This window comes from Victivallis vadensis (assembly GCF_003096415.1).
Lineage (GTDB): Bacteria > Verrucomicrobiota > Lentisphaeria > Victivallales > Victivallaceae > Victivallis > Victivallis vadensis.
The window spans coordinates 1-43,991 of record NZ_QEKH01000037.1 but is presented as its reverse complement, the minus strand read 5'-3'; the positions used below and the strand labels follow the sequence as shown (position 1 = coordinate 43,991).

Sequence of the window (43,991 nt, the reverse complement as noted above, 5' to 3'; positions counted from 1 at the left end):
GGAGGACTACTGGCAAAAACGTATGCAAATTATCGGCAACGTCGTTATCGGCGTTGGAAACTACAAGTGTGTTTCACAAAATTTGGGACAATAACAACAAGAAAGCTCCCTTTCGATTTCTTCTAATATACCAGCAAGAGAGCCGAAGTCAAACCGATTATTAGCACAGACTAACCATTTTTCCGAAAAACTTTCACGTCATGAAGAAACGCCGAATTGTTCCGGGCGCGTGGCCCGCGCGTACCGGACATCCGGGGCGCCGAAGAGCAGCACCGCTCCGATTCGATAACCGGGCGGCAGATTCAGGCGCTTGCGCAGCCGCCGGTTCCAGCGGAACGCGTGAACCGCGAAGCCGCACCAGCAGGTGCCGACGCCGAGCGTCTGCGCAAACAGGTCGAAGTAACTCAGCGCGATCCACGGATCGGCTTCTTTGCACGGCGCGCTGCGCGGCGTCGCCGCGACGATCATATGCGGGGCATTGCGAAACACCATATCCTTCCCGCCGGCGATCTCCTCCAGATACCGCTTGTAACCGGGATAGACCAGCCGCATGATGCCGGTACGGATCAACAGATTCAGCTGCCGGCTCATTTCGGCGCGAAAAAAGGCCATCTCCCGCTGTTCCCGGATCACCGTGAAAAACAGCCGGTGGTCGTTGCAGCCGGTCGGAATCCACGCCAGCGACTCCACCAGCCGGTCGATGATCTCCGGCTCAAGGTTTTCCGGCCGGTACTGCCGGATGCTGCGCCGCTGGCGGAGCAGGTTGAACAGCTCCGCCGCGCCGGGCAGCGGTCCGATTCCGGCGCACTCCTCCGGCGTCACGCCGTTGCAGACGACCGCCCCCTGCGGACACACCGCCAGACAGTGCTGGCAGTTCAGGCAGAACCGTTCCTCGCCGGAAGCGACACACGGCACGCCGTCCGCGCCGGGCTTCAACACTTCGACAATGCAGTCCCGCACACAGGCGCCGCACCGCACACACTTTTCGGCATCGACCGCAATCATCAATTGAATCTCCTTTTCTCAAGCGACGGCGCCTGTTTCCCGGCTTCCAAATAGAAATCATTTGTGATGCAGCCGTAGTACACCTTTCCTTCCAGTTCATCCGTCAGCGGGATCGCCGGTATCGCACAGCCATAATTGTATCGGAACATCATCGTGCCATCCTCCATCTCCCAGCTCCAGCTTCTCAACCTTTCATGCGGAAACGGAACCGCATACTTCCTGCCGTCGGTTTCATGCAGATACCATACCTCCGGCAGATTCGGGTCGACGATATAATCGCCGTCCTTGTCGGAGAAAAGCAGCCGCCCATCCTTCAACCGGTAGAGATTGAAATGGGTGCGTCCGCCGGTATTGGTCCGCAAGTTGCGAAACACCGTTGTTCCATTCCGCCGGAAAGCGAGCCGGTAATCATACTCCGCCAGAAACGGGTGGATCGGGCGTTGCTCGAACGTGATTTTCACCCCGTTTTCATCCGACAATCTGAAAGACTGCCACTCACCATGAAATTCCTCCATATTGCTCGAGTATTGCACAATCGGTATTGCCCACGAAATGGATACGGTACTGAAAGCGAAAAACAGAAAGATGACATCGAAGGGAAGAATCGAGCGTTTTCCCTCTGCATGCCAGCGCCGCCAGCTCCACCGCGCCAGCTTCATGATCAGGAAAATCCCGACGGCAAAGCCAACTGCCAGACATCCCAACTCCAGCAAGGCATTACGTAAAGCAGGCCTGTGCAGCCAGTATATCATGCAGCAAAAAACAGTCGGCAGCAGCCAGATCGTCAGGCAACCCAGCGGTACGGTTTTCAACGCGGTAATCCACGAACCGGTCATCCGGCGGGTTTTCGGGATCGCCCATAAGATCGCCGGAAGAACCGCAAGCCAGAGAAGGACGATGATTTCATGAAACACGCCCAACCTCCTCACTGTTCGACCGCAAAGCAGCAGAGAAACGCCACGCTCGGAGCGATCCCGCCGCAATTATTTCGGGAAGCCGACCGGCTGGATGAACATCGGCACCTGGTTCTTTTCGAGTTTCAGCAGCTTTTTCAGGTTGTCGGCGTTGAAGCTGCCCTTGAACACGGTCGCCAGATTGTTCGCCGCGCAGTAGAGGTAGATATTCTGGCCGACGAAGCCGCAATCAACGGCGGCCCACTTTTCGCCGGGCTGCTTATCCCGGTCGGCGACCAGCACGATCACCACGGAGGCGTTGTTATCGAGCCTGGACTTTTCCGCCGCGACTTCGACCAGCCGGTGCGTGGTCGGTTCATAACGGTAAGCACCATCCGGCAGGACCGCGTAGAGGGAGATTTCCTGCTTGTTCATCGCGGTCGGTGCGGTACGCTTGCCGTCGGGGCGGTTGATGCCGTTGGCCGCCCACAGCAGGTCGGAAAGCTGCTGCTTGGAAAGCGCCTTGCCGTCCATATTGCGGTTGGTGCTCCGCCTGGCCAATGTGGTCAGCAGCGGCGCGCCCCCCGAAATCTGCGGCTTCGGCAACTGAATATCGGCCGCCGTCAGCATCGCTCCGGCAGCCAGCGCCGCCACGGTCAGAACACTTTGCATCTTCATAAAACCCTCCTTCTCTTTTGTGATTCAATGGGAAAATAACTCCCAGATAAAGCCCGGCGTTCCCATCTCAATCCTTTTCGCTTATTTCACCCGGCAGCGCACCGAAATCCCGGCGGGCAGCTCGCGACCGGTGCTTTCGGGGACGGTCATCTCAAACGACTCGAACTCCCCTCCCCGGCCGAACGCCGCCTCCGCCAGCCGCTCCAGCACCAGAATCGAAAAGCCCGGCGAATGGCAGCTCAGCACCACCGTGAACGGCCTTGAACGGTCGCGCAGCTCATTGCAGCGCGCCAGCAGCTTCGGCAGGTCGTCCTCGATCTTCCAGACCTGCCCGTTGGAGCCGCGCCCGAATGTCGGCGGATCGAGTGCGATCAGGTTGTATTTGTTGCCGCGCCGCACCTCGCGCATCGTGAACTTATTCACATCGTCGGCGATCCAGCGGATCGCGTCAGGCACCTGCGGATTGCGGGCCATATTCTCCTGTCCCCACTCGATCATTCCGCGCGATGCGTCGAGGTGGCAGACGGAAGCCCCCGCCTGCGCCATCGCCATCGAGCCGACGCCGGAGTAGGCGAACAGATTCAGCGCCTTCGTCCCCTCCCCCAGCCCGGATTCCGGCGAGCGGAAGAAATCCCAGTTGCGGTACTGTTCGGCGAAAAAACCGAGATGGCCGAAACCGGTCGGTTTCATCTTCAGCTCGAAACCGCCCCATTCGGCGAACCACGCTTCCGGCAGGCGGTTCCGGAAGCTCCACTTGCCGCCGCCGGAGCTGTCGCGCGTGAACACCGCGTCCGCCGCCTCCCATTCGGATGCCGGGAGCGACGGTCCCCAGAATGCATTCAAAGCGGGACGGATCAGGCGGTAAGGCCCCACCTGTTCGAGTTTCCGCAGATGCCCGCTGTCCAAAAGCTGATAGTTCATTGATTCTCCGCGCGGTAAACGATTTTGCCGTTGCAGACGGTCAGCAGCGGCCGGTTGGTCTTCTGTTCGAAAATGGCGAGGTCCGCCCGGCGGTTCGGCAGCAGGATGCCCCGGTCGCCGAGGCCGAACGCCGCCGCCGGATTGCAGGTCACCGCCATCGCCGCCTGGGTTTCGGCCAGGTGGCCGCAGCTCATCAGGCTGTGCCAGCCGGTATCCAGCATCGTGGTGGTTCCGGCCAGAATGCTCTGTTCGGTCTGCGAAAAACCGTCCTTCACTTTGATCGGCGAAGGGCCGATCCGGTACTCCCCGTTCGGCATGCCCGCAGCCATCGTGCAGTCGCTGATGCCGACCAGTTGGTGCGCCTGCTTGCAGCGGCAGGCGAGATCGACCATGCGCGGATGGATGTGCCGCCCGTCGATGATCAGCTCCACCGTGACCCGGTTGTCGGTCAATGCGATGCTCGAAAGCCCCATTTCACGCTGGTGCAGCGGCGGCATCCCGTTGAACAGGTGCGTGCAGTAGCTCGCCCCGGCGTCGATCGCGCGCATGGTCTGCTCCTCATTCGCGATGCTGTGCCCCATCGACGGCTTCACGCCGCAGCCGATCAGGAACTCGACCAGTTGTGCCGCCTTTTCCAGTTCGGGCGCAAAAGTCATCACTTTGACCAGCCCGCCGCCCGCGTCGATCAGGTCGCGGGCAAATTCGAGGTCGATCGGCAGGATCGACTCCTCCTGCTGCGCGCCGCGCTTGAAAGGATTGATGAACGGGCCTTCGAGATTGATTCCGGCGGCGACCGCGCCGGGAAGCTCGCGCTGCATCTCTTTGGCCAGCTTCGCCAGATTGTCCAGCATCTCCTGCTTCGGAGATGCCACCACGGTCGGGAAAAAGCTGGTCACGCCCCGTTCGCCCAGAATCCGGCTCATCGCGTCGATCGGCCGCGGCGAGATATCCACCGACGAGCAGTCGAAGCCGCCTGCCCCGTGGATGTGCGTGTCGATGAAGCCCGGCGTCATATAGGCGTTGTTGAAGGTCAGCACCTCCAACCCCGGATCGCGGCTGAATGCGGAAAGCCCGCCGACGGCCAGAATCCGTTCATCCTCGCAAAGCACCGCACCGTTCTCGATCCGGTGATCCGGCGTAATCAGGTAGTCGGCGATATATAACCTGCGCACCCGTTTTATCATAAAATCCTCACAGTTTGGAGATACGTACCCAGATACATCCAATAGTAATATAAGTCGGCAAGCGCCGTTTTTCTAATGACCGCGCTGTTTTTTTCCGCCATTATCCGCGCTCCGGCGGTTTTCTCATTCGGTATTCACATGTTCGCCGTCGCGTTCGACACGATAACGGGCCGGGGAGAGACCGCATTCCCGGAAGAAACGGCGCCGGAAATAAGCGAGGTCGTTGAACCCGGCCTCAAACGCAATTTCCTTCACCGACTTGCCGGTCTCCCGCAACGCCCGGCAGGCGGCGGCGACCCGGACGCGATTGATTTCATCGGTCACCGATATCCCGAAATTCTTCCGGTAAAGCCGCCCCAGATAGTCCGGGTGACAGCGCAGTTCACCGGCAAGGGAAGCCGTCGAAATCGACTCCTCGTAATGGAGCTTGATGTAACGGCGCGCCCGTTCGGCCAGCGGATCAGGTTCATTGCCCGGCCGCGCGGCGCAGCTTTCCGCCGCCTCCGACAGCAACAGTTCACCGAGCAGGTCCAGCCGCCGCTGCGAACCGGCAGAACCGGACTCCCGGTCGCGCTGCTCCGCGAGCAGCATCCCGAAACAATCGCTGAACCGCTCCGGCCGGGCCGATTTCCCCATTCCCGCCAACGCGTCCAGCCGCTCCCGGGAAACTTCGCCGCGCGGCCGGTAATGGCACCAGTAAAAGGAAAGCCCCGGTTCATACGCCGCCGCGCCGCCGTGCCGCAGACCAGGACGCAGCAGCAGCCGGTCGCCCGGCTGCAATGCGAACTCGCTCTCCTCTTCGAACATCCGCAACGTTCCGGCGATCACCAGAATCAGCTCATAGGAGTCGATCACCCGCGTCGCGTGCCGTCCCTTGCCGCGCGAAATAAAGCGGCCCGCATTCAACAGCCGGCAGAGTTCTTCCATCGCCCCCTCACTTGTCCGCCGGAATCCGCTTCAGCAGTTCCGGAACCGGCATCACCCCGGCGAAACAGGGACGCCAGATCAGATTCTCGTAAAATTCACACAACTGCCTGCCGGTCAGGAACGGGTTGTCGAAGGTCGAAGTCGCCGCCTCCGGCACCACGACCCGGTAACCGCGTTCAAACGCCGCCTTGCAGGTTGCATCGATGCAGTACTCCGTCTGCATGCCGGTCAGAATCAACTGCCGGGCCTCTTTTTCCTTCAGGTATTTCTCCAGTCCGGTCTCCTGAAAGGAGCTGCAGAAACGCTTGTCGAAAATCCGCTCGCCGGGAAGCGGGGCGATTGCGGAAACGATCTCCCACTCCGTCGTCCCCGGAACCAGCATGCCGCGCGCACTGCCGTCATGGCGGACATAGACAACTTCGATGCCACTCTCCCGGCAGGCGCCGGTCAGGACGCCGATGTTTTCGAGCAGCTCCTGCCCGCGATACGGCTGTTTCGCAATCAGCGCATTCTGCACATCGACCACCAGCAATACAGTATTTTTCATCTCCCATTCTCCTTTATTTTCCGCCGCCGGCGCGCTCGCCGAATCCTCTCGACCAACCGGAAAAAGGCCGCGTTCAGCCGTCCCGCCGCCGCTTTTCCGGCAATGATCAGCGAAACCGAAATAATGATCATCACGATTCCGATCGCCAGCCGGAACGTCAGCTGCTCCCCGAAGACCATCACGCCGAAAAACACCGCGGTAACCGGTTCAAGCGCCCCCAGAATCGCGGCCGGCGTCGCCCCGATATAACGGATGGCCAGCGTTGTGCACAGCAGAGAAACCACCGTGGGCAAAAAAGCGAGCGCCACCACATTTCCCCACCCTTTCCACGATGGGATCACCTGCAGCTCCAACCCGAACTTCAACCGGATCACATAGACCGCCAATCCGAAAAGCAGTATATAAAAGGTCAGCCGCATTCCGGGCAGATTCTTCAATGCGGACTGCTTCACCCCAACCATATAAATCGCGTAGGAGAGCGCCGACAGCATAACCAGAATGATCCCGGTCATGCTCAGCGGCCCGCCGTCGCCGCCTTTGTAAAGCAGCCCGATGCCCGTCAACGCCAGAACGATGCTGCCCACCGTCACCGGAGTGAGCTTCTCCCGGAAAAACATCGCCATGATCACCGCCACCATCACCGGATAGACGAACAGGATGGTCGAAGCGATTCCGGCATCCATATACCGGTAGGCAAGAAACAAAGTGAGTGAGGAACCCGCGAAGAGCAAGCCGCCGATGATCAGCGGCAACACCTCGTTCTTTTTCAAACGGAAGGATTGACGCTGAAATTTCATCAGCATTCCCAGCATCGCCACCGCCATCGAATACCGGTAGAACAGAACCGAATCCGCCTCCAGTCCCTCCTGGTACAGCGGCAGCGCGAAAAGCGGATTCATGCCGTAGGTGGCCGCCGCGACCGCGCCGAGCAAAAAACCTTTGAATTTGTCGTTCATCATGATTCCAACCGGATAAAAAAAGGGATCGTCCGTAAAATACATCTGCGAACCGTTTTCTGCAAGCACGAAAAACGCCTGTCCCGGAAACATTCCCGGAACAGGCGTCCGCTTCGGCGGAAAAGCGCGTTATTTCTTTTCCTCTTTTTCTTCCACCTTTTCCAGCGCGGCCAGATCCGCCACCGAGACCTGACCGGAGACGCGGCCGTCGTCCAGCGGGTTGTCGACCCGCGCTTCCAGGTCGCGGAAGAGCCGGATCGCATCCCGGAGCCCGCCCCAGCAGAACCAGACCGTGGTCACGATGCCGGCCAGCGACGGAATCACCAGCGTGGTAATCCAGAAATAATATTTCCACCAGATCACCGGCCACGGCGAAATCACGTTCCAGATCACCACCAGAACGAACGAAATCAGCAACTGGTAGACGAAGGAGTAGAAAAATACGCTCCATGCGATGATCCGGTCGCCGCGGGTGTACTCCGGCGTGATGCCGATCAGCTTATTCCAGACATTGCCCCAGGTCCAGGCGGATTTGATCTGTTTTTCGCCGTCGATGCTGTAAATGCCCCGGTGCAGCAGCCGGTCCAGGTTGTAGGGGCCTTTGTAGGTGACCAGCGAGCCGATGATGTAAGCGGCGATGCCGCTGACCATCGCGATGAAGTAGATTTCATAGGAGTTGATCGGGAATTTTTCCGGCGTCATCTCCCAGACGATGAAAGGCTCGAACGGCGAACTCAACAGCGACAGGAAACTCGCCAGCGGCGCATCCCATCCCTGTTCGACCAGAAACGGGTAAATATGTTTCGCCCAGTGGCTCTGCAGAAAGATGCCGCTGATCGAAATGCCGGAACCGGCGAAGATCGCCGCGAATGCGCCGGTCGTATTGCCGAACCGGCTGTACAGGCCGCCGATCATCACCGGGCCGGCCCCGCCGAGCCAGATCGAACACATGATCGTAACGAACATATTGATATAGTCCAACTGCACGAACAACATGCTGAACGTCACAAAAAACAGCGCCACGCCGAGCGAACACAGCCGCAGCCACAGCAAATGCTGTTTGGGCGTCAGCGGCGTCTTGCGGAACGGCATGATCACGTCCTGCAGGATCGTGCTGGACGCGTTGAAGATGCGCGAGTCGTCGGTCGAAAGCACCAGCATGATCATCAGCAGACCGAAAAGACCGAGCAATCCGACCGGGAAGCTCTGACGCAGCGTGATGCTCATCATCATCTGCTGATAGATAGTGCGGAAGCGCTGGAAAGTCAGGTTGCCGTCCCCGTCCCTGCCGACCACGTCATGAACAGCCTCGAAGATCGGAGTCTCGAGATTGTTCGTCCGCGAGAGCGGCGCATCGACGCCGATCTGATGCTTCCTCTCCGGGATCGCCGTTCCGGCCGCTACTGCGGCGGCGCGTTCAACCGGATCGGCGATCGTTTCCTCCGCAGCCTTGGTCACAAGGGTGTCGCGGATATTCTTGGCCCGATCGGAGAAGTTCTGGTGGTTCATGATGGTGATCACCATCACCGCGATCACCATCAACATCACATAAGAAAATCCGCTGCGCCACGCGCCGAGGATGCCCGCCATCTTCTGTTCATGAGGAGTCCGGGCGGAGTTGGAGGAGTCGTTGCCGAACCAGCTTGCCCGGTTCAGGATATTCGCGAACAGCGTCACGACCAGCGAGAAGATGTTGAAGTCGCGCAGTTTGCTGACATCGTAGGGATTGATGAAGTTTTCGCCGGGGACACGGTCCATCATGGTCGGGGCGATTTCGCCGTCCCACGAGATGTTCAGCAGAATATAGCCGACGATAATCACGAACACAGGATAGCAGAGCAGCCCCTGAAAGGTGTCGGTGATGATCAGCGACACCCGGCCGCCCGGCCAGATGCAGACCATCGCCATTGCCATCAGCAATATCAGAATAATCGTGAAGCACGGGATCGAAAGCCCGAAAATGGAAACCGAATGCGGCAGGCCGAGGAAGTAGATGAAAAAGTTCACCGCAATCGCCGGCCCGAGCGCGTTGGTGATCATTTCCGAAATCGTCCGCAGCGCCGAAGCGAAAATACGGAACGCCCGGTTGTAGCGCATTTCAAGGAACTGGCCGAAAGAGAGCGCCTTGGTTTCGCGCCAGCGATAGACGCAGTACCCGGTCAGCGCGAAGACCACTCCCAGCGGCGCGGTCAGCTTGCCCCAGAACTCCACTCCGTAGCCGGTCTGGTACTTGGCTTCCACCAATGCCACCAGAGTGATGACGCTGAGTCCTGAAGTCAGGTCTCCAACTGAGATCACGTAACGCCCGGCCACACGTCCCGCGGCGAGGAAGTCAACCACGCCCCGGACATATTTGCCTGAATAGATCGCCGCCCCCAGGATGATGATCAGTGGAATGATCATGATACACCAATCGATCCAATGCATTTTTTTCTTCCGCTTCCTTTCAAGGTTGATTATGGTTTCGACACCGAGACTCTTCGGTAATATAACAGCGGCATTTCGTGAAGTCAATCGAATTTTTATGAATTTGAAACCTTTTCTACATGAAAAATCAAAAACCATTTTTCATAATAAGGAATTTAAACGGTTTAAGTACGGCAATATTCGACAGAAGAGCCGCAAAAAATCCGGTTATTTCTGAAGCCCTGCACTTGACAGGGACGGAACGGAGCATTATTCTCTATAACGATGCAGTTGTGCACCCTTAAATGTTGAAGGAGCCTCGAATGAAACTGTTTGCCTTTCTGCTGGCGGCGGTCGCCATGCTGACCGCCGGAGCCGCCGACGACCCGAACCGGTTCGAACCCCGGGCTTCGGAACCTTACGCAATCCGCGGCGGCCTGCCGAACTTCTACCGGAAGCTCCACGACGGCAAAGACGTGCGGATCGCCTATTTCGGCGGCAGCATCACCGCCCAGAACGGCTGGCGAGTGCAGAGCCTGGACTATTTCAGGAAACTGTTTCAAAATGCCAAAATCAGTGAGATCAACGCCGCGATCGGCGGAACAGGCTCCGACCTCGGCGTATTCCGGCTTGACGCGGATGTGCTTGTCCATAAACCGGATCTGGTGTTCGTGGAATTTGCGGTCAACGATGCGGGCGCCAGGCCGCTCAACATCCGCCGCTCGATGGAGGGAATCGTCCGCCAGATACGGAAACGTTTTCCGGAAACCGATATCTGCTTCGTCTACACCGTCACCGCCGCCAGCGTGAACGATTTCAAAAACGGCAAACTGCCGCGTTCCGCCTCGGTAATGGAGGAGATCGCGGACCACTACGCGATTCCGACCGTCAACATGAGTTATGAGGTCGCCCGGCTGGAAAAGGAGGGCAAATTGACGATGAAGGACGCCAGACAGGTGATGACCCGCGTTTCCGGCGATGAGCTGAACGTGGAGTCGAAGATTCCGACCGGAGAGGACGGCAAGATTCCGTTCGCCGGCGACGGCGTCCACCCCTACACCAATACCGGCCATGTGATCTACACCCAGTCGCTGATGCGCGCGCTGCCCGTGATCGGCAAAGCCGGAACTCCAGGCCCCCATCCGCTCCCGGCTCCGCTGCGGGCGGACTGCTGGGACAACACCTCCGCCGTGCCCCTGAACGCTTCCGGCATCACCCTCAACGGCCCTTATACTGAACTGCCCGCGACCGATCCGGCCGCCAGACAGTTCGCCAACCGCCTCCCCGCGCTCTGGCGCTTCGAGCCGGGCGCTTCGATCGAATTCAAATTCAAGGGAACCAAGGCGATGCTTTACGACCTCTACGGCCCCGACAGCGCGATGATCGAAGTCACCGTCGACGGCAAATCCCGCCGGTTGCGCCGGATGGACGGCTACTGCACCTACCGCCGCCTCGCACTCTGCCCGCTGGCCGACAACCTGCCCGATGAAGTGCATACCGTAAAGATCACGGTGCTGCCGGAAAAGTTCGACAAACGCGAAGTGCTTTTCGAGCGCAACCGCGGCGATTTCGACAAGAATCCGGGAAAGTATGCTCCGTATTATTACTATGCCGGCAAACTCTTCCTCGTCGGAGAACTGGTGAAGTAATATGTATTTGCACCATCAGGAATCGGTTGAAAAACTGCTGGAATATTTCCGGCCCGATCCCGACGTGACGGCAATTATCCTCGGCGGCTCCGTCGCCAAGGGATTGGAACGGTCCGATTCGGATATCGACGCCATCATCGTGGTCACGCCGGAAAAGCTGCAGCAGCTGCAGGCCGAAGGACGCCGGACCGAGTGCATCTTCGGATACTGCACCTACCCGGAGGGATATTTCGACATCAAATACTGCGACCGGGAATTTCTGGAAGCTGCGGCACAAAGGGGCAGCGAACCGGCCCGGAATGCCTTCCTGATGGCGCGCTGCCTGTACACCCGCGATCCGGAAATACCGGAGCTGGTCGCCCGGATTCCGGTATTCCAGAAGCACGAGCAATCGGAAAAACTGCTCTCATTTTACGCCGGCTACATGCTGAACAGCGGTTATTTCTGGCGCATGTCCGGTTCCGACCGCTACCTGCGCTGCCGGGCGGCGGCCGATCTGGTGTTTTTCGCCTACCGGATGCTGCTGCAGGAACATGAAACCCTGTTCCCCTGCCACAAAAGCCTCGTCGCCACCCTGAAGCGGTTGCCGGATATGGAGCCGCTGGTTACGCAGGGCGAGCTTCTGCTCGAACGTATGGACGACGAGAGCAAAGAGGAGTTCTGCCGGCTGTTCACAATGCGTACCCGTTACCAGCCGCCGCAGGACCATTCCGCCGTGTTGAGCCGCTATGTCACCGACCATGAAGTATGGTGGTATCAGGCGCGTCCCCTGATTTCGGAATGGTGATCTTCCATTCGGCAGGAGGCGTGGATACTGCAAGCTGTACGGAATGCCGGAGAGCGGGGTGGGAACCAGCAGGGTTGCCAGTGCCCCACCGGGCCCCCCGAAAAGTATCATCCGCCGCGCAAGCGCTATGGATGACAAGCCCGACTTGTCCTCCGAAGCCTCGGCGAAGGAGGAAGGGAGGCAACTTTTCAAGCAGAATGAAACAGTCCTCACTCGCAGGCATGAGTACGGCGAAGCCGCACGGAATGCCGGAGAGCGGGGCCCCCGAAAAGTACCCGAAGCTTTTGCGCAGCAAAAGTCCCGAGGCCCGTGGCCGAAGGGAGGCAACTTTTCGGGGAAAGGCGACCGGAATCCGCCAAAGCCCAAAAACGCCTTGCCGTCTCCGGTCTATAGAGAGCAGTCCGTTCGAGTAAAACGGGCTGTAGGGGCCGGAATTGCTTCCGGCAATACTTAATATAGTTGTGTTGAATGCCTTTTACAACTGCATTCCTCCGGCGACGGGAATTTCGGCGCCGGTCAGATAGGCGGCGGCGTTGCCGCAGAGCAGCAGCGCGGTTCCGGCGATCTCTTCCGGCGTTGCGAACCGTCCGGCCGGAATCCGGGCGAGAATCGCCTCTTTCAGGGTTTGATCCCGCAGGGCCGTGGCGTTGCGGTCGGTCAGGATCACGCCGGGAGCGATGTTGTTGACGGTAATGCCGTATGGCGCCAGTTCGCGGGCGCAGTTTCTGGTCAGGTTCAACAGCGCCGCCTTAGTCGCGGAATAGATGGAAAGCCGTGCGGCCGGACGCATCTGGTTGATGCTGCCGATCGTCACGATCCGTCCCCAGCGATTGCGCCGCATTGCCGGAGAGAACTGCCGGATCAACTCGAAAGCGCTGCCGACATTGGCCTGAAACTCCCGCTGAAATTCGGCATTGTCATACTCTTCGAGCTTCACGTACTCCTGCACGGAGGCGTTCAGGACGAGAATATCCGGTTCCAGGCCGGCCTTTCGACATGCTCCGGCGAGCCGGCCCGCGCCGTCCGCCCGGCACAGGTCGGCGGCGACGGACTCCACCCGTGCGCCGGAGCCGCGCACCTCGGCGGCGGCCCTTTCCAACGCCTCCGACGGACGCGAACCGTGCAGAATCACCGCCGCCCCGGCCTGCGCCAGCGTCAACGCGATCTCCCGCCCGATGCCCCGGCTCGAACCGGTCACCAGAGCGGTATGCCCGACGAGTGAAAACCGTTCTTCGATGGATTTTCCAAGCATCAGAAGTAACCGCCTTTCCCGATGATTTCCGCAATGGAATCGCCCTGGCGGACCCATGAGAAGATATCGACCTCGTTGCGTTCGATCCCCTCGGCGCGCAGCAGCACGTCATAGGCGATTTCGCGCGGAATGCAAAGCACGCCGTCGATGTCGCCGAAGATGATGTCGCCAGGCCGGACCGTGACCTTGCCGATCTTCACCGGCACCTGATAATGAGTAATCATGCACCGCCCCAACGAACCGTTGCTGGTGCGGTATTTGTAGAAAAGCGGGAACTTCTGTTCGAGAATCTGTTTCGTGTCGCGGATGCCGCCCGCGATCACCGCTCCCCGGATTCCTTTGGAGATCGCGGTGGCGGTCATCACGCCGCCCCACAGCGAAGCCTCGGTGTCGCCGGAGGTATCCCAGACCACCAGACCGCCCGGCTTCATCTCGTCGAGCATCTGGGCGCGGAAGGTCATCTCGCCTTCGATCATCACATTCGGCGCGCTTTTCACGGTGAACGCCTCGCCGCAGACGGTCATTTCGTCGCGCAGCGGCATGATCTCCGACGGCAGGTTCTGGTTCAGAAGACAAAGCTCGCGCATCACGTCGTTGATGCAGCCGGTGTAGAGTTTCTCGTAACGTGCGCACAGCTCAGCGAGCGGAATCGGGAATTCGTTCGACGGAATGTGCTGGCGGGAAGCGATCAGCCGGTCGAGCTTCATCAGCCCGGCCTCCTTCGCTCGCTGTTTCATATCCTGAAGTGACGGCATATTCGATAACTCCTAGCTCAAATGACAGTTGAACGACTCCGTACCGCCGTCCGCGGCAGTCCAGCTCAGCCGGTAACGCCCGCGGAAACCGCGGAAACCGGCCACCGCCGACTTGTCCGCCCGGCACACCAGACCGGTGCGCCACTCGCGGTTGATCAGGCCGTCGAGCGCGAAATAGGAGAGCTTCGGCTCCATGTCGCGAGTGAACAGCCCGGAAACCGCCGGTTCGCCCGGCGCGCCGCAGCCGTCCACCACGTTCCACCAGGTGATCCCCATCATCGGCGCAAGGCTGAACCAGAGCCGATAGAGGTTGCGCGCAATTCCGGCCTGAATGATCTCGCCGCGCCGGTCGCCGCCGGGGGCGGTGATCGTGATCTCCGAGAGATGGATCGGCAGACCGGCGCGCCCGATCAGCTCCATCGTCCGGCGGACCTCCTCCGGCGACTGTCGAAGGCTTTTGCCGTCGGCGATATCCCGGCAGATCTGCGGATCGAACAGGTGCATCTGCGCGCCCATGATGTCGATTTTGCAGCCCCGGCGGCGCAGATCGCGCACCTGATTGAGATAATCCTCATTGAGGTTGTAGTCGTTGATGTTGAGCTTTGCTTCCGGCGGAAACACGCCTTCGGCGATTTTGAAGCCGCGATAGGTGTAGTCGCCCGGCATCGGCCCGTACCAGCTCTTGCAGAGCTTCGAACCGGGGACCATATTGCCCTTGCCGAAATCGCCGGCACTCTCGTTGACCACATCCCAACTGTCGATTTTGTCGCCGTAGCGCATCGCGATTTCGACGATGCGCTTTGCGGTCAGGGTGTTGATCAATGTGGTATACTCGGGCAACGCCTTTTCCATCTCGCCGGCGCTCATGTCCCTGAAGGCGGCGGCAGTCATCACATCGCTGATCAGGGTATTGTCCCTGGAATTGCGTTCGAGATCGGCATTTTTCAGGTAATCGAATGGAATTCTGCTGATCAGCCAATCCGGAATCTGCCAGCGGTTGTTGCCCCAGACCAGCGTATGCCCATGCAGCCGGATCCCCTTCGAGCGGCAGAATTCGACCACCGGATCGGTGGCGGGGCGGCGCCAGTGGGGCTGGCGGTTCGGTTCCGGGCAGTTGTTCCAGAAATCGGCGGAGTCGCGGTATTCGGCGCGAAAGCGCGGATGCCCCTCCTCCAGCTCCAACTGCTTCCAGTAGAAAGCAATCGTCGCGGAATTGAACAGCGTGCCGTACAGTTCTTTGTAACGGCGGTTGCGCTCGTCGCTGCCCAGCTGGTTGAAGTTGAAGATGTGTGCGCCGAAAACAAAATCGTGCGAAAGCTGCTCGACTTTGATTTCGCGTCCGGCGGCGGAGGCCGGAAGCTGGAATTCGCCGTCCGCCTTGCGGTTCCTTTCGATGTCGGCGTCGATTTTGCGCTGCACGTCATCGTTCCACAACGCCCGGTAGGCGTCGGAAAAGGCGGCATCGATTTCTGACTGGGAGACTTCCGGTTTTCTGTATTCGGTCATCATCGCTTTCCTTATGTTGCAATTCCGTCAGGACCACTGACGGTCGTTCGCCCACTCTTTGTCCCACTCGCCGGTCGCGGCCCACGCCGCCGGAAAATCGGGGTGGAGCTTTTCTTCGATCAGCTTTTCATTCAGAGCCTCGATACCCAGCCCCGGAGCATCGGGCACCGCGATATACCCGTCCTTGATTTCAAGACGCGGCGCGATCAGGTCGGGCCACCACGGCACATCCACCGAATGCACCTCCAGCGCCATGAAATTCCGCGTCGCCGCCGCGACATGGACCGCCGCCAGACACGCGACCGGGCTTTCCGCCATGTGAATCGCCATCTGCACGCCGTACTCTTCGGCCATGTCGCCGATCTTGTGGGTTTCAAGGATGCCGCCGGCGGTCAGCACATCGGGATGGACCACCGCCAGCGCACCGGATTCCAGCAGCGGCCGGAAATTCTCCTTGAGGTAGATGTCCTCGCCGGTGCCGAGCGGAACCGTGGTCGCCGCCGCCAGACGTTTGTACTGATCGTGCCACTGCCACGGAACGGGGTCCTCCATCCACGCGAGATTGTACTTCTCCAGCCGTTTCGCAAGCCTGACGCAATCCTCGACCGGGATGTGTCCGAGGTGGTCGATCGCGATCGGAATTTCATAGCCGGTCACTTTGCGCACATCGGCCATATACTGTTCCAGATAATCCAGCCCTTTTTCCGTCAGGTGGATGCCGGTGAAGCCGTGTGCGGTGTTGAAGAGGTCGTAGGCCTCGCCCCGCATCGCGCGCGGATCGATTGAACCGTGCGGCGTGGCGAACACCGTCTTTTTGTATTCGCGCATCTTCTCCAGAAATCCGAGCGGCGCGGAAAGGCATCCTTCCTGTTCCATCAGCAGTTCGATGCCGAGATCCATTTTCAGGAAGGTGTATCCCTGCTTCATCCGGTCGGCCAGCGCCCTGCCCATATCGCGCCCGCCTCCTGCGGAATCGGTGTCGCAATAGATCCGCACCCGGTCGCGGAACTTCCCGCCCAGCAACTGCCAGACCGGCACGCCCCACGCCTTGCCGGCGAGGTCCCACAGCGCGACTTCAATGCCGCACACGCCGCCGGCCTGCCGCGAATGGCCGCCGAACTGCTTGATCCGGCGGAAAATCCGGTCGACATTGCACGGATTCTCCCCCAGAATACGGCTCTTCAGCATCGCCGCATAGGTGCGGCTCGAAGCGTCGCGCACTTCGCCGTAACCGACCAGCCCCTGATTGGTGTAGAGCTTGATCAAGGTGCAACGCTTCGGGGCGCCGTCGATGTCGGCGAACCGCATATCGGTGATCTTCAAAGTGGAAGGATCGATTTCCTGATTCATGATACTCCTTTCATTCTATTTGAACTGATTCACAGCCAAATCATTCACTCCACCAGCCGGGCGCACTCTTTCGCGGCTTTGCGCAACGCCGCCCCCAGCCCCGGCAGCGCCCGCTCCCGGAAATCCTCCTCCGAGCCCAGCAAAGTCAAGGCCGCCGCCACCTGCTTTTCGCCGTCCAGCACCGGAACCGACATCGCGTCGATCTTCCACCGGTTCACGCCCGCGTTGAAACAGAAGCCGCGCAGCCGCAGCGCATCGATCCGGGCGGTCACGATTTCGGGATGATTCTTCTCCATCACCGGTTCCGAGCACTCCGCCGCCAATGCCGCGATCTCTGCATCCGGCGTTTTGAACAGCAGCGCCGCCCCCACCGAGCCTTCGATCACCGGGAAACGCACGCCGAGGCGGCTCGAAACCGCCACGCTGCGCGGCGACTCCGCCCGCAGGATCGGCACCTGGTCTCTGCCCTGCCGCACCGACAGCTTGGCGCACAGGCCGGTTTCCGCCGCCAACCGTTCCAGAATCGGCTGCGCCGCGCGGAGCCGTGCGGGGCGGTCCACCAGTTTCATCGCCGCCGCCAGCATTCCTCCGGCCAGATCGAACCGCTTGCCGGAACGTTTCCTGATCCATCCCGCCTCCAGCAGAGTCTGCAAAATCCGATAGCAGGTGGAGGGCGTGATCCGCAGCAGTTCGACCAGCTCGGCCTGCGTCGCCCCGTTTTCGCGCGCGCCGAGAATATCCAGCACCGCCACCGCCTTTTCCACCGCCGGAATCGTATTTGCCATAGAAAGCTCCGTTCAAATATGAAAACAACATTTTATCATCTGAACAATAGTATAGCAAACTTCGGCAGCCGCGTCAACTCGCGTTCCCGGAATTTCGCCGGTAATCTGCCGTTTTATTCAATATTGAACAAAGCGCAGGCGATCCCGCTTCAGGATACGGAGGAACAATGCGGAAAAATTGTTCCGATCCATACGGAAAAATGTTGATATTTCAGGTACAGCGTGATATTTTATGCCCGTATATTTATATTTTGAAGAAACAGGGCCGTGCCCGGACAGGAACCATAATGAACCTTCTGCAACAGAAACTGGCCGAATCGCTGACGATTTTCGACGGCGCGATCGGCACGGAAATCTACCGCCGCAACTTCTTCGTGAATGCGTCGTTTGAACAATTGAACCTGACCGCTCCCGATGTGATTCTCGACATTCATCACCAGTACCTCAAGGCCGGAGCGGAAGTCCTGACCACCAACACCTACAACGCGAACTCCCGCCGGCTGGCCAAATTCGGACTGTCCGAACAGACCGAGGCGATCAACCGGGCCGGAGTGAAGCTCGCCCGTGAAGCCGCCGCCGGCAAGGCGCTGGTCGCCGCATCGGTCGGCCCGGTCGGGGAACCGGATTCCGATCAGGACCGCCGGACCCGCGCCGAATTGCTGGCCGAACAGATACGGGCGCTCTCCGACGCGGACTTCATCATCTTCGAATCGCTGCGCCGGGCCGCCGACCTGAAAGCCGTCCTCGAAGCGGTGGCGGAATTTCCGGAACTGGTCTATGTGCCGAGTTTCGCGATTGAACCGCATCCGCACATCAACGACAGCGCCACCATTGCCGAATTCATGGAGCAGCTGAATGCATCCCGCCCCTGCCCTGCCCCGACCGCAATCGGGCTTAACTGCGGCGGCGGCCCGGAAAGCACGCTCGGTGTCCTTGAAGAACTGACCGCGCTCACGCAACTGCCGGTCATCGTGCAGCCCAACGCCGGCCAGCCCAAAGGCGTGGACGGCCGCATGATCTATATGACCAGCGCCGAATATTTCAGCACCTACGCCAAACGTTACGCGATGCTGGGCGCAGCCGCGATCGGCGGCTGCTGCGGAATCACGCCGGACCACATCGAGGAGCTTGCCCGCACGATCAAGCCGCTGATGCAGGCCGAGAAGCGTGCCCTGCCGGCGCTCGAAGTAAAAGAGTGCGACCTGAAGCCGGAGGTTCCGCTGGCCGAACGCTCCCGGATCGGCTGCAAGCTGGCGGACGGGGCGTTCATCAAGCTGGTTGAGATCACGCCGCCTCGCGGCTTTGACCTGACCGGAACCATTGCGGGAGCGGCCAAGTGCAAGGCCGCCGGAATCGACGCGGTGAACCTGCCGGACGGACCGCGCGCCAGCGCCCGGATTTCCCCGTTGGTGACCGCTCTTGAAATCCAGCGCAATGCCGGAATCGAAACGATCCTGCACTGCTGCTGCCGCGACAAGAGCCTGATCGGTTTGCAGGCGGATCTGCTCGGCTGCGCCGGAGTCGGGATCAACAACATTCTTTTCATCACCGGCGACCCGCCGAAACTGGGGGATTATCCATTCAGTTCCGGGGTGTTCGACGTGGATTCAGTCGGGCTGGTGAAGATCCAGAAACGGATGAATCAGGGAGTGGACCTCGGCGGCAAACCGTTGAATGCGGTCACGAAAATGGTGATCGGCGTCGGAGCCGACCCGAATGCGATCGACCTGGAACGGGAATACCGCCGCACCTGCGAAAAGGTGGAAGCCGGAGCTGAATTCATCATTACGCAGCCGGTGTTTGCGCCGGAGGCGCTGTTCGTTTTTCTGGACAGGGTCGCCCATTTGAACGTGCCGGTGATCGCCGGTATCTGGCCTCTGACGAGCCTGCGGAATGCGGAATTCATGCGTACGGAGGTGCCGGGCGTGGTGGTGCCGGATGCGGTGATGGAGCGAATGGCCGCGGATGAAAGCAAGGAGGCGCAGCGGGAAGCCGGCATTGCGATTGCGCGCGAAAGCGTAGCGGCGATCCGGTCACGTGTGCGCGGGATTCAAGTCAGCGCCCCCTTTGGAAACGTGGATACGGCATTGCGCGTTCTTGCATAAAAAAAGTGGAATTTCCCCTCAATCCGGCTTGCGTAAAAGCGGGAGCCGGATTATAGTATTGAATATCAAGTGGAGCCGTAGCTCAGTCGGTTAGAGCAGGTGACTCATAATCTCCGGGTCCTCGGTTCAAGTCCGGGCGGCTCCACCATTTCGCCTTAAAGTGCCTGGGTAGCTCAGTGGATAGAGCGAGGGTTTCCTAAACCCTGCGTCGGAGGTTCGATTCCTCTCCCGGGTACCATTTTCCCCTCAGAATATAAGTTTTTGTGCCGTTTTGTGCCACTTCAGCCTTTCAATCCTCGAAATCAGTGTTATTTTAGCTCACGAGGATAGTTATGAGGACGCAGGGCAATGGCGAGGAAAAACATGAAGCAGGAAGTCGGCACCATCTACCAGAAACCGAACGGGACCTATCATTACCGTTACCAGATCAACGGTGAACGCAAGTCGATCAGCCTGAAGACCAAGAATCTGGAAGAGGCAAAGCGGAAAGTCAAAGAGCTGCTTCCGGTTCTGAAAGCGACCAACATGGAAGTCGTCTCGGCACATGTCGCTCACGCGCGCAATCTGATCAAACCGGCAAACGTGTTGCCGCTTACCGAGGTGTGGAACACTTATTCCAGGCATCCGAACCGCGCCACCCCTGCGACCATAAACGAACAGCTCAATTATGAAGCCGACTTGCGAGACTTCCTGGCATCTCGTCCGAACTGTGCTGCCCGTTACAAACAAACCGACGCCTCCGGTAAAAACGTCGGCGGCAATAAAGTCGGTTTGGATATTCTCCGGGTCATTCGCTGGATCGGTTTGGAGCCGTCCGTAGCCGTACCGGGACGCAAAAGAAAGTGACCGTCTATGGCTTCCATTCGCTGCGCCACAGTTTTGCCAGTCACTGTGCCGAGGCGGGCGTCCCGAAAGCTGTATTGCTTTCAATCCTCGGCACCGATTCCGACATAGCCGATAAATATTACACGCACATCGGCGACGAAGCACAAGAGAAAGCCATTGCCGCCGTTGCCGGAACCGCCCCCACTGCTACCGACCGCCAGCGGATCGAAAAGGCGCTTGCGCTGATCGAATCATCCTCCGCTCCCGCCGAAGAAGTTCTGAAACAGGTCTCCGATATTCTCAAATCGTAGGCCATTCGTGGCGGTCCCGAAAAAACGGGACCGCCACGGATTCCATACCATTTGCGTGCAAGCCAAACAAAACCATCTTTTTTGCAATAAAAACCGTCTTTTGATTGTAAATAATCTATCATAAACCAACTTTTGAATGTATAGTAGTATAGATATTTAAGCTCATTTGTTCATCAACGATATATAAAACATGTAGAAAAAATAAGTAAAATAATTTCTATTGTAATAAGGAAGCGCCCGGTAAGATGTGAAGACACAATCTCACCGGTATTTCCAGAATCTTTGCAAGGGCAAAATAACAAGGTTCACTTGGCGGGTTTACGAGTGTATTTTGCTGAAAATATACGGTTTTGAATCAACCGGCTTCAAAAAAGCCGTACTTGTAACATAACCTCCTTTCGTTCGGTTGTCAAGGTTACAGCATCAAATGGTTGCAGAAAAAAGACCGCGCGGAGGTTGTCCGCGCGGCTTGCCGCCTTTGCCTTGCAGCCCCGGACGACACGGGTTTCAGGCAGGTCCGAAAAAGCGGAAGCTTTTCCGTTGGCGGGGCCTGAAAATCAAGACAACCGGAACTCTTTCCGGCACTTCGGGCACCGATAATGCCGGATGGCGTGCTCATCAATCAGTTTACCGACCCGCGAGCCGGTAAGCCCTCCGAAGGAGGCCGCACCCAATACGCCCAGAATAACGGCAGCGGCACGTTCCACCGGGCCATAGCCTGAGGTTTCCCGTACTGTTCCCAGCAGGGCCAAAATTCCGCCCGAAGTGATTCCGAGGACAGAGCCGATGGTTTGACCTCGTGTAATCGGCCTGGAGGCGGTACCACAGAGCGGACATGAGATCTTCATTTTCACTCATCTCCACAAGGTCGGCGGCTGGCCGTCGAGACCGAAGAGGCGCGTCAGTCCGCGATAGCATTGATCGGCGCGGGCGGGGCTGTACTTCTTGGCGTTCTCGGTGAACGCATTCAGAAGCGCCCAGCGCGTCGGCTCGGCGAACTCTTCATACCGGGGCTCTTTGAACTCTCGGAAGATCGGCACGATATCGCAGGAGTTGACCGCTCCGGCTTCCGCCGCTTTTACGATGGCGGCACGGGCAGTGTCATCCCTGACAAACTGAATCTTCAGGTCTTCGGCCACGGTTTCGAGCGTCAGGAAATCATCTTCGAGTGCGTCGATGGCTTCCACGACCAAACCGTTCAGCTCAATCCGTGAGGTATGCCGTCGCTTCAGAACCGTACTGCCGCCGAACATGAGATTCGCGCAGACCTGCACGTTCAATCCGGCAGCCAGGCCAACCGCAATCGTGCGGTCATGACTGTTGCAGATGCCGATGCAACGTGACCACTCCGAGCTTGAAGTCCGATTGATCCGGATTACGCCGAACATCCGCTGGCCGTTGCGGGCCAGGCCGTACTGCTCGTCGAGAATCTGCCAGTTGTGCGCCCTGACCACATCAGTTACGGCGTCGATCACCTCGCTATGAGGAACCGGCTTCCAGCTCGCGGTAGCCGCAGGTGTCGGAACCATTGCGATTTCGTCGCGTCCGACGAACTTGCCTTCACTCATCATCAGCCCCATGATTTTACCTCCATCTTTTTAAATGCCACTGCCTGCAACGATCCCGATACGGACACTCGTTGCAGGCGAACGATGTTTCATTTGGCAGGAACACGCCTTTGTTGATCGCGTACTGCGCCCGATTCGTTATATTCGACCGCGAAATCCTCCATGTCCCCGGCATCGCCAGCCACTTCGACCGTGACGGATTCCACGCCGTCAGTCGCCATCAACCAGACCTGTGCCCCGACGCCGAAGAACCGTACCGACCGCTGTACCTCCACCGGCGAAGTCTGCGACACCACCTTGCCGAGCACCTTCAACGCATCCACCAACACACTCTTCCTGATCTTCATTTTTATTACCTCCGTGAGTTTAAAAGACAACAGCCCCGGTGATCTTGGCGACCACCGAGGCTGTATTCCGACGATTATCCGTTTATATCACTGAGGTAATATATATATCAAATTCTTTAAACAGCATCACACCGTCTTTCTTTTATAGGGGTAAATTTTTACTTTGCCAATCCGCATGATTTCATCCGTTTCAAGTTGATCATTGTCGCATAAAGATACATGGCGACGGTCATATGGATTCCTGCTTTGACCTCGCTATCCTTAATCTCCGGGGCCATGTGGCTTTGCTCGTTGCGCTGGTCGTGAAGAAATTCGTAATACACCTTGAAATTGTGTAGAACTTCGTCTTCACTGAAATGAAGCTGGTTGACCCATGTCGCTTTCGCCGCCCCAAGGAACTGAACCTTTTTGCCATTCAGTTCCGCGATTTCCGAACCTTCGCGGAGATAATAGACTTTTTTCAGGAATGCCTCAAACTTCATAATGAGCGTTTGGAGCCAATCCTGGTAATCTTCGTTTCGACCACTGGTACGATAACACAGATTCAGTGTCCGTTTGAGTTGTTTCAACCCATCCAGAGATGGGAGCGTTTCCGCATTCAGCACTTTGAACAGGGCCTCCGTTACCTCATCCAGCGTTGTTTGGTTGATCGGACAGATATCCTTGAAATCCTGATTCATGGCTTCTACGATCTTTTCCCGCAGAAGAGTCTCGTTGTAGGGCGGATTGATATTGTCCTGCAAAAGCATCAGCATGGCGTTTTCGAGCTGAGCCTGTTTTTCCGGGTGACGCAGATAGAAATTCTGAAGTTCCGTCGACTTCCGGGTGACGTCCAGAATCGCGGACTTGGTTTTGTCGTGAACGACTTGTGCTTGCGTGACCTCATCATTGTTCAGCAAAGCGTCCCGGACATAATCATTCTCCAACATCGCTTTGCCGACAGTTCGCGCCTGGACTTCCAAAATCTCAGGATCAACGCCTTCGATATTTCCGAAAACAGCATTGAATGCTTCCACGATCTTGTCCAGCGTTTCCATCTCCGGATCGGGGTTGTGTCCACCCTGCGGATCGCTGATGGGCAGCGGCTGGATGGTCGCGGTCTTGTTTTCCAACTGGATGGAACGCTCTTCTTTCTTGAATACGCGGTATTTTTCAAAATCCACCAATTCCAGCAATCCGGCGGTCGGATCTTCATCACCGGCCAGTTTCGGCAACTTCATCCGCAGAAAGTGCAGAAAGGTGTTTTTCTTTTCCCAGTCGATCCGGCTGTCTTCCATGATGGCGGCGAGAAACTCATAGGTCCGGCAGAAAAGCCGCATGGCGCTTTTGACCTTGATCTGTTCCTCAAGGTTTGGAAGCGCTTTGAACCGTTCCACGCATTTATCGATAAGCGGATCAAGGGTCTTGCGTTCGTCGCCGCGCCAGTAGCGCAGGTTAAAATCGGTGACTTCATCTTCCTCGTAGACCATGGACTCATCGCAAATCCGGAGCAAATCGTTGAGTTTGTTGATGTCGGTTACGCCGCTCAGAATCGTAGAGGTGTAGTATTTCTGGAACGCTTGTTTTATCACTTCCTCGCTGTTGGCGAAATCGAGAACGAAGGTGTCCTTTTTATTCGGAGCGCTCCGGTTGAGACGGCTGAGCGTTTGAACCGCTTTGATGTCCGCCAACGGCTTATCCACATACATCGTGTGCAAAAGCGGTTCATCATACCCGGTCTGAAACTTATCCGCGACAATCAGAATGCGGTAATTCCCGGAACGGAAGATTTTCTCAATTCTGGAAGAAGGAAATCCGTTCAACTGTGCTTCATCGACGGTCCTTCCGTGATAATCTTTTGTTCCGCTGAACGCGACGACGGCCTTGTACGGACTGTGACGCTCCTCCAGCAACTTGCGAATGGCAAAGAAATAATCAATGGCGCGTTCAATGCCGGGTGTAACCACCATGGCGCGCGCCTGACCTTTGATGCGGTGGGCGACGTTGTTCAGAAAATGCTCGACAATGACCTTGGATTTCGCTTCAACCGTTTCCGGACGGCTTTCCACCCATGCCCGCAGTTTTCGTTCCGCAGGGGCTTTTTCGAATTCCGGGTTAGCTTCGCTGGCTTTCAGAATCCTGTAAAAACTGCCGTATGGCGTGTAGTGTTCCAGCACGTCCAGAATGAATTTTTCCTCAATTGCCTGTTTCATGCTGTAATAATGGAACGGACGATGCTTTTCTTCGCCGTCCTCGCCTAGATACGGAATTCCGAAAAGTTCCAGCGTCTTATTCTTGGGAGTGGCGGTAAATGCATAAAAATTGGAATTTGCGGCCATCGTGCGACCGGCAATGACATAGGCAAGCAGTTCATTCAGTTCGTCCTCGGTATCCTCCGGTTTTTTACCTTTCATGCCGAAGCCGCCGATCACACTGTTCAGCGCAGATGCCATGCCGCCAGCCTGACTGCTGTGCGCCTCGTCAATGATGACGCAGAATTTTTTGCTTTTAAGTTCGTGACCGATGGTTTGAAGGATAAACGGGAACTTGCAAACAGTGGAAACGATGATGGTCTTCCCGCCTTGCAAAGCGGTTTTCAATGCTTCGGAATCCTCCGCCCACTGGACGATGCTTTTGTTGTTGCAAAAAGCGCGGATATTGTCGCGAATCTGAGTATCGAGATTGCGGCGGTCGGTGATGACCAGAACACTGGCGAAACGCGGCGTAATTCCATCCGCCTCTTTCATGCCAGCCAGCTGGTAGGCAAGCCAGGTAATGGAGTTCGACTTGCCGGAACCGGCGGAATGCTGAATCAGATACCGCTGACCGCAGGCGGGATTTTCAGCGGTCGCAGCCAGCAGGGCGCGGACAGCCTCCAGCTGATGGCAGCGCGGCCAGATCACCTTTTCCTCGATTTTGCCGGTGTCCTCGTTTTTCTTGCGGATAACCTGAGCATAATTTTCAATAATGTTGCTCAATCGGTCAATTTGCAGAATTTCTTCCCACAAATACGAGGTGCGCGGGCCGCTTTCGCATGGCGGGTTACCGGCGCCGTCGTTATAGCCTTTGTTGAACGGCAGAAACCAGGAATTCGCGCCGGACAGCGCGGTACACATATAGACCTCGTTGTCGTCCACGGCAAAATGAACGGCGCATCGCTTCGGGCGGAAGAGCAATTCCTGCGGCGAGCGATCATTCTGGTATTGGGAGATCGCGTTGCCGAAATTCTGGCCGGTAAAGTTGTTTTTAAGTTCCATGGTGATGATGGGCAGGCCGTTCAGCATCAGCACCATGTCAATGGAATTGTCGTTGGCGAAAGAATAATGTACCTGCCGGGCAACCGTCCAGCGGTTCTGCGCAAACTGCGTTTTTGCCTTTTCGTTACCCATGGTAGGCGTCGGATAGTACAGCATGAAATTGTAACTCTTGTGCGCCAAGCCGTGCCGCAATACGTCGATGACGCCGCGGGTGGTAATCTCGTTCTGCAAACGGGTGAGGAAACGCTTGTGTTCCAACTCGTCCGAGAAGATTTTGCTTCGGGCGACCACATCTTTCTGAGTGGCGTTTAAAAACGCTTTCAGCATTTCCTCGTCAATTGCGTATTCCTTGCCGTAATCGGCAGAGGTGCGCTTGAGCCAGCCGTGCGTCAGCAGCGACGCCTCGATCAGTTCTTCCAATCCCTTCTCTCTCGTATCGCTTGGCATATCAGATAACCTCCTCGGCTAAAGTGTCTTTGCAAACCTTGATCTTCCCGGTGACCACGTCCGAAATCAGCCGCTGTTTGTAGAGCTTCAACTTTTCAATCTGCTCCCGTACAGCGGAAATGAAGCCGTCGATTTCCTTGACTTTCCTGTCGATGAATTCCACAATCGCCCGCTGCTCGTCGGCAGGAGGAATGGGTAACAGCAACTTACCGAATGTTTCGTAACGAAAATCAGAAGATCGTTCCCGAATTCCTCTGTATAGGGACTTAATATAACCGGTTCGTGCCATTTCCCGCAGAAGATATGCGTAATAAAAATTGGATTGCTCACCTTTAGGCTGTAAGCAAATATATACCGGAGTTCCCTTGCCTTTTGAGTCTGAAACACCGATTGCTCCTGCAAAAGCATCCATTTGATGTATTACCAAATCCCCCGGTCTTATTCCCTGATATCCGATTTCCTTGAACGACTCTGTAAAACCATCTGTACGGCGATTTTTTCGCAAAGTAACTTGCCCATCACGAAAACAAGTGATTACCTCATCGTCCGCTTCAACTACTCGTGCCATTCGGGTAAAAATATTTTTCCCACGAAGTTGAAGCCAATGTTCTGGGACTTCGCCGATCCATGGGATACCGCTGTCTTTCATTTTGGCGTTCGGGTTGATACCCTTAGTGACGGCATGGGCGATAACCGACTGCTTCAGCAATCCCAGTTTTTCGATCTCCGCCTCTTTCTCCGCAATATAGCCGTCAATCTTCGCCACCACCGAATCCAGATATTCCACAATCTCCCGCTGCTCGTCAAGCGGAGGAAACACCATCTTATAACGCTTTAATTCATCCCAGTAGATATTGCGTTGAATAGAGCCAACGCCTCGAGATGACAGAAAATATGCATATACACAAGCAGGAGATCTTACCAAATAATTGGCAAACGAAGAATTTATTTGCTTGCTTGTTTTCATAACCAAGTATGCCGGACTTACGATTCCTTTATATTGAGAAATTCCAACAGAACCACGCCATGCTTGCTGATTATTTAGAACAAAATCTCCAATATCTACATACTGATATTTTGACATATCGGCACTTGTTGCATTGGCTCTCTTTTCTCTTTTTTCACTAAAACGAACAACTCCAACATCAAGGTAAACAGACAATAATTCCTCAACTGATTTTCCAGTAATTGAGATTGGAGTAAATATGGCAAAGAAAGGACAAATTTTCCACCCCTCCGGTACCTCGCCGATCCACGGGATGCCGCTGTCCTTGTATTTCACATAGCGTTTCATTGCGCGTCTCCCATCGAATGCGAATCGTCGCCGGTATCTGTTTCCGGCAAACGTCCGGAGTACGCGGCAAGTTTCTTTTCCTCGGATTTGACACGACGTTCCAATTTTCGGATATCCTCGGCGGGCGGCAACTCTTCCGGCCTGATGCCTCGCTGTCCAAGCATTCCCCGCACACTGGAATTGTTCTGCACGTGTTCCCGCGTAATCGAACCTTCGCCGTGAAGATCGTTCTGTTCCACATTGTAATTGGTCATTTCGGCAGCGAGGTTCTTGGCGGCAATCGTCAGACCGGGCAAAAAATCCGCCAGCGGACGGTTTTCCTTTGCGCCAAGCCGCTGTTTCATCTGTTTGGTCGTATAGCCGAATAATGCCTGATCTCCCTTGGAACGGATACGAGAAAAACCGGAATCGTCGACGCCGCGTTCATAGATATTTTTTGAAAGCCGCGCCTCCGATGCCGCCAACTGCTCACGGGCGTTCATGCGCTCAATATACAGGATTCGTTCTTCGATTATTTCCTGTTTCCGCGTTTGAACCGCGAAGTAACTCTGGGCGAAAGCGATCTCTTCCTTGCGCGGATCTCCGTTCATCGCAATCAGATAACAGGCATAGCGGGTCAGCATGTAGTCGTTAATCGGACGCTCTGCACCACTGCCAAGGGGAACCATTTTCGTGACGTCACGAAAATGGTCTGGGACAGACAACCCAACACCTTCGCAAGCCGTCATTGCACGTTTAATTGCGGTCTCGAAATTTTCCCAGCGGATATACCCAAGACGCGCCATCAAATCGCGGGCGAACCAATATTCCACCTGCGCATCTTTTACAGAGTGAAGAACCTCGTCAAAACTGTTTTTCAGAGCAAGGACACGATTTTTATCCATCAGCACACCCCCGCTAAAATGGCTTTCAGTATACCGTCGGTACGCTGTTCAATCGCCTCGATATCGGCGGCCAATGATTCAATGGAGGGCAATTCTACCGGCTTGTAGAAATACTTGGTGAATGAGAGTTCGTAGCCGATCTCCGTCTTGCTTTCATCCAGATACGCGTCCGGCGCATAAGGCAGAACCTCATTCGCCATGAACGCCGCAATGCCGCCCTCGTATTTCAGCGGGACCTGTTCGTAGTCGCGCAGTTTCGGGTCGGGTTCACCTTCGACGACTTCAGCTTCCGGGCAAGTCTCCGTAATATACGGACGCGCTTTCTTGAGCAGTGTCTTTTTGAGGTTCAGCAGTGGGGAACACCTGTCCCAATCGGTCAATGGCGCATCGGCGGGAAGAGCCGCGATGGCATCGGCGATCTCCTTCTTTTCCGATTCCTTCAGTTTTGCTTCACTCAAGTCCGGATCCAAATTGAGTTTCAACCGCAGCGGGCGTTCGACGGTAATCGACCAGTAGCCGAATTCGTCGTTGTCAAAAATTTTGCTCCGTTCGTTCTCCGCGAAATCGGTCAGAAGTTTGACGATGGCCGCCCGGTCTTCCGCATTGGTTTCGCAATTCTTATTGCCGAGGTTTTTGCGCAGCGGTGTTTTGATCGCGGTGGCGTCAATGAGCTGCACCTTGCCTTTGCGCCGTGCTTCCTTGCGGTTGGTCACCACCCAGACGAATGTGCCGATGCCGGTGTTGTAGAACATATTTTCCGGCATGGCGATAATGGCTTCCAGCAGATCGTTCTCCATGATGTGGCGCCGCAAATTGCTCGGCCCCTGTCCGGCATCGCCGGTGAAAAGCGACGAGCCGTTGTGAATTTCCACGATACGTGTTCCCAACGCGGTGTCGCTCTTCATGCGGCTCAGGTTGTTGGCAAGAAAAAGCATCTGCGGATCGCCGATATCCGGCAGGAAATCCAAGGTTTCGTCACCGACCAGCGGACGAAAGCGCAAATCGGTGATTTTGTCTTTGTTCGCATAACCCCAATTCTCAAGGTCTTTTTTCCATGGCGTACCGAAGGGCGGATTGGAAATACAGAAGTCAAAAAGTTTGCCCTCGTGACCGTTCTGGGAAATGGTACTGCCGAAAGCAAAGCATTCCCGTTTGACTCCACCATAGGTATAATCAAGCGGTTTATTCTTGCCGGAAATCATGATCTCCGCCTTGCAGATGGCGTAGGTGTCCGGTTGAAGTTCCTGTCCGTAAATATTGGTTTCAATCCGTGAACCGAGTTCCTTGAATGTATCTTCGGAAACGCTCAGAATGCCGCCCGTTCCACAGGCGGCATCGTAAATTTCATATGTGCCTTTTTTGATCTTGCCCACGACCGGCTTGATCGCGACGTCCGCCAGCAGCCGCACATAATCGCGTGGAGTATAGTGTTCTCCGGCCTCGGTTACGCTGAAATCTTCGTTGAAGCGCCGGAGCAATTCTTCGAAAAGCGTTCCCATCGTATGGTTGTCCAGTCCGGGATATTTTTCATTGCCGTTGTCATCCAGTACCGGTTCGATGCCAAGATTGATATTTTCATCGGTAAATTTACTGATGAGCATTCCGAGGCAGGGCGAATTGAACAACCGTTCCAGTGAGTGTTTCAAATCGAATTTTCGGATAATATCCTGAACGTGATAGGAATAACCATCCAGATACGCTTCGAAATTCTGAGCAAGGCGGGTTTGATCCGTTTCCGCTTTCAATAAATTCATCGTGAACGGCGAAGTGTTGTAGAATGGATAGCCGGTCACAACGTAAAGCTGTTCACTTTGGCTCTCCGGCGGCAATTCACGAAAACCCTCATCATTCACAAAATCAAGAACGGTTTCCTTCGTTTGTTCCAGAAGCAAATCCAGCCGTCGAAGTACGATGAACGGCAGAATGATTTTTTTGTAATCGCCTTTTTCGACATTTTGCACCAAAACATCGTTGGCGATGTTCCAGAGGAAGTTGAACAATCTATTGTAATATGCTTGATCCATAGGAGTTGTCCTTAACGTTTGTTTTCAACTGTCTGCAATATATAGCATCTACACTATATTGAGTTGTTATTTTTTACCAAATTTTTTTGGGGATACCAGCAGTTGTTTGGCAATCTCTTCCAAGTCGTGTTCCAGTTGTCGCTCGCCTTCGGCTTCTTTTTGCGCTCGCCGGTCTGCGGCAAAGAGCTCATATTCGCGATGGGCGTGTTCATTGGCTGTCGTCCGGCTGACGCTTCCGTGATTCTGAAGCACCGGGCGTTCGTTGAAACGCAGAAAATCATCCAGCTTTTGCGTCCAGTCTTTCAGGAAAATTTGTTTGCGCCGCTTCGCCTGATCTTCGGCAAAGTCCAGCCACATCGAAACAATCCGGTTCAGCGCGTCGATTTCATCGTCTTTCAGGTAGTTTTTGCCGACAGTGGTATCCGCTTTGCGAACTTCACTTCGCGGATGATTCGTCAGGCCCATGTGCGGCAACAGGTGGTTGGCACGTTCCATAATCAGTTCCGCCGAAGTATGGCCTGTTGCCGCTACATGCAATTTGTCCTGAATAAACATAAAAAACTGCGTCGTCTCTTTAAAGCCGATCCGGTAATCCGCCGCCATGCTGAAGATTTCCCGCACTCGCAGGTACATCCGGCGCTCCGATGCCCGGATGTCCCGTATCCGTTCCAACAGCTCGTCGAAATAGTCAGGCGCCTCATTATCGCCCACTGCCGGGTTCTTCAGCCGTTCGTCATCCATCGTGAAGCCTTTCACGATGTATTCGCGCAACCGCTGTGTCGCCCAAATCCGGAATTGCGTCCCACGTATCGAGTTCACCCGGTAACCGACTGAAATAATGGCATCAAGGTTGTAATAGTCGACTTTATAGTTTTTCCCGTCTGCGGCAGTTGTTGCAAATTTTGCAACAACTACGGGTTTGACCAGTTCGCCGGTTGCGAAAATATTTTTCAAGTGGCGGCTGATTCCAGACTTATCAATCCCAAACAGCAACGCCATTTGGTCGATGCTCAGCCAGACGCTTTCATTGACCAGACGGACATTCAACTTAGTCGTGCCGTCAGGAGCCTGATAAAGCAGTATTTCGCCGTTGGGAGGAATCTGGGATTTCTTTCTCATGAATTCCCTCCCTCAACTGCACGGCGATTGCCTTCCGCTTGAACGGTCAACGCCAGAATACCTTTCTGAGCCAGTCGGGAAGGCTTGGCCTTGCCGTTTTCCCAGCGGTTGACGGTGGAAAAACTGACGCCGAGTTCTCGCGCCAGATCTTCCTGCGACCAGCCGCGCTGCCGGCGCAAGGCTTTCAGTTGTTCAGCGATATTTTCCATGGAAGGCATCTCAAAATCTCCCAAAACTCATACTCAGCATCATGCATCAATATAGCATTCACTATGTCGTTTGCAAAATGATTTCCAATGCTTTCTGAATTTTTTCAAATGAAAAATAGAGCAAATGTGCTGAATGAATAAGGCAAAGATCATATTTTTTATTTGCCCAAATGTCTTCAAAGATGTTTATATAAAAGATATTAATTATTGAAAAATGTTGAAGATCAAAAAGGCTGAATACGATAACCGACCACCTCGAAAACGTTACAGGATAAGTTGCAGAGCGATGATGCTTGGTACATCCGCTGCTTCATTATATCGCAGTCTCAGCAAGAAAGACGAAGCATAATCACTCCACTGAGCATGTAAAATATTCTATTGTCCTGTTACTTAACGGCAGCAGGACGATAACTGTAGTTGTAGTCTCATCTGTGTCTGTCAGCAAAATGCCGAGGCCATATCGTCTTGCGCAGAACGGCTGAGCGCACAGCGATCGGCGATTTTACGCCAGTTTTGAATGCTTTCTTCGGTCTGCCTGATAAAAGAATCGGCCGCGTCTGTATCAATTCGGAAAAGTGACGCGACTTCCCGCGCGAGATCGAAATCAAGGGCATTGTCGTTTTCCGAGATATTGAGAGCAAGACCGGCGCCATTCGGATTGGGGTTGATGTCGTAGGCCGGAGAGAGTATCCAGCCTTGAGGCGCCAGCAGGAAACCATGATTGCGGAGATGGTCGTCGGTATTCTTCACTGCGATACTGAAAACGATCCGTTTCCAGAGTTCCCGCAAGTCGGCATCAGGCTGAGCGCCGTACTGCATGATGAATTTGGCAATATCAAGGTAACTGGTTCCGTCCTGATAATCGGCTCCATCCGTTTTGCCGAGCAATGTCATTGCCGAAGCGAAATGAATGCGGCGGTTGCCGTTGCGGTCGAAACGCCTGGTCAGGAAAGTAGAGCCATTCCTGGAAAACTTCTCAAGCCGACACTCCGGCAGGCGGAGGCCGACTTGCCTTGCCAGTTGGTGTGCGACCATTTCCCAGGCTCCCGCGTCGGCGGAATCCGCTCTACTCGGAAACTTGGCAATCCAGAGATTGCCTTCCGGATCGAGTACATTCGCCTTCGGACGTGCGCCTCCCAATGAAGAGCCGGGAGCAATCAGCATCGACAGCCATTTCTCATGTTCGTTGTCGGATTGCGATTCATCCTCATAGTTGCGGCTGGCGGCTTCCAGTTCGCGCAGACTGGTCCAGGGAGGAGCCGCCATCGCCCGGTCATTGTTGACAAACTCTCCGTCAGGTGATAATCTGAAGCGGATCGCTCCCATTCGGGTTTCATCGTAAACGCCCAGCAGATAATCGGACTCCTGCAATGGCGACGGTGAACGCTCCTCATTGCGTGCCCGGATCGCCTCTCGCCGCCGCATCAATTGCCTCCCCCAACGATCCGGGGACGAATCGAGAAACAGGCCGAAATTGTTCTTGTCACCAGCAGCGTATTGCGGACCGGCGAACAGTTGAAGATCAGGATCGAGGATGCGCGTGTCATTCGACTTCAACCAGGCCGGATTGAACTCAAACGCAAAAATCTCTTTCCGCCTGACAATCTGAATTTGCAATTCACCCATCAGTTGAGGAGTCGCATCGGCATGCCAGTCACTGTAAACATAAACGGTTTTTCGTTCCATCTTCACTTGCTCCTTCTGGACGTGACACGCTTGCGGACGGATAGTCCGGCATCCTGCAACTTGCGGCCAAGCTCATCGTCGGCCGCAACCTTCAGCAGATCGTGTTCCAATCCGAGTGAAACCAGCACCTGCACATAGCTGCCGAGCGAAACGGAGGGCGAGCCTTTTTCAATCTGCGACAGCGTCACCCGGCTGATTCCGGCCCGTTCCGCCTGAAGCGCGGAGGTGATATTGCGGCGCAAACGCGCCAGACGCAGGTTCTCACCGAACTCCTGCAGCAGCTCAATTGTTTTCGGAAACAGCACTGTGGTACGCTTCGCCATTGTTTTCTCCTTTGTTATGCCAATTTAAACTATCACAGATCATGATGAATGTCAATGATATTTTACATTATTTCAAAATAAAATTTTGAAAACCGGCTTGCAATGACGAACATGAAGAGTTATAGTAAATCAGTTGTTTGATTTCAGGATTGGAGCCGGGGTACCACACTTTTCAACGGTGCCGTTTTGTGCCGTTTGAAGATGAAAATGTGCCAAAAAGTGCCGTTTTGACAATTCAAGATGCCTTGCATGGGATCGGATCAGAACGATAGTTTTTCATTGCACGGTAAGCGGTTGCGGCTTATTCTGAGGTGGAAACGGCACCGGCGGACTCTCATCTCCCGGGTACCAGTTTTGATTTTCCCTCATTTTACCCTCTGGGTTTTGTTTTTGGGACCCGTCAGCTGTGTCCGGAAAGCGGGAGATGATGGGGAAAAGTGGAAGTTGAAACTATTTCATGATTTTTCACTTTTTCCAATTGGAAAAATGGACGGAACGTTGTATACTATACTTTGTAAACGAAATTAACAAAGAGAGTGAATATGGCTGCTTCCGCCGAAAAGCTGTTGAATCTGCTGTTGCGCCACGGTTCGCTGTCACGGGCCGATCTGGCAAAGGCGATGCATTTGAGCCGTCCCGCCGTTTCGGGGCTGGTGGACGGGCTGATTCGGCAGGGAGTACTGCGCGAAACCGGTTGCGGCGCTTCCAACGGCGGCAAACCGCCGATCATGCTCGAACCCGTCGCGGAGCGTTTCGGTACAATCGGTGTGGACATCGGCCATGAAACACTGTTGCGCGGCGTACTCTGCGACGCCTCCGGCAAGCAACTGGCAGTCATGGAGTTGCCGCATGGCAATACCTTTGAGTCGATTTCGGAACAGGCCCTGAAGCTGGCCGCCTCTCTGAAAGCCGCCGCTTCGATTCCAGTCGCCGGATTCGGTGTCGCCGTCGCAGGACAGGTCGATCATGCGGCGAATGAAATCGTCTACTGCGCGAACTTTCCCTTAAAAAACCGCGGTCTTGCGGAACGGCTCGCCGCCGGTTCCGGGCTGACGGTTCGGCTCGACAACCGCGCCCGCGCCGCCGCCCAGTGGGAGTACTATTTCGGGGCGGCGGACAACGCCGAGGATTTCATCTTTATTTCGGCGGAGCGCGGCATCGGCACGGCGATCTATCTGGACGGCAAGCTGTTCAGCGGACGAGCCGGAGTCGCGGGCGAAATCCGTTCGTTGCTGCTCCCCTCCCCCGATGGCATCGGCTTGCTGCCGGTCGAACAGGCGATGAGTGAGAAATTCCTGCTGGAACTCTCCGGCAACTGCCCCGACACAGCCGGACTGGTCACGGCATGGCGGCGCGGCGAACCCGGTGCGGTGCGCACGGTCGATTACCTGATCGGCGGTACGGTTTATGTGACCGGGCTGCTGACCAATCTGCTCGACCCGGCGCTGATCGTGCTCGGCGGGCGTTTCCGCGACCTCGGCCCGGAATTCGCACGGGAACTGGCGACACGGCTCAAGGTCGATCCGCCGCGTCAGCTGGAATTCCGGCTGTCGAAAAGCGGCCGCATCGGCGCGGCGCTCGGCGCGGCGCTTGGCGTGATACTGGAAAACTGCAAGTCCAATGAACCATAACCCAATCCAACTCAAGGAGAAATGGAAATGAAAGTCGATCTCAATGGAAAAGTGGCCGTCGTCACCGGCGGCGGCGGCATCCTGTGCAGTGTGATGGCGAAATCCCTCGCAGAAGCGGGTGCGAAAGTTGCGATCCTCGACCTCAAGGAAGAAGCCGCGAAAAAAGTCGCTGATGAAATCGTCAAGGCCGGCGGCAAGGCGATCGGCGTCGCGGCCAATGTGCTCGACCTCGAAAGTCTGAAGAAGGCCGAAGCTATCGTCAAAGCCGAACTCGGCGCCTGTGATATCCTGGTCAACGGTGCGGGCGGCAACAACCCGAAGGGCACCACCAGCAAGGAGTACCTGATGCCGGAGGACCTCGTAAAGAAAACCGAAGGCGTGACCACTTTCTTCGATCTCGATCCGGCGGGCGTCGGCTTCGTGTTCAATCTGAATTTCCTCGGAACTCTGCTGACCACGCAGGTTTTCGCCCGTGAAATGGCGGAAAAGGGCGCCGGTTCCATCATCAATATCTCCAGCATGAACGCGTTTACGCCGCTGACCAAAATTCCGGCCTACTCCGGCGCCAAGGCGGCGATCAGCAACTTCACGCAGTGGCTGGCGGTGCATTTCTCGAAGGTGAACATCCGCGTCAACGCGATCGCCCCGGGCTTCTTCCTGACTGAACAGAACCGCACACTGCTGACCAACCCGGACGGCAGCCTCACCGCGCGCGGCAACACCATTCTGTCGCATACTCCGATGGGACGTTTCGGCACCCCGGACGACCTGACCGGCGCGCTGCTCTTCCTGGTCGATGATTCCGCCTCAAGTTTCATCAACGGCGTGGTACTGCCGGTCGACGGCGCGTTCTCCGCCTTTTCGGGAGTCTAGAATCATGGCTTACAATATGGAACAAACCTTCCGCTGGTACGGTCCGAAAGACCCGGTTTCGCTGGAATTCGTGCGCCAGACCGGCGCCACCGGCGTGGTCAGCAGTCTGCACCACATCCCCTACGGCGAAGTCTGGAGCGTCGAGGAGATCGAGAAATACAAAAAGGTGATCGAGGACGCCGGTCTTGTCTGGAGCGTCGTCGAGAGCCTGCCGGTCCACGAGGATATCAAGACCGGCAGCGGCCGCTGCGAGGAGTACATCGCGAACTACAAGGAGAGCCTGCGCAATCTCGGCAAGTGCGGCGTGAAAGTGATCACCTACAACTTCATGCCGGTGCTGGACTGGATCCGCACCGACCTGCACTACCGGCTGCCGGACGGCTCCGAAGCGCTTTACTTCAACCAGGCGCAGTTCGCCGCGTTTGAAATCTTCATCCTGAAGCGCGCCGGCGCCGAAAAAGACTACACGCCCGAAAAGGTCGCCGAAGCCAAAGCCTTCTATGAGAGCCTGACCCCGGAAGAGCTGCAGAAGTTCACCACCGGGCTGATCGACAACTTTCCGGGCTTCAAAGGCGTGACTCTTGAGGATGTGCGCGCGATGCTCAAAAAGTACGAGCACCTGACCCGCGCCGATCTCGAAGCGAACCTGAAGCACTTCCTGTCGGAAGTCTGCCCGGTCGCGGAGGAAGCGGGCTGCATCATGGTGATCCACCCGGACGACCCGCCGTATTCGATCCTCGGCCTGCCCCGGATTTTCAGCGACATCAACGACGTGAAAAATCTGCTCAAGATGGTCGACAGCCCCGCGAACGGCGTCTGCTTCTGCGCGGGCAGCTTCAGCGGCCGCCTCGACAACGACATCGTCGAGATGTTCAAGGCGTGCGCCGACCGGGTCGGTTTCGTACACCTGCGCAGCACGCAGCATGACGGCAAGGGCAACTTCTTCGAAGCCAACCACCTCGAAGGCGTGGTCGATATGTACGGACTGGTCAAGGCGATCATCGAGGAGCAGGTCCGCCGCAAGAAGGCGGGACGCGCCGACTGGCGTCTGCCGTTCCGGCCGGACCACGGTCACACCATGCTCGACGACCTCGCCAAGCCCCCCTGCCCGAATCCGGGTTACACCGCGATCGGCCGCCTGAAGGGCCTCGCCGAAATCCGCGGCCTCGAACACGGCATTCTGAAGTCGATGAATCTGTAACTGTTTCACCGGCAACTCAAAGCGGGTATGGAAATGTAAAATTCCATACCCGCTTTTTTATTCAGCCAACCGGAAAAAACAGCATGGCGCAGTGCGGTTCCAGCAAGGCGGACAGCCGTTTCCCGGAGACCCTTTCCACACGTCCCGTCCAATACTCCCGCCATGCCGGATATTCCGCCGTGCCGAGCTGTTCCAGGTCGGCGGACACGGCCAGCGGAGTTTCTCCGAGATTGAAAAAGCCGAGCACCGGCTTGCGGTCCTTCCGGCGGACTCCGGACCAGACAGCCGGAATTTCCCGCTCGAAGAAATCGACCGGGCGCACCGCTTCAAATGCGTCCTGCTCCTCCAGCAGCAACCGGGCGAGTCCGGCCCGCTCCGCGTCAAGGGTGGCGAAGCGGTCCGAAAGCAGCAGCAGGCCTCCGGTCAGCCACAGGGCAGAAACCCACAGCAGGACTTCCGGTTCCGTCAGGCGGTTGTTGTCCTGCCGGACGATCAGCACATCAGGATCGTTCAGCCACAGCCGCCGGTGCATATAGCGCCGGTTGATGATATTGCGGCAGACGTTCGGCACCGACGGCGCTTCGCCGCCGTGCTGGTGTTCCAGCCGCCAATACGGGGTGATGTCGGGTCCGACCCGGCAGCCGTCCAGCAGGCCGACGCATGGCCCGAGCACCACGGTGCCGCCGAGAATGAACATATCCTCTCCCGCCCCGTCCCGAATCGCCTGAAGCCCCCGCCGGAACGCCTGCGCCCGCGTACACCTGCGGTCATGAAACACGCCGCCGGTTACGCAGCTCTCATACATCATGAAATCCAGTTTCGCATAGGTGCAGCCCCACTCCTTCAGCGTCGCAAAAAGCTCACGCAGCCAGTGACATGCGTCTTCGCGCGAACAGTCGAGAATCGCCGCGTCGATCCCGCGCCATTTGATCGGATAAAGGATTTCGCCCGCCGCATCGCGTATCAGAAACTCCGGATGCTCCCGGAAGAGCCGCGAGTCGGAACGCACCATGAAGGGTGCCAGCCACAGCCCCGGCCTGAACCCGGCTTCGGCGATCTTTTCCAGAATGAACTTCGGCCCGTGCGGAAACTGTTCCGACGGCATCAGCCAGTCGCCCGGCGCGGGCTGATAGCCGTCATCGATCTGGAAATAGTCAAGCGGCAGTTCCGTCCTGTGCCGCCGCAGCCACTCAAGGTTTTCCAGCACATCGTTTTCGGTCACGCGCGAATAGTAGTAGTACCAGCTGCACCAGCCGGTCGGAACCGACTGCGGCACACGGGCTTTCATGCGGTCGCCGAGACATGCGGCATACCGTTCCAGCAGCGCGTAGCCGTCGGGCCCCTCCAGAATCAGCAGCTCCTCCGAAAGCACCGTCTCACCCGGAGCGACCTCGCGGCCGTCACCGTATACGAATATGAAAAACTCGCGTACGCCGCCTTCATCCAGCCGAATCCGGAACCGGTTGTAATAATCGGCGGCGGTCACGAAACCGGCCAGCAACGAGAGGCCGCTCTCCAAGTCGTTCAGCACCACCACATTTTCCGCCTGAAAGCAGTTCGGCTCATCCGAATTGTAATCGTCCGCATCCACCACCGCAAACCGCCGGTAATCAGGATCGACGAAGAAATCGCGCTCTCCATACCGGCGCGTCGCGGCGGCGGCGACTGCCGTCCACCCTTCCCGGTAGAGCCGCAGACGCGGACCGGGGATCGAAATCCCGCTGCCGTCAAACTGAAAGCCGTCCAGTTTCACACTCCGCCCGCTCCGGTTGCGGAATGCGATCCGCAAGGTGTTCGCGCCGCGCCGAAGTTCGACCGCGTCGCCGACAGAATGACGGACTCCATCGGCCAGCACGGAAACCTCCCAAGACAATTTCTCCCTCATCATAACTCCACCTCCACTCCGGTCAGGGAACAAGGCGGCAATTGCAGCGTCACCGCCTCCTTCCGCAGTTCGACCGCCAGCGGCCGGACCGCCACGCATTCCGGGTCATCCTCGTTGGTGGCCGCAACCGACGGCCCCGTCAAAGTTTCCGCTTTGGCTTTCGCCGCCGCCGGGATTGCCAGCATGACCGGTTCCGCCGCATCCAGCGACTTGTTGATCAACACAAAAGCCAGTTTCTTACCGTCTTTGGACCGGGAGACCGTCGCTTCGACCAGCGGACTCGCTCCAAGGTTTTCGGGCAATGTCTGCATAACCCGGACATTGCGGATGAACATCCGGCCCGGCGAGCCGCCCGCCATCCGCCGCGCCTGAATAATCAGGCTGTCCGTATCCACCAACGGGGTGTAGACGGCCGACACGGTTTGCCACTCTGCGCTTTTCACCCCTTCCGTCCCGGCGCAGGAACGGGTCGCATTGAAACCGCGGCCGTCGCCGATCTGAAGCGCGGCTCCAGTCGCGTTCTCCAGTCCCTCGGTACGCACCTCGGCCGTGACCCGGTAACCGTAAAGCGGATAGGCGGGCATCAGCTTGGCGGCGTGGTAGTAATTGATGTCGGAACCGTCTCTGAAAACCACCTCCAGCGTGCCGTCGGCGTGTTCATGCTGTTCCACCTTTCCCGAAAGACCGCCATCGAGAAAGCGCCACTTCTGCACGGGCAGCAGATTCGCGGAGTGTTCCCCTTCGCCCGCCCTGGTCGCCTTGCCCGCCGCTTTCGGAACGCCATAGCCGCCGGGTGCGTCAAAAAGCGGTGCGGCGACCTCCGGCGTCAACAGTTCATCCAGCAAATAGCGGTGAAACAGCTTCTGCATCCGGTAGGCGGGGCGCTCCCGGTACGGAGTCTCGCAGCCGCGGATCATCCCCCAGTATTCATTGGCGAACTGCCAGTAATTGGCCATCAGCACATCCGGGTTGTACAAAAATTGGCGGAGAATCTCGGCGCAGATCAGCGCACCGCCGAGCGAGAGCCGGTACGGAGCCGGTTTCTCCTGCCCGAAATGGCAGTTGAATTCCGTAACCGCCAGCGGCTTGCCGCCCGGCATCCCCGCCGCCTCCAGTTCCTGCCTGAACTCCTTCAACATCTCAGACACCATGCGCACGCCGCCGAACATGATTCTGAACAGCGTCTCCGGCGGCGGGTTGCCGTCGTTGCCCGAGTAACCGCCGACATAGATGTGCGGAATGAAAAAATCGATCTCCGCTCCCGCCTGTTCCAGCAGCACCCGGTTCCATTCGCCGCGATGCCAGACCGCGCCGAGCCGGACCTTCGGATCGACGGCCCGCATCGCCCGCCGGAACTCCCGGTAGCGCACGGCATACTCCTGTGACGGCATGGTGCGGCTTTCGGCCCCTTTGCGGTGATTGCCGTGGTAAGTTTCGTTGCCGCACTCAAACCAGACCACATTCCACGGCTCTTTGCGCCCGTCGGCCGCCCGGCGCGCCGCCCAGGGATGTCTGCCGTCGTCGGGCGCATTCAGATATTCGACCAGCTCCGCGGCCTCGGCGGCCGTTCCGGCGTAGTCGGCCAGGGTGATCACCGGTTCCGCCCCGGTCGCCTCGCAGAACCGCAGGAACTCCGGCAGCGCGAACCGCTGGTTCGGGCGTTCCGCCGGTGTGCCGACCGCTTTCTTCCAATCGAAGAAATGCGTGCCGCAGCCGCCGGGGAAGCGCTGTACGGTCATTCCGGCACTCCGGGCGAATCCGGCCATCTCCGGCACCGGTGCATCCTTCACCGGGTCCCACACGCCGTACCCTTTGTCATAAGAGTTGTGGTTGCCGCCGGTGGCGGCATTTCCGGCATTCTGATAAGCGAGCTGGTTGTTGCCGAACACCCGGCGGTTTACCGGGATTGCCGGAGCCGGGCCTATCGTGATTCCGGTTTCCGCTCCGGCGGTCAGCGCCAATAATCCTGCCGCCGCCATCCATCCAATCTTTTTCATACTCTTTTTTCTCCTAATAGGTTACCAACCCGTTTTCCCTGAATCCCAGCTCATCCACCAGAACTCCTTCCGCCAGCGCGGAGACATGGCCGTCGATGAACAGCATATTCGCCCGGTTGCCGTGCCGCAAATCCACTCCCTGCGGCCTGCCGAGGCCTGCTCCATTGTTATAACTCGGATAAAAGAAATTGCGAACCTGAACCTTGGGTTCCGTCGGTCTTCCCGCCGCACTCCCCGGAGCAATCGTATCCGCCAGCAGCGGAAATGTGGAAGCGGAGAATTTCGGATAATACTGCTGATGGAACGGCACCTGCAGCCGTTTCAGCGTAATAAACTGCGACTCATCGAAACCATAGCCCGGCCCGATATTCATGCCGTATGTAAATACCACGTTCTCAAAATGAAACGGCCAGGCGGCGGGACAGACCATCAGATCACTGTATTCCAGATAGCCGCCATCCTTCAATGCAACACTCCAATAACGCGTGGAGTTGTCAGTCGGCGGAAGGCAATCCTCGCTGTCCTGCGCATAGATCATCATGTAGGAACCGACCTGTTTAAGGTTATTCAGACATCCGGTCGCCCTCGCCCGTTCCCGCGCCTTGTTCAGGGCAGGCAGCAGCAGCGCCGCCAGAATCGCGATTATCGCTATGACGATGAGCAGCTCAATAAGGGTGAAACGACGCTTTTTCCGAGGGGCCGGGGGGGGCGAAGCCCACCAGCGTGCGGCAAGGTGCCGCCGCCAGGTAACGCGCGCCAATGCCCCTGTGGGGGCGCGCGAATCACTTCTTGCTTTTTTCCGGGGGGCCGGGGGAGCGAAGCCCACCAGCGTGCGGCAAGGTGCCGCCGCCAGGTAACGCACGCCAATGCCCCTATGGGGGGCGCGCGAATCACTTCTTGCTTTTTTCCGGGGGGCCGGGGGGGCGAAGCCCACCAGCGTGCGGCAAGGTGCCGCCGCCAGGTAACGCGCGCCAATGCCCCTGTGGGGGGCGCGCGAATCACTTCTTGCTTTTTTCCGGGGGGCCGGGGGGGCGAAGCCCACCAGCGGCATAAGTAGGAACGAAGTGACGCACATGCCGTTACACGGCTTTTCTTTGCCTACTTTCTTTTCACCGGGAAAAGAAAGTAGGGCGATAATTGCAATCACAATCAGCAATTCGATCAATGTAAAATAACGTTTCCTTGCCATTTCTCTCCTTTATTTCCTAGGTTTGATTCTCCGGATGCTGTCGCCCTGCCGTAAAATGCAATCGGATAACTCCTCGCGGCTCTCCTGCACCGGCGGCGCATCCAGTTGCCGTACCACCTGCTCCGCGCGCCTGTCGTTGTCGGCGGCAAGCCGGCACACCCTTCCCGGAAGCAGCCACTCCGGTTCATCCACCGTGAAGGTGACCACCGAACGGTCGCGCGGAATCCTGAGCCTCAGTTGTTCCGCCACATAATAAAACTGGCAGCACTGCCGGTAGTTGCTGCAGATCCAGCCGGTATGCTCGCCGCGCATCAGAAGCGTTTTCAGTGCGTCCAGCTCGCCGAAACAGTCGCTGACCGCGTCGCGCCGGAGGTCGAAACCGGGAATCGCTTCACCGATTCCCTCAAGCATCGCGCGCAGCCGCCGGGTCGGGACATTTTCCATGCCGCGCGGCTGCGCCTCCATGCCCATGCCGCCGAAAAAAGCGATCCGGCGATGCCCCGCCTTCACCAGCAGTCCGGCGGCGAGCCGGGCGGCGGAGCGATGGTCGGGATGGATCATCACGCCCGGATAGTCCAGCTCCTCCCCGACCGTAACCGTCCGGATGCCCCGCTTCAGGAACTCCCGTACGATCTCGCGGTAAACCGGATTCGCGTGAAACACCACCAGCGCATGCGGCCGTTCCCGTTCCGCCAGCTTCAGCACCTCGTTGATCCGTCCCGGCATCAGGACCGGAGCGTATCCCGCCGCCTCGCAACGGGCCAGCACCCGGTTTACCAGCGGCCGGTCGAATTCCGGACTCAACAGCGCCTCATTCGACACCACGAGCCAGACGGAACGCCCCTCCCCCGACGGAACCGGAAGCCGTCCGGACAGATTGTTGTTCCGCCAGCCGATGTCGTCGATGTAATGCAGGATTTTATCCCGGATTTCCGGCTTCACATATCCGGAATTGTTGATCGCCCGCGAAATTGTCGCGATTGATACGCCGCAATTGGCCGCAATTTCCTTGATCGTAATCTTTTTCATTTTAATTCAAGTTCAATTCCATTGCAATGTGAAAATTTTTACATAATTAATTATGACAGATTCTCCGGCAAATGTCAAGAGGGAAAAGAAAAATAATTCACAAAAACAGATCGATAATGTCCCAAATTTTGTGATGGGATGTGTTGTTTGACAAGGTTGCATCTGCCTTTTATTTTGAGTAACTCAAAATCTCAACATAAAGGGAAT

General features: G+C 56.8%; 37 protein-coding genes and 2 tRNA genes. 11 read left to right on the top strand and 28 right to left on the bottom strand.

The annotated features are described in order from the left end of the window. Nucleotides 1-198: 198 nt before the first annotated feature. Nucleotides 199-1,005: a nitroreductase family protein gene (locus C8D82_RS17585; RefSeq protein ID WP_116885597.1), complete on the bottom strand. Its 807-nt coding sequence runs from the start codon at nt 1,003-1,005 to the stop codon at nt 199-201. Beyond that, nucleotides 1,005-1,466, bottom strand: coding sequence for a hypothetical protein (locus C8D82_RS20860; RefSeq protein WP_133245273.1), 462 nt, complete (start codon nt 1,464-1,466; stop codon nt 1,005-1,007). The genes C8D82_RS17585 and C8D82_RS20860 overlap by 1 nt, the downstream gene beginning before the upstream one ends. Nucleotides 1,467-1,557: 91 nt before the next feature. Here C8D82_RS20860 and C8D82_RS20855 point away from each other — a divergent pair, with 91 nt between their 5' ends. Continuing rightward, complete coding sequence (locus tag C8D82_RS20855; RefSeq protein ID WP_133245272.1) at nt 1,558-1,914, top strand: hypothetical protein; 357 nt, start codon at nt 1,558-1,560, stop codon at nt 1,912-1,914. Nucleotides 1,915-1,988: 74 nt separating this feature from the next. Here C8D82_RS20855 and C8D82_RS17575 read toward each other — a convergent pair whose 3' ends face one another. From C8D82_RS17575 to C8D82_RS17545, 7 genes are all read right to left on the bottom strand, one after another. Continuing rightward, nucleotides 1,989-2,576 carry a nitroreductase family protein gene (locus tag C8D82_RS17575; RefSeq protein WP_116885595.1) on the bottom strand — a complete coding sequence of 196 codons (588 nt, stop codon included), beginning with the start codon at nt 2,574-2,576 and terminating at the stop codon, nt 1,989-1,991. Nucleotides 2,577-2,657: 81 nt separating this feature from the next. After that, nucleotides 2,658-3,497 carry a class I SAM-dependent methyltransferase gene (locus C8D82_RS17570; RefSeq protein WP_116885594.1) on the bottom strand — a complete coding sequence of 280 codons (840 nt, stop codon included), beginning with the start codon at nt 3,495-3,497 and terminating at the stop codon, nt 2,658-2,660. Then, on the bottom strand, nt 3,494-4,681 hold the full coding sequence (gene nagA / locus C8D82_RS17565) for an N-acetylglucosamine-6-phosphate deacetylase (RefSeq protein ID WP_116885593.1): 1,188 nt from the start codon (nt 4,679-4,681) through the stop codon (nt 3,494-3,496). Before nagA ends, C8D82_RS17570 begins: the two co-directional genes overlap by 4 nt. A gap of 123 nt (nt 4,682-4,804) precedes the next feature. Then, nucleotides 4,805-5,608, bottom strand: a complete 804-nt coding sequence (locus C8D82_RS17560; protein ID WP_116885592.1) for a helix-turn-helix transcriptional regulator — start codon at nt 5,606-5,608, stop codon at nt 4,805-4,807. A gap of 7 nt (nt 5,609-5,615) precedes the next feature. Continuing rightward, a complete protein-coding gene (locus C8D82_RS17555; protein ID WP_116885591.1) occupies nt 5,616-6,155 on the bottom strand; it encodes a cysteine hydrolase family protein in 540 nt (179 codons plus the stop codon). Then, nucleotides 6,152-7,111: a DMT family transporter gene (locus C8D82_RS17550; RefSeq protein WP_116885600.1), complete on the bottom strand. Its 960-nt coding sequence runs from the start codon at nt 7,109-7,111 to the stop codon at nt 6,152-6,154. Before C8D82_RS17550 ends, C8D82_RS17555 begins: the two co-directional genes overlap by 4 nt. A 129-nt stretch (nt 7,112-7,240) precedes the next feature. Next, nucleotides 7,241-9,538 carry an SLC5/6 family protein gene (locus C8D82_RS17545; protein ID WP_116885590.1) on the bottom strand — a complete coding sequence of 766 codons (2,298 nt, stop codon included), beginning with the start codon at nt 9,536-9,538 and terminating at the stop codon, nt 7,241-7,243. Between the two features lie 302 nt (nt 9,539-9,840). On the opposite strand from C8D82_RS17545, the gene C8D82_RS17540 reads away from it, so the two are divergent. Both C8D82_RS17540 and C8D82_RS17535 read left to right on the top strand, forming a co-directional pair. Continuing rightward, entirely contained in the window at nt 9,841-11,166 is a 1,326-nt protein-coding gene (locus tag C8D82_RS17540) for an SGNH/GDSL hydrolase family protein (protein ID WP_116885589.1), read from the top strand. Between the two features lies 1 nt (nt 11,167). Further along, on the top strand, nt 11,168-11,953 hold the full coding sequence (locus C8D82_RS17535; RefSeq protein ID WP_116885588.1) for a nucleotidyltransferase domain-containing protein: 786 nt from the start codon (nt 11,168-11,170) through the stop codon (nt 11,951-11,953). Between the two features lie 475 nt (nt 11,954-12,428). On the opposite strand, the gene C8D82_RS17525 is transcribed toward C8D82_RS17535, so the two are convergent. From C8D82_RS17525 to C8D82_RS17505, 5 genes are read right to left on the bottom strand one after another with little or no spacing between them, the layout of a single operon-like run. Next, nucleotides 12,429-13,205, bottom strand: a complete 777-nt coding sequence (locus tag C8D82_RS17525; RefSeq protein WP_165833167.1) for an SDR family NAD(P)-dependent oxidoreductase — start codon at nt 13,203-13,205, stop codon at nt 12,429-12,431. Next, the gene (locus C8D82_RS17520; RefSeq protein ID WP_187144177.1) at nt 13,205-13,942 is read right to left on the bottom strand and encodes an RraA family protein; all 738 of its coding nucleotides are present in this window, start codon (nt 13,940-13,942) and stop codon (nt 13,205-13,207) included. The genes C8D82_RS17525 and C8D82_RS17520 overlap by 1 nt, the downstream gene beginning before the upstream one ends. A 30-nt stretch (nt 13,943-13,972) precedes the next feature. Then, a complete protein-coding gene (locus C8D82_RS17515; protein WP_207776176.1) occupies nt 13,973-15,469 on the bottom strand; it encodes an endo-1,4-beta-xylanase in 1,497 nt (498 codons plus the stop codon). 24 nt (nt 15,470-15,493) lie between these two features. Further along, nucleotides 15,494-16,816, bottom strand: a complete 1,323-nt coding sequence (locus tag C8D82_RS17510; protein WP_116885584.1) for a mandelate racemase/muconate lactonizing enzyme family protein — start codon at nt 16,814-16,816, stop codon at nt 15,494-15,496. A gap of 44 nt (nt 16,817-16,860) precedes the next feature. Further along, nucleotides 16,861-17,601: an IclR family transcriptional regulator gene (locus C8D82_RS17505; protein ID WP_116885583.1), complete on the bottom strand. Its 741-nt coding sequence runs from the start codon at nt 17,599-17,601 to the stop codon at nt 16,861-16,863. Nucleotides 17,602-17,888: 287 nt separating this feature from the next. Here C8D82_RS17505 and C8D82_RS17500 point away from each other — a divergent pair, with 287 nt between their 5' ends. The 5 genes from C8D82_RS17500 (at nt 17,889) to C8D82_RS17480 (ending at nt 20,842) form a co-directional block, all read left to right on the top strand. Continuing rightward, entirely contained in the window at nt 17,889-19,706 is a 1,818-nt protein-coding gene (locus tag C8D82_RS17500; protein ID WP_165833166.1) for a bifunctional homocysteine S-methyltransferase/methylenetetrahydrofolate reductase, read from the top strand. Nucleotides 19,707-19,777: 71 nt separating this feature from the next. Then, a tRNA-Ile gene (locus C8D82_RS17495) sits at nt 19,778-19,854 on the top strand. 14 nt (nt 19,855-19,868) lie between these two features. After that, nucleotides 19,869-19,944, top strand: a tRNA-Arg gene (locus tag C8D82_RS17490). Between the two features lie 125 nt (nt 19,945-20,069). Continuing rightward, the gene (locus C8D82_RS17485; RefSeq protein WP_116885581.1) at nt 20,070-20,552 is read left to right on the top strand and encodes a hypothetical protein; all 483 of its coding nucleotides are present in this window, start codon (nt 20,070-20,072) and stop codon (nt 20,550-20,552) included. After that, nucleotides 20,549-20,842, top strand: coding sequence for a site-specific integrase (locus C8D82_RS17480; protein ID WP_165833165.1), 294 nt, complete (start codon nt 20,549-20,551; stop codon nt 20,840-20,842). Before C8D82_RS17485 ends, C8D82_RS17480 begins: the two co-directional genes overlap by 4 nt. A gap of 854 nt (nt 20,843-21,696) precedes the next feature. Here C8D82_RS17480 and C8D82_RS17475 read toward each other — a convergent pair. From C8D82_RS17475 to C8D82_RS17430, 10 genes are all read right to left on the bottom strand, one after another. After that, nucleotides 21,697-22,413 carry a DUF932 domain-containing protein gene (locus C8D82_RS17475; protein ID WP_165833164.1) on the bottom strand — a complete coding sequence of 239 codons (717 nt, stop codon included), beginning with the start codon at nt 22,411-22,413 and terminating at the stop codon, nt 21,697-21,699. Between the two features lie 86 nt (nt 22,414-22,499). Continuing rightward, nucleotides 22,500-22,757 (bottom strand): hypothetical protein, encoded by a 258-nt coding sequence (locus C8D82_RS17470; protein ID WP_116885578.1) that lies wholly within the window; start codon nt 22,755-22,757, stop codon nt 22,500-22,502. 158 nt (nt 22,758-22,915) lie between these two features. Then, a complete protein-coding gene (locus C8D82_RS17465; protein ID WP_207776175.1) occupies nt 22,916-26,413 on the bottom strand; it encodes a type I restriction endonuclease subunit R in 3,498 nt (1,165 codons plus the stop codon). A 28-nt stretch (nt 26,414-26,441) separates the two neighbouring features. Next, nucleotides 26,442-27,734 carry a restriction endonuclease subunit S gene (locus C8D82_RS17460; RefSeq protein ID WP_116885576.1) on the bottom strand — a complete coding sequence of 431 codons (1,293 nt, stop codon included), beginning with the start codon at nt 27,732-27,734 and terminating at the stop codon, nt 26,442-26,444. Next, complete coding sequence (gene dinD, locus C8D82_RS17455; RefSeq protein WP_116885575.1) at nt 27,731-28,618, bottom strand: DNA damage-inducible protein D; 888 nt, start codon at nt 28,616-28,618, stop codon at nt 27,731-27,733. Before dinD ends, C8D82_RS17460 begins: the two co-directional genes overlap by 4 nt. After that, entirely contained in the window at nt 28,618-30,642 is a 2,025-nt protein-coding gene (locus C8D82_RS17450) for a type I restriction-modification system subunit M (protein ID WP_116885574.1), read from the bottom strand. The genes dinD and C8D82_RS17450 overlap by 1 nt, the downstream gene beginning before the upstream one ends. 66 nt (nt 30,643-30,708) lie before the next feature. Then, nucleotides 30,709-31,761 carry a virulence RhuM family protein gene (locus tag C8D82_RS17445; protein WP_116885573.1) on the bottom strand — a complete coding sequence of 351 codons (1,053 nt, stop codon included), beginning with the start codon at nt 31,759-31,761 and terminating at the stop codon, nt 30,709-30,711. Continuing rightward, entirely contained in the window at nt 31,758-31,970 is a 213-nt protein-coding gene (locus tag C8D82_RS17440) for a helix-turn-helix transcriptional regulator (protein WP_207776174.1), read from the bottom strand. The genes C8D82_RS17445 and C8D82_RS17440 overlap by 4 nt, the downstream gene beginning before the upstream one ends. A gap of 438 nt (nt 31,971-32,408) precedes the next feature. After that, nucleotides 32,409-33,656: a type II toxin-antitoxin system HipA family toxin gene (locus tag C8D82_RS17435; RefSeq protein ID WP_116885571.1), complete on the bottom strand. Its 1,248-nt coding sequence runs from the start codon at nt 33,654-33,656 to the stop codon at nt 32,409-32,411. Between the two features lie 2 nt (nt 33,657-33,658). After that, the gene (locus C8D82_RS17430; protein WP_116885570.1) at nt 33,659-33,979 is read right to left on the bottom strand and encodes a helix-turn-helix domain-containing protein; all 321 of its coding nucleotides are present in this window, start codon (nt 33,977-33,979) and stop codon (nt 33,659-33,661) included. 542 nt (nt 33,980-34,521) lie between these two features. Between C8D82_RS17430 and C8D82_RS17425 the strand changes: the two genes are divergently transcribed. From C8D82_RS17425 to uxuA, 3 genes are read left to right on the top strand one after another with little or no spacing between them, the layout of a single operon-like run. Then, the gene (locus tag C8D82_RS17425) at nt 34,522-35,610 is read left to right on the top strand and encodes an ROK family transcriptional regulator (RefSeq protein ID WP_116885569.1); all 1,089 of its coding nucleotides are present in this window, start codon (nt 34,522-34,524) and stop codon (nt 35,608-35,610) included. A gap of 27 nt (nt 35,611-35,637) precedes the next feature. Further along, the gene (locus C8D82_RS17420) at nt 35,638-36,483 is read left to right on the top strand and encodes an SDR family oxidoreductase (RefSeq protein WP_116885598.1); all 846 of its coding nucleotides are present in this window, start codon (nt 35,638-35,640) and stop codon (nt 36,481-36,483) included. A 4-nt stretch (nt 36,484-36,487) separates the two neighbouring features. Then, nucleotides 36,488-37,684, top strand: coding sequence for a mannonate dehydratase (gene uxuA / locus C8D82_RS17415; RefSeq protein WP_116885568.1), 1,197 nt, complete (start codon nt 36,488-36,490; stop codon nt 37,682-37,684). A gap of 61 nt (nt 37,685-37,745) precedes the next feature. Here the strand turns inward: uxuA and C8D82_RS17410 are convergent, their stop codons facing one another. Genes C8D82_RS17410 through C8D82_RS17395 form a run of 4 tightly spaced genes read right to left on the bottom strand, consistent with a single transcriptional unit; the run spans nt 37,746 to nt 43,784 of the window. Beyond that, nucleotides 37,746-39,572 (bottom strand): glycoside hydrolase family 36 protein, encoded by a 1,827-nt coding sequence (locus C8D82_RS17410; RefSeq protein ID WP_165833163.1) that lies wholly within the window; start codon nt 39,570-39,572, stop codon nt 37,746-37,748. Continuing rightward, nucleotides 39,569-41,566, bottom strand: coding sequence for an alpha-L-arabinofuranosidase C-terminal domain-containing protein (locus C8D82_RS17405; RefSeq protein WP_116885566.1), 1,998 nt, complete (start codon nt 41,564-41,566; stop codon nt 39,569-39,571). Before C8D82_RS17405 ends, C8D82_RS17410 begins: the two co-directional genes overlap by 4 nt. Nucleotides 41,567-41,579: 13 nt before the next feature. Then, nucleotides 41,580-42,755 (bottom strand): prepilin-type N-terminal cleavage/methylation domain-containing protein, encoded by a 1,176-nt coding sequence (locus tag C8D82_RS17400; RefSeq protein ID WP_116885565.1) that lies wholly within the window; start codon nt 42,753-42,755, stop codon nt 41,580-41,582. Between the two features lie 9 nt (nt 42,756-42,764). Next, nucleotides 42,765-43,784, bottom strand: a complete 1,020-nt coding sequence (locus tag C8D82_RS17395) for a LacI family DNA-binding transcriptional regulator (RefSeq protein ID WP_116885564.1) — start codon at nt 43,782-43,784, stop codon at nt 42,765-42,767. Nucleotides 43,785-43,991: the final 207 nt, after the last annotated feature.

Bases quoted from the DNA above. Each gene is read 5' to 3' on its own strand.
- C8D82_RS17585 (WP_116885597.1), bottom strand. From the start codon at position 1,005: ATGATTGCGGTCGATGCCGAAAAGTGTGTGCGGTGCGGCGCCTGTGTG.
- C8D82_RS20855 (WP_133245272.1), top strand. From the start codon at position 1,558: ATGGATACGGTACTGAAAGCGAAAAACAGAAAGATGACATCGAAGGGA.
- C8D82_RS17575 (WP_116885595.1), bottom strand. From the start codon at position 2,576: ATGAAGATGCAAAGTGTTCTGACCGTGGCGGCGCTGGCTGCCGGAGCG.
- C8D82_RS17570 (WP_116885594.1), bottom strand. From the start codon at position 3,497: ATGAACTATCAGCTTTTGGACAGCGGGCATCTGCGGAAACTCGAACAG.
- nagA (WP_116885593.1), bottom strand. From the start codon at position 4,681: ATGATAAAACGGGTGCGCAGGTTATATATCGCCGACTACCTGATTACG.
- C8D82_RS17560 (WP_116885592.1), bottom strand. From the start codon at position 5,608: ATGGAAGAACTCTGCCGGCTGTTGAATGCGGGCCGCTTTATTTCGCGC.
- C8D82_RS17555 (WP_116885591.1), bottom strand. From the start codon at position 6,155: ATGAAAAATACTGTATTGCTGGTGGTCGATGTGCAGAATGCGCTGATT.
- C8D82_RS17550 (WP_116885600.1), bottom strand. From the start codon at position 7,111: ATGAACGACAAATTCAAAGGTTTTTTGCTCGGCGCGGTCGCGGCGGCC.
- C8D82_RS17545 (WP_116885590.1), bottom strand. From the start codon at position 9,538: ATGCATTGGATCGATTGGTGTATCATGATCATTCCACTGATCATCATC.
- C8D82_RS17540 (WP_116885589.1), top strand. From the start codon at position 9,841: ATGAAACTGTTTGCCTTTCTGCTGGCGGCGGTCGCCATGCTGACCGCC.
- C8D82_RS17535 (WP_116885588.1), top strand. From the start codon at position 11,168: ATGTATTTGCACCATCAGGAATCGGTTGAAAAACTGCTGGAATATTTC.
- C8D82_RS17525 (WP_165833167.1), bottom strand. From the start codon at position 13,205: ATGCTTGGAAAATCCATCGAAGAACGGTTTTCACTCGTCGGGCATACC.
- C8D82_RS17520 (WP_187144177.1), bottom strand. From the start codon at position 13,942: ATGAAACAGCGAGCGAAGGAGGCCGGGCTGATGAAGCTCGACCGGCTG.
- C8D82_RS17515 (WP_207776176.1), bottom strand. From the start codon at position 15,469: ATGATGACCGAATACAGAAAACCGGAAGTCTCCCAGTCAGAAATCGAT.
- C8D82_RS17510 (WP_116885584.1), bottom strand. From the start codon at position 16,816: ATGAATCAGGAAATCGATCCTTCCACTTTGAAGATCACCGATATGCGG.
- C8D82_RS17505 (WP_116885583.1), bottom strand. From the start codon at position 17,601: ATGGCAAATACGATTCCGGCGGTGGAAAAGGCGGTGGCGGTGCTGGAT.
- C8D82_RS17500 (WP_165833166.1), top strand. From the start codon at position 17,889: ATGAACCTTCTGCAACAGAAACTGGCCGAATCGCTGACGATTTTCGAC.
- C8D82_RS17485 (WP_116885581.1), top strand. From the start codon at position 20,070: ATGAAGCAGGAAGTCGGCACCATCTACCAGAAACCGAACGGGACCTAT.
- C8D82_RS17475 (WP_165833164.1), bottom strand. From the start codon at position 22,413: ATGATGAGTGAAGGCAAGTTCGTCGGACGCGACGAAATCGCAATGGTT.
- C8D82_RS17470 (WP_116885578.1), bottom strand. From the start codon at position 22,757: ATGAAGATCAGGAAGAGTGTGTTGGTGGATGCGTTGAAGGTGCTCGGC.
- C8D82_RS17460 (WP_116885576.1), bottom strand. From the start codon at position 27,734: ATGAAACGCTATGTGAAATACAAGGACAGCGGCATCCCGTGGATCGGC.
- dinD (WP_116885575.1), bottom strand. From the start codon at position 28,618: ATGGATAAAAATCGTGTCCTTGCTCTGAAAAACAGTTTTGACGAGGTT.
- C8D82_RS17450 (WP_116885574.1), bottom strand. From the start codon at position 30,642: ATGGATCAAGCATATTACAATAGATTGTTCAACTTCCTCTGGAACATC.
- C8D82_RS17445 (WP_116885573.1), bottom strand. From the start codon at position 31,761: ATGAGAAAGAAATCCCAGATTCCTCCCAACGGCGAAATACTGCTTTAT.
- C8D82_RS17440 (WP_207776174.1), bottom strand. From the start codon at position 31,970: ATGGAAAATATCGCTGAACAACTGAAAGCCTTGCGCCGGCAGCGCGGC.
- C8D82_RS17435 (WP_116885571.1), bottom strand. From the start codon at position 33,656: ATGGAACGAAAAACCGTTTATGTTTACAGTGACTGGCATGCCGATGCG.
- C8D82_RS17430 (WP_116885570.1), bottom strand. From the start codon at position 33,979: ATGGCGAAGCGTACCACAGTGCTGTTTCCGAAAACAATTGAGCTGCTG.
- C8D82_RS17425 (WP_116885569.1), top strand. From the start codon at position 34,522: ATGGCTGCTTCCGCCGAAAAGCTGTTGAATCTGCTGTTGCGCCACGGT.
- C8D82_RS17420 (WP_116885598.1), top strand. From the start codon at position 35,638: ATGAAAGTCGATCTCAATGGAAAAGTGGCCGTCGTCACCGGCGGCGGC.
- uxuA (WP_116885568.1), top strand. From the start codon at position 36,488: ATGGCTTACAATATGGAACAAACCTTCCGCTGGTACGGTCCGAAAGAC.
- C8D82_RS17410 (WP_165833163.1), bottom strand. From the start codon at position 39,572: ATGATGAGGGAGAAATTGTCTTGGGAGGTTTCCGTGCTGGCCGATGGA.
- C8D82_RS17405 (WP_116885566.1), bottom strand. From the start codon at position 41,566: ATGAAAAAGATTGGATGGATGGCGGCGGCAGGATTATTGGCGCTGACC.
- C8D82_RS17400 (WP_116885565.1), bottom strand. From the start codon at position 42,755: ATGGCAAGGAAACGTTATTTTACATTGATCGAATTGCTGATTGTGATT.
- C8D82_RS17395 (WP_116885564.1), bottom strand. From the start codon at position 43,784: ATGAAAAAGATTACGATCAAGGAAATTGCGGCCAATTGCGGCGTATCA.